The 57671-nt window shown below is 67.8% G+C and carries 50 protein-coding genes and 2 pseudogenes (2 of these 52 only partly in view); 16 read left to right on the top strand and 36 right to left on the bottom strand.

Translation table 11 applies throughout. The annotated features are described in order from the left end of the window. Positions 1-639: the 5' portion of a bifunctional methylenetetrahydrofolate dehydrogenase/methenyltetrahydrofolate cyclohydrolase gene (locus ASF51_RS08300; RefSeq protein ID WP_055927328.1), read on the bottom strand. 246 nt of this gene lie to the left of the window's left edge; 639 of the gene's 885 nt are visible here — the first part of the coding sequence; its start codon is at positions 637-639; its stop codon lies beyond the left edge, outside the window. Next, positions 636-1919, bottom strand: a complete 1284-nt coding sequence (gene glyA, locus ASF51_RS08295) for a serine hydroxymethyltransferase (protein ID WP_055927325.1) — start codon at positions 1917-1919, stop codon at positions 636-638. The genes ASF51_RS08300 and glyA overlap by 4 nt, the downstream gene beginning before the upstream one ends. A 289-nt stretch (positions 1920-2208) precedes the next feature. On the opposite strand from glyA, the gene ASF51_RS08290 reads away from it, so the two are divergent. Continuing rightward, positions 2209-4182 carry a sigma-70 family RNA polymerase sigma factor gene (locus tag ASF51_RS08290; RefSeq protein WP_055927321.1) on the top strand — a complete coding sequence of 658 codons (1974 nt, stop codon included), beginning with the start codon at positions 2209-2211 and terminating at the stop codon, positions 4180-4182. Here ASF51_RS08290 and ASF51_RS08285 read toward each other — a convergent pair. Beyond that, positions 4175-5419: an MFS transporter gene (locus ASF51_RS08285; protein WP_235497167.1), complete on the bottom strand. Its 1245-nt coding sequence runs from the start codon at positions 5417-5419 to the stop codon at positions 4175-4177. The genes ASF51_RS08290 and ASF51_RS08285 overlap by 8 nt on opposite strands. 216 nt (positions 5420-5635) lie before the next feature. Here ASF51_RS08285 and purU point away from each other — a divergent pair, with 216 nt between their 5' ends. The 3 genes from purU to nagA are packed head-to-tail and all read left to right on the top strand — an operon-like array spanning position 5636 to position 8019. After that, on the top strand, positions 5636-6487 hold the full coding sequence (gene purU, locus ASF51_RS08280) for a formyltetrahydrofolate deformylase (protein ID WP_055927318.1): 852 nt from the start codon (positions 5636-5638) through the stop codon (positions 6485-6487). Positions 6488-6508: 21 nt separating this feature from the next. Further along, the gene (locus tag ASF51_RS08275; protein ID WP_055927315.1) at positions 6509-6871 is read left to right on the top strand and encodes a YrdB family protein; all 363 of its coding nucleotides are present in this window, start codon (positions 6509-6511) and stop codon (positions 6869-6871) included. Continuing rightward, a complete protein-coding gene (gene nagA, locus ASF51_RS08270; RefSeq protein WP_055927312.1) occupies positions 6871-8019 on the top strand; it encodes an N-acetylglucosamine-6-phosphate deacetylase in 1149 nt (382 codons plus the stop codon). Before ASF51_RS08275 ends, nagA begins: the two co-directional genes overlap by 1 nt. A 28-nt stretch (positions 8020-8047) precedes the next feature. Here nagA and ASF51_RS08265 read toward each other — a convergent pair whose 3' ends face one another. From ASF51_RS08265 to ASF51_RS08230, 8 genes are all read right to left on the bottom strand, one after another. Then, on the bottom strand, positions 8048-8833 hold the full coding sequence (locus ASF51_RS08265) for a glucosamine-6-phosphate deaminase (RefSeq protein ID WP_055927308.1): 786 nt from the start codon (positions 8831-8833) through the stop codon (positions 8048-8050). A 1-nt stretch (position 8834) separates the two neighbouring features. Continuing rightward, entirely contained in the window at positions 8835-9770 is a 936-nt protein-coding gene (locus tag ASF51_RS08260) for an ROK family protein (RefSeq protein WP_055927305.1), read from the bottom strand. Further along, positions 9767-11248, bottom strand: a complete 1482-nt coding sequence (gene nagZ, locus ASF51_RS08255; protein WP_055927303.1) for a beta-N-acetylhexosaminidase — start codon at positions 11246-11248, stop codon at positions 9767-9769. Before nagZ ends, ASF51_RS08260 begins: the two co-directional genes overlap by 4 nt. After that, positions 11245-12087, bottom strand: a complete 843-nt coding sequence (locus ASF51_RS08250; protein ID WP_055927300.1) for a carbohydrate ABC transporter permease — start codon at positions 12085-12087, stop codon at positions 11245-11247. The genes nagZ and ASF51_RS08250 overlap by 4 nt, the downstream gene beginning before the upstream one ends. Further along, the gene (locus ASF51_RS08245) at positions 12084-13079 is read right to left on the bottom strand and encodes a carbohydrate ABC transporter permease (RefSeq protein WP_055927297.1); all 996 of its coding nucleotides are present in this window, start codon (positions 13077-13079) and stop codon (positions 12084-12086) included. Before ASF51_RS08245 ends, ASF51_RS08250 begins: the two co-directional genes overlap by 4 nt. Positions 13080-13201: 122 nt before the next feature. Next, positions 13202-14476, bottom strand: a complete 1275-nt coding sequence (locus ASF51_RS08240) for an extracellular solute-binding protein (RefSeq protein WP_055927294.1) — start codon at positions 14474-14476, stop codon at positions 13202-13204. A gap of 80 nt (positions 14477-14556) precedes the next feature. Further along, entirely contained in the window at positions 14557-15753 is a 1197-nt protein-coding gene (locus tag ASF51_RS08235; protein ID WP_055927291.1) for an ROK family transcriptional regulator, read from the bottom strand. Between the two features lie 142 nt (positions 15754-15895). Next, on the bottom strand, positions 15896-17110 hold the full coding sequence (locus ASF51_RS08230) for an NADP-dependent isocitrate dehydrogenase (RefSeq protein WP_055927289.1): 1215 nt from the start codon (positions 17108-17110) through the stop codon (positions 15896-15898). A 133-nt stretch (positions 17111-17243) separates the two neighbouring features. Between ASF51_RS08230 and ASF51_RS08225 the strand changes: the two genes are divergently transcribed. Genes ASF51_RS08225 through ASF51_RS08215 form a run of 3 tightly spaced genes read left to right on the top strand, consistent with a single transcriptional unit; the run spans position 17244 to position 18479 of the window. After that, positions 17244-17696, top strand: coding sequence for a GNAT family N-acetyltransferase (locus tag ASF51_RS08225; RefSeq protein ID WP_055927287.1), 453 nt, complete (start codon positions 17244-17246; stop codon positions 17694-17696). 10 nt (positions 17697-17706) lie between these two features. Continuing rightward, positions 17707-18054 carry an MGMT family protein gene (locus ASF51_RS08220; protein WP_055927283.1) on the top strand — a complete coding sequence of 116 codons (348 nt, stop codon included), beginning with the start codon at positions 17707-17709 and terminating at the stop codon, positions 18052-18054. Between the two features lie 20 nt (positions 18055-18074). After that, positions 18075-18479: a hypothetical protein gene (locus ASF51_RS08215; protein WP_055927281.1), complete on the top strand. Its 405-nt coding sequence runs from the start codon at positions 18075-18077 to the stop codon at positions 18477-18479. 12 nt (positions 18480-18491) lie between these two features. Here ASF51_RS08215 and ASF51_RS08210 read toward each other — a convergent pair whose 3' ends face one another. The 9 genes from ASF51_RS08210 to sucC form a co-directional block, all read right to left on the bottom strand. Further along, on the bottom strand, positions 18492-20309 hold the full coding sequence (locus ASF51_RS08210; protein WP_055927278.1) for an ABC transporter ATP-binding protein: 1818 nt from the start codon (positions 20307-20309) through the stop codon (positions 18492-18494). Beyond that, entirely contained in the window at positions 20306-22039 is a 1734-nt protein-coding gene (locus ASF51_RS08205) for an ABC transporter ATP-binding protein (protein ID WP_082479629.1), read from the bottom strand. Before ASF51_RS08205 ends, ASF51_RS08210 begins: the two co-directional genes overlap by 4 nt. Positions 22040-22221: 182 nt before the next feature. Further along, complete coding sequence (gene ddaH, locus ASF51_RS19670) at positions 22222-23430, bottom strand: dimethylargininase (RefSeq protein WP_055927272.1); 1209 nt, start codon at positions 23428-23430, stop codon at positions 22222-22224. A gap of 44 nt (positions 23431-23474) precedes the next feature. Further along, positions 23475-25082 carry a bifunctional phosphoribosylaminoimidazolecarboxamide formyltransferase/IMP cyclohydrolase gene (gene purH / locus ASF51_RS08195; protein WP_055927269.1) on the bottom strand — a complete coding sequence of 536 codons (1608 nt, stop codon included), beginning with the start codon at positions 25080-25082 and terminating at the stop codon, positions 23475-23477. Beyond that, positions 25079-25672, bottom strand: a complete 594-nt coding sequence (purN, locus tag ASF51_RS08190; protein WP_055928162.1) for a phosphoribosylglycinamide formyltransferase — start codon at positions 25670-25672, stop codon at positions 25079-25081. Before purN ends, purH begins: the two co-directional genes overlap by 4 nt. A 2-nt stretch (positions 25673-25674) precedes the next feature. Further along, a complete protein-coding gene (locus ASF51_RS08185; protein WP_055927266.1) occupies positions 25675-26994 on the bottom strand; it encodes a DUF6350 family protein in 1320 nt (439 codons plus the stop codon). A gap of 52 nt (positions 26995-27046) precedes the next feature. Then, positions 27047-27586 (bottom strand): hypothetical protein, encoded by a 540-nt coding sequence (locus ASF51_RS08180; protein WP_055927263.1) that lies wholly within the window; start codon positions 27584-27586, stop codon positions 27047-27049. Between the two features lie 103 nt (positions 27587-27689). Next, entirely contained in the window at positions 27690-28577 is an 888-nt protein-coding gene (sucD, locus tag ASF51_RS08175; RefSeq protein ID WP_055927260.1) for a succinate--CoA ligase subunit alpha, read from the bottom strand. 36 nt (positions 28578-28613) lie between these two features. Further along, positions 28614-29777, bottom strand: coding sequence for an ADP-forming succinate--CoA ligase subunit beta (gene sucC, locus ASF51_RS08170; protein WP_055928159.1), 1164 nt, complete (start codon positions 29775-29777; stop codon positions 28614-28616). Between the two features lie 255 nt (positions 29778-30032). Here sucC and ASF51_RS08165 point away from each other — a divergent pair, with 255 nt between their 5' ends. Continuing rightward, complete coding sequence (locus tag ASF51_RS08165) at positions 30033-31589, top strand: hypothetical protein (protein WP_055927257.1); 1557 nt, start codon at positions 30033-30035, stop codon at positions 31587-31589. 55 nt (positions 31590-31644) lie between these two features. Then, positions 31645-32445, top strand: a complete 801-nt coding sequence (locus ASF51_RS08160) for an oxygenase MpaB family protein (RefSeq protein ID WP_235497166.1) — start codon at positions 31645-31647, stop codon at positions 32443-32445. 44 nt (positions 32446-32489) lie between these two features. Here the strand turns inward: ASF51_RS08160 and ASF51_RS08155 are convergent, their stop codons facing one another. Next, complete coding sequence (locus ASF51_RS08155) at positions 32490-34904, bottom strand: ATP-dependent helicase (protein WP_055927254.1); 2415 nt, start codon at positions 34902-34904, stop codon at positions 32490-32492. A 12-nt stretch (positions 34905-34916) separates the two neighbouring features. After that, positions 34917-35966 carry a glycerophosphodiester phosphodiesterase family protein gene (locus tag ASF51_RS08150; RefSeq protein WP_055927251.1) on the bottom strand — a complete coding sequence of 350 codons (1050 nt, stop codon included), beginning with the start codon at positions 35964-35966 and terminating at the stop codon, positions 34917-34919. A gap of 126 nt (positions 35967-36092) precedes the next feature. Between ASF51_RS08150 and ASF51_RS08145 the strand changes: the two genes are divergently transcribed. Both ASF51_RS08145 and ASF51_RS08140 read left to right on the top strand, forming a co-directional pair. Beyond that, the gene (locus ASF51_RS08145; protein WP_055927248.1) at positions 36093-36878 is read left to right on the top strand and encodes a Bax inhibitor-1/YccA family protein; all 786 of its coding nucleotides are present in this window, start codon (positions 36093-36095) and stop codon (positions 36876-36878) included. Position 36879: 1 nt separating this feature from the next. Continuing rightward, positions 36880-38013, top strand: coding sequence for a DUF418 domain-containing protein (locus ASF51_RS08140; protein ID WP_055927245.1), 1134 nt, complete (start codon positions 36880-36882; stop codon positions 38011-38013). Here ASF51_RS08140 and guaA read toward each other — a convergent pair. The 8 genes from guaA to guaB all read right to left on the bottom strand — a co-directional run bounded on the left by guaA (position 37997) and on the right by guaB (position 47408). Further along, positions 37997-39586 carry a glutamine-hydrolyzing GMP synthase gene (guaA, locus tag ASF51_RS08135; protein ID WP_055928153.1) on the bottom strand — a complete coding sequence of 530 codons (1590 nt, stop codon included), beginning with the start codon at positions 39584-39586 and terminating at the stop codon, positions 37997-37999. The two genes, ASF51_RS08140 and guaA, sit on opposite strands and share 17 nt — an antisense overlap. Continuing rightward, positions 39582-40034, bottom strand: coding sequence for a DUF3817 domain-containing protein (locus ASF51_RS08130; protein ID WP_055927243.1), 453 nt, complete (start codon positions 40032-40034; stop codon positions 39582-39584). The genes guaA and ASF51_RS08130 overlap by 5 nt, the downstream gene beginning before the upstream one ends. 4 nt (positions 40035-40038) lie before the next feature. Then, a complete protein-coding gene (locus tag ASF51_RS08125) occupies positions 40039-40866 on the bottom strand; it encodes an SURF1 family cytochrome oxidase biogenesis protein (RefSeq protein ID WP_235497165.1) in 828 nt (275 codons plus the stop codon). Beyond that, the gene (locus ASF51_RS08120) at positions 40863-42290 is read right to left on the bottom strand and encodes a cation:proton antiporter (RefSeq protein ID WP_055927240.1); all 1428 of its coding nucleotides are present in this window, start codon (positions 42288-42290) and stop codon (positions 40863-40865) included. Before ASF51_RS08120 ends, ASF51_RS08125 begins: the two co-directional genes overlap by 4 nt. Before the next feature lie 3 nt (positions 42291-42293). After that, on the bottom strand, positions 42294-42827 hold the full coding sequence (locus tag ASF51_RS08115) for a cation:proton antiporter regulatory subunit (protein ID WP_055927237.1): 534 nt from the start codon (positions 42825-42827) through the stop codon (positions 42294-42296). A gap of 99 nt (positions 42828-42926) precedes the next feature. Continuing rightward, entirely contained in the window at positions 42927-44657 is a 1731-nt protein-coding gene (locus tag ASF51_RS08110) for a glycerol-3-phosphate dehydrogenase/oxidase (RefSeq protein WP_055927234.1), read from the bottom strand. Between the two features lie 81 nt (positions 44658-44738). Beyond that, entirely contained in the window at positions 44739-45857 is a 1119-nt protein-coding gene (locus tag ASF51_RS08105) for a GuaB3 family IMP dehydrogenase-related protein (RefSeq protein WP_055927232.1), read from the bottom strand. 48 nt (positions 45858-45905) lie between these two features. Next, a complete protein-coding gene (guaB, locus tag ASF51_RS08100; protein WP_055927228.1) occupies positions 45906-47408 on the bottom strand; it encodes an IMP dehydrogenase in 1503 nt (500 codons plus the stop codon). A gap of 256 nt (positions 47409-47664) precedes the next feature. Between guaB and ASF51_RS08095 the strand changes: the two genes are divergently transcribed. The 4 genes from ASF51_RS08095 to ASF51_RS08080 are packed head-to-tail and all read left to right on the top strand — an operon-like array spanning position 47665 to position 51791. Then, positions 47665-49041 (top strand): branched-chain amino acid ABC transporter permease, encoded by a 1377-nt coding sequence (locus ASF51_RS08095; RefSeq protein WP_082479627.1) that lies wholly within the window; start codon positions 47665-47667, stop codon positions 49039-49041. 11 nt (positions 49042-49052) lie between these two features. Continuing rightward, on the top strand, positions 49053-50030 hold the full coding sequence (locus ASF51_RS08090) for a branched-chain amino acid ABC transporter permease (RefSeq protein ID WP_055927222.1): 978 nt from the start codon (positions 49053-49055) through the stop codon (positions 50028-50030). After that, positions 50023-51024, top strand: coding sequence for an ABC transporter ATP-binding protein (locus ASF51_RS08085; protein WP_082479626.1), 1002 nt, complete (start codon positions 50023-50025; stop codon positions 51022-51024). The genes ASF51_RS08090 and ASF51_RS08085 overlap by 8 nt, the downstream gene beginning before the upstream one ends. Then, positions 51021-51791: an ABC transporter ATP-binding protein gene (locus ASF51_RS08080; protein WP_055927214.1), complete on the top strand. Its 771-nt coding sequence runs from the start codon at positions 51021-51023 to the stop codon at positions 51789-51791. Before ASF51_RS08085 ends, ASF51_RS08080 begins: the two co-directional genes overlap by 4 nt. Before the next feature lie 758 nt (positions 51792-52549). Here ASF51_RS08080 and ASF51_RS19705 read toward each other — a convergent pair. From ASF51_RS19705 to groES, 6 genes and pseudogenes are all read right to left on the bottom strand, one after another. After that, entirely contained in the window at positions 52550-53449 is a 900-nt protein-coding gene (locus ASF51_RS19705) for a DUF222 domain-containing protein (protein ID WP_369797304.1), read from the bottom strand. Positions 53450-53467: 18 nt separating this feature from the next. Then, positions 53468-53810 (bottom strand): annotated as a pseudogene (locus ASF51_RS19700) (DUF222 domain-containing protein); the annotation flags it as partial. Position 53811: 1 nt separating this feature from the next. Beyond that, positions 53812-54192, bottom strand: a pseudogene (locus ASF51_RS19565) (hypothetical protein); the annotation flags it as partial. Between the two features lie 243 nt (positions 54193-54435). Continuing rightward, complete coding sequence (locus tag ASF51_RS08060; RefSeq protein ID WP_055927202.1) at positions 54436-55704, bottom strand: ABC transporter substrate-binding protein; 1269 nt, start codon at positions 55702-55704, stop codon at positions 54436-54438. Positions 55705-55845: 141 nt separating this feature from the next. Further along, the gene (gene rarD, locus ASF51_RS08055) at positions 55846-56805 is read right to left on the bottom strand and encodes an EamA family transporter RarD (protein ID WP_055927199.1); all 960 of its coding nucleotides are present in this window, start codon (positions 56803-56805) and stop codon (positions 55846-55848) included. 121 nt (positions 56806-56926) lie between these two features. After that, positions 56927-57223, bottom strand: coding sequence for a co-chaperone GroES (gene groES, locus ASF51_RS08050; protein ID WP_044440065.1), 297 nt, complete (start codon positions 57221-57223; stop codon positions 56927-56929). A 166-nt stretch (positions 57224-57389) separates the two neighbouring features. Here groES and ASF51_RS08045 point away from each other — a divergent pair, with 166 nt between their 5' ends. Beyond that, a protein-coding gene (locus tag ASF51_RS08045; protein ID WP_055927196.1) for a class I SAM-dependent methyltransferase crosses the window boundary here: on the top strand, positions 57390-57671 show its beginning. Its footprint extends 906 nt past the window's final position; 282 of the gene's 1188 nt are visible here — the first part of the coding sequence; the start codon lies at positions 57390-57392; its stop codon lies off the right edge, out of view.

The raw sequence follows: 57671 nt of genomic DNA, 5'->3' as shown, positions 1-57671 counted from the left end.
GTCGGCGCGGCGCACCTCGGCCTCGAGATCGCGGGTGCGGGAATGGGTGAGCGTGACGGTCGCGTCGATGCCCTTGCGGGTGAGCAGCAGCCCGAGGGGGCGACCGACGGTGAGCCCGCGGCCCACGATCACGACGTGACTGCCGCTGAGCGGCACCTCGTAGCGGCGCAGGATCTCGACGATGCCGGCGGGGGTGCACGGAAGCGGCGCGGGACGACCGGAACTCGCCGAGGGATCGACCGTGAGCACCAGGCGCCCGAGGTTCGTCGGGTGCAGCCCGTCTGCGTCTTTGGCCGGATCGATGAGTTCGAGCATCGCGTTCTCGTCGATGCCGTTCGGCAACGGGAGCTGCACGATGTAGCCCGTGACGAGCGGATCGGCGTTGAGCGCCTCGATGGCGTCGCGCACGTCCTGCTCGCTGGCCGTGGCCGGCAGGTCGACGCGGATCGACTCGATGCCGACCTCGGCGCAGTCGCGGTGCTTGCCCGCGACGTAGGAACGGGATGCGGGATCGTCGCCGACCAGCAGCGTTCCGAGGCCCGGGTGGATGCCCTGCTTCTTCAGCTCTACGACGCGCTGGGCCAGCTCTGCCTTGATGGCGGCCGCGGTGGCGACGCCGTCGAGGACGACGGCCGTCACTGCACGAGCCCGGGGTAGAGCGGGAACGCCTCGGTGAGTGCGGTCACGCGCGTGCGGAGCGACGCGGTGTCGGCTCCGGGCTTCAAGGCCTCGGCGATGATGTCGGCCACCTCGGTGAACTCGACGTCGCCGAAGCCCCGTGTCGCCAGCGCGGGCGTTCCGATGCGGAGGCCGGACGTGACCATCGGCGGGCGGGGGTCGAAGGGAACGGAGTTGCGGTTGACCGTGATGCCCACCTCGTGCAGCACGTCTTCGGCCTGCTGCCCGTCGAGGGGCGAGTTGCGCAGGTCGGCGAGCACGAGGTGCACCTCGGTGCCGCCCGTGAGCACGTCGACGCCGCCGGCGCGCGAGTCCTCGGCGGTCAGGCGGTCGGCGACGATGCGGGCGCCGTCGATGGTGCGCTGCTGGCGGTCGCGGAACTCGGGCTCGGCAGCGAGCTTGAACGCCGTGGCCTTGGCGGCGATGACGTGCATGAGCGGACCGCCCTGCTGGCCGGGGAACACGTTCGAGTTGAGCTTCTTCGCCAGCTCGGTGTCGCGGCTGATGATGAAGCCGGAACGGGGACCGCCGATGGTCTTGTGCACGGTCGACGACACGACGTCGGCGAAGGGCACGGGCGACGGGTGCAGGCCCGCGGCGACCAGCCCGGCGAAGTGGGCCATGTCGACCCAGAGCTTGGCGCCCACCTCGTCGGCGATGGCCCGGAACGCGGCGAAGTCGAGGTGACGGGGGTAGGCCGACCATCCAGCGATGATGACCTGCGGGCGGTGCTCGAGCGCCTTGTCGCGCACGACGTTCATGTCGACGAGGAACGTCTCCGGGTCGACGCCGTAGGAGACGGCGTTGTAGAGCTTGCCCGAGAAGTTCAGCTTCATGCCGTGGGTCAGGTGTCCGCCGTGGCTCAGTTCGAGCCCGAGGATGGTGTCGCCCGGGGTGGCGATCGCAGACAGAACGGCTGCGTTGGCGGTGGCTCCGGAGTGCGGCTGCACGTTCGCGTACTCGGCGTTGAAGAGGCTCTTCGCACGGGCGATGGCCAGTTCTTCGGCTATGTCGACGAACTCGCATCCGCCGTAGTACCGACGCCCCGGGTAGCCCTCCGCGTACTTGTTGGTGAGCACGGAGCCCTGCGACTGCAGCACCGCGCGAGGAACGAAGTTCTCACTCGCGATCATCTCGAGCGTGTCGCGCTGGCGACCCAGCTCCTTCTCGAGCACGGCGTAGATCTCGGGATCGACGGTCTGGAGGGGTTCGTTGAACTTGGATGGCGTGTTATCAGACAAGACTGGCTCCTAACATGACAGAAACGGAATGTGTCGCCGCGCGGACGACGGGGTGATGCGGTATCCGGATCGACCCAGGCGCGCGGCCGAATTCGTGTCAGTCGCTTCCCGATGGTGACCATCTGAACGCCAGTTGCGACATAAGGAAGCCTACATGAGGCATCCGCTATGATTTCTTGCACAAGTGGCGTCATAGACGCTGTCCTCGCATGTCTCTTTATGTGAGGGGGGAATGGGGACCCCGTAGTACCGTCCTGAATTCCCCTTTTAATAAAGGAGTGTGCGCCGTATGGCCGCCCACCTCGAACCACCCGCCCGGCCGCACGCCGACGCCTCAGACATGGAACTCGTCGAGTTCACTCGAGCCGGCAACTCCGCTGCGTTCGGCGAACTGTGGGTCCGCCACTCCAACGCCGGTCGAGCCGTGGCACGCAGCCACCGCTTCGATGCCGACGATCTCCTCTCCGAGGCCTTCGCCCGCGTCTTCCAGGCGATCTCCGCAGGCGGCGGTCCCACCACGGCCTTCCGCCCCTACCTCTTCACCACCATCCGCAACGTGTCGATGCAGTGGGCGCGCGCCAAGAGCGCCGACGCCAGCGAAGACCTCGACCTGATCGCCGACCCCTCGACAGAAGAAGACGCCTCCCTCGCCGCGCTCGACAAGAGCCTCACGGTCAACGCATTCCGCAGCCTCCCCACGCGCTGGCAGGAGGCCCTGTGGTACAGCGAGGTCGAGCAGCTCTCGTCTGCGGAGATCGCCCCGCTCCTCGGCATGAAGGCCAACGCGGTCTCGGCGCTCACCTACCGCGCACGAGAGGGCCTGCGTCAGGCGTGGATCCAGGCGCACCTCCGGCGCACGACAGATCCCGAGTGCGCGGCCGCCATCGAGCGCCTCGGCTCGTTCACCCGGGGCACGCTCGGCGCGCGCGAGTCCAAGAGGGTCCGCGATCACCTCGCCGGATGCACCTCGTGCACCATCGTCGCCGACGAAGCACGCCAGGTCGGTTCCCGCCTCGCCCTCGTGCTGCTTCCCCTCGCGGCCGGTGTCTCCGGCGCCGCCGGGTTCCTCTCGTGGATGCAGGCGGGCAGCGGCACGGCAGGCGGGCTGGTGGCGGCCGCGACGATGCCGGCCGACCTCACCTCGGGCTCCTCCGCCGCGAGTGCTAACGGATCCACGTCATCGATTGTCGGCAGCACATCGTCGAGCGTCGGAGGCACGACGGGTGCGGCCGCATCCGGCATCGGCGCGGCCGGCATCGTCGGCTCGGCCGTCGGAGCCCTCGCTCTCGCCGCCGCCGTGGTCGCGGCCGTCACCCTCGGCCCCGGGCTGTTCGCCACCCCGGCAGACGAGGCGTCCTCCGCCGACGTCTCACCCGACTCCTCCACAGCCGATCCCGGCGACTCCTCCAGCGATTCCGACAAGGCCGTCGTCGCCGATCCCGCCCCGGCCCCGGCCACGCCGCCTGCGCCGACCACGGCACCCGCGCCAGAGGCCGAGCCCGAACCGACGCGTCCCGGCACGCCCGGCAGCCCCACGAAACCCGCCGTCGCACCGGATCCGTCGCCGAGCGACGCCCCCGGCCCGAGCACACCGGCAGAACCGTCGACCTCCGCTGAGCCGTCGACACCGCCGGTCGTCGTGCCGACCACGCCCCCCGTCGATCCCACCCCGCCCACGACCCCGCCCACCGAACCTCCGGTCGACCCCGAACCCACCCCCGCGGCTCCCACCGTGATCGTCGAGCAGGCTGCCGACCAGCTCACCTTCCCGGTGTTCAGCGGCATCGCCGAACCGCTGTCATCGATAGAGATCCTCGATGCCGACGGCAATACCCTGGTGTCCACGACAGCGGCCGACGACGGTACCTGGTCGATCTCCGACTTCGGCTCCAGCATCTCCGGCGACCCCGCCGGTCGCGAGGTCGTCGTTCGACAGGTCGTCGACGGGGTCGCATCAGACCCGAGCGCTCCCCAGCACCTCGTGGTCCTCGAGGCTCCCACGATCCAGAATCCCCTCGAGGGAGCTTCGATCCCGGTCGCCGACACCTACGAACTCTCCATATCCGGAGTGCCCGGCGCCAGCATCCAGCGCATCGTGAACGGCGAGGTTCGCGGTGACATCCACGTGCTCGACGACAGCGGAATGTGGTCGCAGGTCTACGGCTCCGAGGTGACCGGGCCGATCGAACTCGGCATGCGGTACTACGACCCTGATTCCGGCCGATACGGTCTGACCCGACTCATCTCCTACGCGATCAGCTGACGCGCGCGCTGCGGCGGCGCGAGTTCAGCTCGGCCGCCACCAGCAGCACGCCCGCGAGCGCCAGGGTGATCAGGTACGCCACCGGAAGCGACGTCAGACCGAACCCGTCGAGCAGGGCCGCGCCCACGAGGGCTCCCCCGCCGATGCCGACATTGAACGACGTCGAATAGAACGCACTCGCCGTATCGCGGATGTCGACCGATGCGACATGCAGCAGCCGGGCGCCGAGGAGCGGCGGCAGGGTTCCGAAGACGAGTCCCCACAGCACGAACGCCGGGATGGCGATCATCGGGTTGGCCGCGAACAGGGCCATGACGGTCACCGAGATCGCGGTGACGGCGACACCGATCACCACGCCGAGCGTGGGATGCCGACCGAACACCGTTCCGGCGAGCAGCAGGCCGCCCGCGCCGGCGATGCCGTAGATCGCCAGCAGCAGTCCCACGTCGCCGGAATCCACACCCAGCTCCCCGATGAGATAGGGCGCGATGAAGGTGTAGAAGGCGTAATGACCGATCATGATGACGGCGGCCAGCAGGCAGAGCAGGGCGACGGCGGGCACCGATGCATCGAGCTTGCGTCGGCCCGACGGATGCCGTTCCGCCGGCGCATCGGACTTGGCCGGGCGCTCCACCCGGGGCAACAGCCAAAGCATCAGGGCCGCGCCCACGATGCACAGCACCGCGATGGCCCCGAACGCGCTCCGCCACCCGACGGCCTGCCCGAGCACGGTGCCGAGGGGAACGCCGAGCACGAAGGCGAGCGTGCCTCCACCGGTGGTGATGGCGACGGCTCGGCCGAGCTGCTCCTTCGGCACGAGATAGCCCGAATAGGCGCCCATCACTGCCCAGAACAGCCCGTGCGCCATGCCGCCCACGATGCGCGCTCCCACGAGGATCTCGAAGCTCGGCGCGATGGCGGTGACCGCGCTCGAGAGCGAGACGACGATGAGCACGAGAACGATCAGGCGGTGCCGAGAGACGCTGCGTGTCAGCCGCGAGAGAGGGATGCTCGTGAGCACGACCGCGAAGGCGAAGACCGAGACGAGCAGCCCGATCTGCGACTGGCCGACCCCGAGCTCCGCGCTCATCTCCGGCAGGAGGCCCGTGGGAAGCATTTCGGCGGTGACCGAGAGGAACACGGCCGAGGCGAGCACGAGCAGGCCGCCCCAGGGGAAGGGACGTCCGGGGGCTCCGGTCGGGACGACGGCGATGGGAGAGGTGAACGGCTGAGTCACGGAGAAAGAACGAACCAAACTAACGAAAGAAGGCGAACAGAGGCGGCGTCACGCCAACCTGACGAGGGCGGCATCGGAAGAGTCGGACGACGCCGCACGACGGGCACCAGACCTCAGGAACCGATGACGACGTCGTGCATGCCCGGGGCCGAACGATATCCGTCGGCCACCCGCTAGTGTATCGGGAGGCAGAAGCCAAGAGAAGAGGCGAGAGCGTTGACGAGTTCCCACTGGGTATTGACCTTCGTCTGCGCCGACCTCCCCGGGATCGTGCACGCCGTGAGCGGCGCGGTGGTCTCATCCGGCGGCAACATCACCGAGAGCCAGCAGTTCTCGAGCGCCGACACGGGCCGGTTCTTCATGCGCCTCCAGGTCGAGTCCGAGTCCGATCGCTCCGTCTTCGAGCAGGCCCTGGCCCCGGTGATCGAGCGCTACGACATGGACTGGCAGCTCGACGTCGTCGGCCGCCCCCTGCGCACCCTTGTCCTCGGCTCAACGGCTGCGCACTGCCTCAACGATCTGCTGTTCCGCCAGCGCGCCGGCCAGCTCTCCGTCGACATCCCGCTCGTGCTGAGCAACCACACGGTGCTCGCCGAGCTCGCCGGGTTCTACGGGGTGGCCTTCGAGTCCCTTCCGGTGACGGATGCCGCGAGCAAGGCCGCGTTCGAACGTCGCGTGCTCGAGGTGGTGGAGCAGAACGACATCGAGCTCGTGGTGCTGGCGCGATACATGCAGATCCTGTCGCCCGAACTCTGCGCCGCGCTCGCCGGGCGGGCCATCAACATCCACCACTCGTTCCTGCCCGGCTTCAAGGGCGCGAACCCCTACAAGCAGGCCCACGCCCGCGGGGTGAAGCTCATCGGAGCCACCGCCCACTTCGTGACGAGCGACCTCGACGAGGGGCCCATCATCGAGCAGAACGTCGTGCGCGTCGACCACTCCCGCACCGCTTCGGAGCTCGTCTCCATCGGCCAGGACGAGGAGAGCCGCACCCTCACCCAGGCCGTCAAGTGGTTCTCGGAGCATCGAGTGCTCCAAGACGGCGCCCGCACGATCATCTTCCGCTGACGCGGTCGGTACGCTGGAACCGTGACTCAGCAGACAGAGACAGCTCCCGACCGGATCGGCATAGCCGAGGTGATCCGGTTCATCCTCGAACTGTTCGCCTTCGTCAGCCTCGGCATCTGGGGATTCCTGGCCTGGCCCGGCCCGTGGCTCAACGTGGTGCTCTGCGTCGCGACGCCCCTGTTCGCCATCCTGCTGTGGGCTCTCTTCCGGTCTCCGCGCGCCGTCGTGCGGCTCGATGCCTTCGGCAAGGCGCTCATCGAGATCCTCATCATGGGGTCCGCCGCGCTGGCCTGGCTCATGCTCGGACAGCCCATCGTCGCGGTGGTCTTCGGCGTCGCCGCCGCGGTCAGCGGGGTCATCTCCGGGCGCAAAGAGCTCCGCTGATGCTGCTGCACGGCGCGCGCAAGCTCGACGCCGACGGCATCCTCGACGACTTCTGGATGGTCTTCGCCGGCGACACCATCGCAGCGACGGGCACCGGCTCGGCCTGGCAGGCGCTGGCCCCGTCCATTCCTGCGGAGGAACGCGTCGACGCCCGCGGCAGGTGGGTGACCCCGGGCTTCGTCGACGTGCACGGCCACGGCGGTGGCGGCGCATCCTTCGACGACGGCCCCGACGCCATGCGCATCGCCCTCGACGCGCATCGCGCGCACGGCACCACCCGATCTGTGCTGAGCCTGGTCTCGAATCCGCTCCACGACCTCGTCGCGAGCCTCCGGCAGGTGGCGCAGCTGGCCGGGCGCGACCCGCTCGTGCTCGGGTCGCACCTCGAGGGCCCGTTCCTGTCGCCCCTGCACCGTGGCGCGCACGACCCCGATCATCTGGTGCACCCCGACCCGGCCGCCGTCGAGATGCTGCTGGAGGCATCCGGCGGCACCCTGAGGCAGATCACGATCGCGCCCGAACTGCCCGGCGCCCTCGACGCGATCGACCGCTTCGTGGCCGCCGGGGTCGTCGTGGCCGTCGGGCACACTGATGCCGGACTCGAGCTCACGAGGCAGGCGTTCGACCGCGGCGCGACGGTGCTGACGCACGCGTTCAACGCCATGCCCGGAATCCACCACCGCGCGCCCGGCCCTGTCGTGGCGGCGTTCGACGACCCTAGAGTCGCGCTCGAACTCATCCTCGACGGGGTGCACGTGCATCCCGATGTCGCACGCCTCTGCTTCGTGGCCGCGCCGCAGCGCGTTCTCCTGGTCTCCGACGCCATGGCCGCCGCCGCATCCCACGACGGGGAGTACCGGCTGGGCTCTCTCGACGTGACGGTCGTCGAGGGCGAGGCCATGCTGAGCGGCACGCAGACCCTCGCCGGGTCGACCCTCACCCTCGACACCGCGCTGCGCACCGCGATCGAACGCGCGAACATCGATCCCGTGCTGGCCGTGCGCGCACTCACGGCGAGTCCCGCCCGCGCGCTCGGCCTCGACGAGCGGCTCGGGTACCTGAGCACGGGCTACGCCGCCGACGCGGTGCTGCTCGACGCCGGCTGGCACGCGACCGACGTCTTCGCCGATGGCGAGAGGCTCGCCTAGGGCGGTTGGTCGCGCCGGGAGACCGGCCTCAGACGCCCTGCCAGGCCGGCTTGTTGGCCCACGCGTAGCGGTAGTAGTCGGCGCGGGCGAGGCGGGATGCCGCCGCCTCGTCGACGACGACGGTCACCCTCTCATGCAGTTGGATCGCTGAGCCGGGCACGCTCGCAGTGAGCGGTCCCTCGACCGCGGCCGCGAGCGCTTCGGCCTTGCCATCCCCGAAGGCCAGCAGCAACAGGTGCCGGGCTCGCAGGATGGTGCCGACCCCCTGTGTGATGCAGTGCATCGGCACCTCGTCGGGCGACGCGAAGAAGCGCGCGTTGTCGCGGCGCGTCTGCTCGGTGAGGGTCTTCACGCGGGTGAGCGAGGCGAACGACGATCCCGGCTCGTTGAAGCCGATGTGTCCGTCGGTTCCGAGGCCGAGGATCTGGAGGTCGATCCCGCCGGCCTCCCGAAGCTGCGCCTCATAGCGGGCGCCGGCCGTCTCGATCTGCTGCGGACGCCCGTCGGGAACGTGCACCGAGCTCGGGTCGAGTCGCAGCGGCTCGACGACCTCGCGCCGGATCACCGAGGCATAGCTCTGCTCATGGCCCTCCGGCAGTCCGACGTACTCGTCGAGCGCGAAGCCTCGGAGCTTCGAGAGGTCGAGCCCACCCGACGCCACCCGACGTTCGAGCGCGCGGTAGAGGGGCACGGGCGTCGACCCCGTGGCGAGTCCCAGCACCGCGTCCTTGCGCTCGGCGACGAGTCGCTGCACCGCATCGGCCGCGACCTCGCCGGCTGTCTCGACCGAGTCGACGATCACGATCTCGGCCATGTCACACCTCCTCGGCGAGCGCGAGCGGACGTCCGACCAGGGCGGCCCCGACGGCGGCCACAGGAAAGTCGTCGGGCACGAACTGCACGCGGCCGGGCAGCTCGAGCGAGGCGAGGAACGGCGAGTCGAGGGCCCAGCCCCCGAGCACTGCGCGGATGTCGTCGAGCAGAGGATCGCCGAGGTGGCTGAGCCCTCCCCCGATCACGACGGCCTCGACGTCGACGGTGAGCACCAGGATGCGCACGGCCGCGGCGACGTTCTCGACGAGCGAGCGATGGATGGCGACGGCGCCCGGGTCGCCGGCCTGGGCGGCCGCGAGCAGGGAGAGCACGGGCAGGGCGTCGTCGCTCGGCCACTGGCGGGCGATCGCCGATCCGGATGCCACCGTCTCGAGGCAGCCGCGCTGGCCGCACGGGCACAGGGCCCCCGTCGGGTCGACCGGTATGTGGCCGATCTCGCCCGCGGTGCCCCGCGACCCGCGCCACAGCTCGCCTCCCAGAACGAGACCGGCCGCCAGGCCGGTGCCCAGGTTCAGGTAGGCCATGGAGTGTCGATCGCCGCCGCCGTCCGGCGGGAAGAGCAGCCTGAAGGCCCCGAGCGCCGCGGCCTTGACGTCGTTCTCGACCTGCACGGCCACGCCCAGCCGCAGCCTGAGGTCTCGCGCGAGCTCGAGTTCGTCGACGCCCAGGTTGACCGCGTGCGACACGATGCCCACCTCCGTGTCGACGGTGCCCGGGATGCCGATGCCGATGCTCGGGAACGCCGACAGCGGGATGGCGGTGAGCTGAGCCAGCTGCTCGAGAGCCGAGACAGCCGTGTCGACGACGGCGTCGGGCCCGAAGCCGGTCGGTATGCGCAGGCGGGCGACGATGTCGCCCCGCTCGTCGATGGCCACGGCGTCGGTCTTGGTGCCGCCGATGTCTAGTCCGAGCCTCATCGGGTCTCTCCGTTCAGTGGTGCTGCGGTGGCCCGCTCGAGCATATCGGCGAGGGCTGCGCTCACGAGGCGAGATCCGCCGAAGGTCGCGATGTCGGCGTATCTCCGATCGTCGCCGGGCCACCCCATGTCGACGACGAGCACGGATGCGTGTTGCAGGCGCAGATCGTCGACCAGATCGACGACCCAGGGGCGGCGATGGTTGTCACGGCCGATCACGACGATCGCTCGATCCGGGTCGAGGCCGCGGGCAGCCGCCGGCCCGTCTCTGTCGATCCTGATCGCATCGACGGCCTGGCCGGTGCCGAACGGTCCCCACGGAGAGTCCCCGACGGCGATGTTCGCCTCCGTCTCGATCCGCAGCACGAGGGCGTGCCTCGATGAGGCCAGGAAGCGTTCCGCCGCCGCCGAGACGTCGAACGCGTCGGTGAGTGAAGTATGTGCGAGCGCGGGATGTGCGAGCGGAGCGTCGGGGACGTGCCCGGGTGCATCCGGCACCACGACGACCGAGCCGGCGAGATCGCGCACCCGGCCCGAGGCATCCGAGAGCCGGCGCTCGTCGAGCTCGCCCCGATCGACGGCCTCGATCATGCCGGCGACGATCTGCTCCAGCTGTGCGGCGGTGTTCCGCGTGCCGATGCAGAGCAGGTCGCAGCCGGCCTGGATGGCACGCGCCGCCGCGACGGGGATTCCTGTCTCGGCGCTCGCGCCGGCCATGTCGAGCGCGTCCGAGACGACGACGCCCGAGAAGCCCAGCTCCTGGCGCAGGATGCCGTCGAGGATCGCCGCCGAGAAGGTCGCCGGGTTCTGCGCATCGATCCGGGGAAGCAGAATGTGGCTCGTCATCACCGTCGCCGCACCCGCAGCGATCGCCGCTCGGAACGGCTCCAACTCGCGCGTGCGCAGCTCGTCGAGCGACACGTCGATCACGGGAAGGGCGAGGTGGGAGTCCTGGCTCGTGTCTCCGTGACCGGGGAAGTGCTTGATGCTGGCGGCGACGCCCTGGGACTGCAGTCCCCGCGTCCATGCGGCGCCGTGCCTCGATACCAGCTCGGCTGCGGCGCCGAAGCTGCGCACACCGATGACCGGATTGTCCGGGTTCGAATTGATGTCGACATCCGGAGCGAAATCGAGGTTGACGCCTGCAGCGCGGAGCTCGGCGCCGACCCTCTCCCCCACCGATCGGGTGAGCTCGATGTCGTCGATGCGGCCCAGCAGCGCGTTGCCGGCGAAGGGCGAGCCGGTGTCGGCGTAGAGGCGCGTCACGTCTCCGCCCTCTTCGTCGATGGCGATGAGCGCGGTCGGATTGGCCGACCGGATGTCGTCGGTCAGCCGACGGAGCTGATCGCGCGAGGAGACGTTCTCGCCGAACAGGCACACGCCGGCGAGGCCGTCGGCCAGCAGCGCACGCAGCCAGTCGGGCAGCTCGGTGCCGGCGAATCCGGGAAGGAGCGTGCCCAGGATCTCGTGGCGCGTCATCCCTTCACCGCCCCGCTGACGAGCCCGCCGGTCATGCGACCCTGCACGACGAGGAAGAAAATTACCACGGGAATCGCCATCAACGTCGAGCCCGCCATGATGGCCGCCCAGTTGGTGGTTCCGGTCGCGACCTGGAACGTGCGCAGCCACACGGGGAGCGTCATCATCTCCGGCCGGGAGTTCACGACGAGGGCGAGCAGGAACTCGTTCCACGCCTGGATGAAGCCGAAGACGCCGGTGGCGACGAGGCCCGGCGCAAGCAGAGGGAAGGTGATCTTCCAGAACGCACCCGTGCGCGAGCATCCGTCGATCATCGCCGCCTCCTCGAGGTCGATCGGAATACCGTTGACGAAGCCCCGCAGGGTCCAGATCGTGAACGGCAGCACGGTGGCGACGTAGACGAGGGTCAGGCCCGCGATCGTGTTGAGCAGGCTCCAGCTGTCGAGCACCCGATAGGTCGACACGATCATGGCCTCGGCCGGGATCATCTGGATGATGAGGATCGCCAGGATGAATCCCTTGCGGCTGCGGAAACGGAACCGCGTGACCGCGAGCGACGCCAGGAACGCGAAGACCAGGGCGATCACCACGGTCGAGATGGTCACCATCAGCGAGTTGCCGAGCGCCGGCATGAAGTCGGATCTCGTGGTGTCGAAGAGCACCGTCTCGTAGTTGCGCAGCGTGAAGTTCGCGGGCACGAAGTTGGGCACGACCGTGCGGATCTGGTTGTTGGGCTGCAGGGAGGTGTTGATCATCCAGTAGACCGGGAAGACCGAGAAGACGAAGACGATCACGGCCGCCGCACCGAGCGCGGCGCTGTTCAAATGTTTACGGGTCACAGGTCTTCGTCCTTGATGCTCTGGCGTACGTAGTACAGGGAGATGGCCATCATGATGATCACCATGATCACGGCGATGGCCCCGCCGGCGCCGTAGTCGCCCGTGCCGAGCGACGTCTGGTAGATGTACACGCCCAGGGTCGACGTCTGCTCGCGGACTCCGCCGATGCCCTGAAGGGCGTAGATCTGGGTGAACACCCGCAGGTCCCAGATCACCTGCAGCACGGTCACCACGAGGAAGATCGACCTGAGGTAGGGGAAGGTCACCAGGAAGAAGCGTTTCGGCCCGTTCGCGCCGTCGAGCTGGGCGGCCTCGAGCACCTCCTCCGGCACCTGGGTGAGACCCGCATAGATCGTGAAGGCCACGAAGGGCACCGACTGCCACGTGATGATGATCGTCGCCACCAGGAAGAAGCTCAGCGGATTGCTGAGCCACGAATTGCCGTGCAGGTCCTGCCCGGTGATCATGCCGAGAACGTAGTTCACGACGCCGTACTGCGTGTCGAACATCCACCCCCACACGATCACGGCGGTGAGCGCCGGCATGGCCCACGCGAGCAGCAGCCCGACAGAGACCAGCAGCTTGAACCCCTTGTTGAGCCGGGTGAGCAGAAGCGCGATGAGCGTGCCGATCAGCATCGTGACCACCACGTTCACGGCGGCGAACGCGACGCTGCGCCCCAGCACCGCCCAGAACTGCGAGTCGGTGAGCACCCGCACGTAGTTGTCGAGGCCGACGAACGGCGCCGGCTTGCCGAAGACCTGCTCGCGGCCGAACTCCTGGAACGACATGATCACCAGCTGCAGCAGCGGGTACCCGATCACCACGATCAGGATGAGCGACGCGGGGATCAGGAGGATCGCCGGGGCCATCCGCGCCGACCGTGGTCGTCTGCGCACCGGGCGCGGGGATTCCGGCGGGACGGGCGCCACCTGGCGCGATCCGTCGGTACCTCCGGGCGCGACCTCGAGGGCCGGGCTGTGGGTCGACATATGTGCTGCTCCTACTACGATCGGAGGGTGCTGTGATGCTTCCCTTTTCCTAGGGCGATCACCTGCATTGGGCTGGTGGTGGCCGACGTTGCCGCGTCGACCACCACCACTGTCGTCAGCGCCTAGCCGGCGAGGATGTCGTCGATCTTCTTGTCGGCCTCGGTCGCCAGCTCGGTCACGTCTCCGCCCTGGCCGATCTTCACGAAGAAGTCCTGCAGAACGCCGGCCGCCTCCACGTCGGCCCACTTCGGGCTGGCGGGCGTGAGCTTCGCGTTGGCCGCGGCGGATGCGATGGCCTGGGCGACCTCGTCGGTCCCGACGGTGTCGGCGAGCGACACCTTCGCCGGCACGAGGCCGGTCTTGCCGAGGATCGTCTGGTACTCGTCGCTCAGCATGATCTCGAGGGCGGCGGTGGCGAGCTCGGGGTGGGCGCTCTTGGCGGCCACCGCGATGTTCGATCCCCCGGCGAAGACCTTCGCTGCGCCGCCGTCGGCACCCGGCAGCGCGAACACGCCCAGGTTGCTCTCCTGGTCGGGGCAGCCCGGCGCCTCGGCGTCGAGCGGAGCGAGGATGGACCACCTGACCCAGCTGGGGGCCGAGAGCTGTGCGACCTCACCGGCGCAGAACGGCACCTCAGGACTGGTCTCATTGCCGTCCTTCGGAGCACTGGACGCGGTCGTCATCACGTCCTGGATCATCTCGAGGCCCGCGATCGATTCGGGGCTCGACAGCGATGCCTTCCACGAGTCGCCGTCCTTCACCGCGATGTCTCCGCCGGCCTCCCAGATGTAGGGAAGGGCGTTGTACCAGTCCTGGCCCGGGAAGTAGATGCCCGAGACGCCCGGGTTGGCCGCCGCGAGCGCCTTGCCGTTGGCCACGTACTCCTCGAGGGTGGTCGGCACGCTGAGGCCGGCCGCGGCGTACAGGTCTTTCTTGTAGAAGACCAGTCGGGCGCCCGAATAGTACGGGGCGGCGTAGAAGCTGCCGTCGTACGAGCCCGCCTCGACGAACCCGGGGAGCAGGTCGTCGCCGCCGAGCTCCTCGTACTTGTCGCTGAGGTCGAGGAAGGCGCCCGCCGAGGTGAAAGCGGCCGCCTGGGTGTTGCCCACCTCGACCACGTCGGGGCTGTCGCTGCCCGAAAGATTCGTCGTGAGCTTGTCGACCAGGCCGGTCCAGGCCTGCTCCTCGATCGTGAGCGTCGAGCCCGGGTTCTCCGCCTCGAACGTCGTCTTCAGGTAGTCGCGGGCCTCGTCGGGAGTATCCGTTCCGACGAGCCAGACGCGGATGTCGGCCCCCTCGGCGCCGTCGTCCGATCCGCTCGACGAGCCGGAGCATCCGGAGAGCGCCAGAGCCGCGGCAATGCCGATGCCGACGGCGGCGAGTATCTTCTTCCTCATTGTCTTGTCCTTTTCCTAGGGCTGATGTGAATGCGCGGCCTGCGGTGGGCACCGACGACCGTGGGTGGTGCAGGGCCGCTCTACGACACCCCGAGGGAGTCGGAGAGAACCATGACGGCCGCGCCGCGCAGAACGATGTCCTGCCCGAGCGCGGTCATCCGCAGCGTGAGAAAGCCGTGGAACTCGGCCATCGTCCTGCTGCGGAGGGTCTCGACGGTCGCCTGGGCGAGCACACCGTCGAGAAGTCCTGTGGGGCCACTGAGGATGATCTCGCTCAGATTGAGTGCGCCGACCACCGGGGCCAGCGCGATGCCGAGGCGCTGTCCGGCCTCGACCAGCACGGCGTCTCGATCGGCCGGTTCGCTGCCGGCCAGTTTCGCCGTGAGGTTCGGGATGCTCAGCCACGTCTCGAGGCACCCCACCTTGCCGCACACGCAGGTGGCTCCCCCGTCGGTGCCGACGACGACGTGGCCGATCTCGCCCGCGGCGAAGCGCGATCCGAAGAGGGGCGTGCCGCCGAGCAGGAGCCCTGCGCCGACACCGTGGCCGACCTTCACGAGCATCGCGTCGCTGTCGGCGTCGCCGAAGCTGTGCTCGGCCAGAACCGCCGCGTTCGCGTCGTTCGCCACGATCACGCCGACCCCGAACTCGTCGGCGAGCGTCTGCTGGAGGGCGACGTCGACCCAGCCCAGGTTCGGCGCGGTGAGAACGACGCCGCCCAGGTCGACGACGCCGGGCGAGCCCACGCCGATGCCGAGCAGGGGCGCGGTCGAGGCCGAGACGAGTCGACGGGTGAGATCGATGACGAGGGCCAACGCGGCCTCGCCGACCCTGTGCTCGAGGGCCACCTCGGCGCGCGCCAGGATGTTTCCGTCGAGGTCGAGAACGGCTCCGCGGAAGACGGCGTGCTCAGACAGGTCGAGGCCGACGATCTGGAAACCGGCGCGGTTCAGGTCGATCAGCGTGGCCGGCTTTCCCGGCCGCACGTCCTCCCGCTGCCCCAGCTCGACCACGAGACCGTCGGCCATGAGCTCGGTGACCAGGGCCGAGACGGTCACCCGGGTGAGTCCGGTCACCCGCGCGATGTCCGCACGACTCTGTGTGCCCGAGCGATAGAGGGTCTGGAGCACGAGCGAGAGGTTGTGGCCCCGGGCGTCGCCCGGAACGATCTTGCCGTTGGGCCGCAGGGCCCTCCCCTGAGCAAGGCCCTGTGCGATGCGCGGCGGGTACGCCGATGCGGAACGGGAAGAGCCTCGCTGCACTTCCGATGCAGTCATGTTTGTTAGTAAAGCTTACGAACAAACAAAGAACAAGACGTTTCCGGTCGCCGGCGTCGATGTTTACGAGGTCGTAACAATGAGAACGGCGCCCCGCCTCCGAGGTTCGGAGGCGGGGCGCCGTTCTGACGCGACGTCGGGACTATGCCAGACGTGCGGCCAGGTTCTTGTCGAGCGTGTCGAGGAACTCCTCCGTGGTCTCCCACTTCTGCTCCGGGCCGACCAGCAGCGCGAGGTCCTTCGTCATGTGCCCCGCTTCGACGCTCTTGATGACGACGTCTTCGAGCGTCTCGGCGAACTGCGCCAGGGCGGGGTTGTCGTCGAGCTTGGCACGGTGCGAGAGCCCGCGGGTCCACGCGTAGATCGAGGCGATGGGGTTCGTCGACGTGGGCTTGCCCTGCTGGTGCATGCGGTAGTGCCGGGTGACCGTGCCGTGCGCGGCCTCGGCCTCGACGACCGAGCCGTCCGGAACGCTCAGCACGCTCGTCATCAGACCCAGCGAACCGAAGCCCTGGGCCACGGTGTCGCTCTGCACGTCTCCGTCGTAGTTCTTGCAGGCCCAGACGTAGCCGCCCTCCCACTTCATGGCCGAGGCGACCATGTCGTCGATGAGGCGGTGCTCGTAGGTGAGGCCGGCCGCGTCGAACTTCTCTTTGAACTCGGCCTGGAAGATCTCTTCGAAGATGTCTTTGAAGCGACCGTCGTATGCCTTGAGGATCGTGTTCTTCGTCGAGAGGTAGACCGGGTAGTTGCGCGTCAGGCCGTAGTTGAGGCTCGAGCGCGCGAAGTCGCGGATCGACGCGTCCTGGTTGTACTGCACCTGGGCGATGCCGTCGTCGGGCGCGTCGTAGACCTCGAACTTCATCGGCTCGGAGCCGTCTTCGGGCGTGAACTCGACCGTGAGCTTGCCCTTGCCCTTGAAGACGAAGTCGGTCGCGCGGTACTGGTCGCCGAACGCGTGGCGGCCGATGATGATCGGCTTGTTCCACCCGGGCACCAGACGGGGGATGTTGGAGATGATGATGGGCTCGCGGAAGATGACGCCGCCGAGGATGTTGCGGATCGTGCCGTTCGGCGACTTCCACATCTTCTTGAGGCCGAACTCTTCGACGCGCGCCTCGTCGGGCGTGATCGTGGCGCACTTCACGCCGACGCCGTGCTTCTGGATGGCGTGGGCCGCGTCGATCGTGACCTGGTCGTCGGTCGCGTCGCGATTCTCGATGCCGAGGTCGTAATACTCGAGATCGATGTCGAGGTAGGGGTGGATCAGGGTGTCCTTGATCGCCTGCCAGATGATTCGTGTCATCTCGTCTCCGTCGAGTTCGACGACGGTTCCTTCAACCTTGATCTTGGACAACGGCCACTCCTTCGCGTGTTTGACGGACTGTTCATCAGCTTAGCCGCTCACCAATATATCTCGACGTCGAGATATATATCTCATCATGGAGATGAAAGTGGCGGGGGCGAGCGCGGCGGGCTAGCCTTGGCCCATGGGTGAACTGAGACTGGTCGAGCTGTCGGCGAGCAACATCGTGGCGGCGAACTCGCTCACGCTCAAGCCGGGCCAGGAGCAGTACGTGGCTCCCGTCTCCCACTCCATCGCCGAGGCCTACGTCAACCCGGTCACGGCATGGCCCCGCGTGGTTCTCGACGACGACGAGGTGGTCGGGTTCATCCAGGGCAACTTCGATCCCGAGAGCGATCACGAGGAGTTCAAGGGCTGCATCTGGAGCATCAACGTGGCCGCCACCGCTCAGGGCAGGGGCGTCGGACGCTTCGCCGTGCTGTCTCTGGCCGACGAGGCCCGCTCGCGCGGCTACGACCGCATCACCGTCATGTTCGAACCGGGCGAAGACGGCCCGGAGGCGTTCTTCTATCGTCTGGGCTTCTCGAGCATCGGAGAGACCCAGTACGGCGAGACCATCGCCGCCCTCTCTCTCTGAGCCGTCCTCGATGGCAGGGTCGCCCTCCTCGGGCCACGAGTTCGCCCTCGACGTGCTCGATCTCGTCGACTCGATACCTCCGGGCAGGGTGCTCAGCTATGGCGATGTCGCCGCCATGCTCGGATCTCGGGCCTCCCGGGCTGTCGGCACGGTGATGCGGCAGTCCGGATCCGGTCACCCCTGGTGGCGCGTACTGCGGGCCGGCGGACATCCGCCGACGGGAAACGAGGCCCGGGCTCATGAACACTATGTCGCCGAGGGCACACCGCTCGTGCGCACGTCGACAGGCTCGGGGTACCGCGTCGACTACGCTGTAGCACGGTGGATTCCAACGGAACCCCCGAACACAGCCCAGTAAGCCAATGAAAAGGAGCAGCAGTGAAGCGTCGCCTGCTTGTTGCCGCCCCCATCCTCGCCATGACCGCCCTCCTCTCCGGATGCACCCTGGCGAACGCGATCAACCCGCCCATCGAGAGTGCGATCTACGCCACCCAGCCCGAAGCGGCCGGGGCGAAGAGCACCGTCGCCCTGCCCGACTTCGTGCAGGCCGATGCCACCACGATCCGCATCAAGACCGACACGGCCGACGACACCAAGATCCTCGGCTACAGCATCCCCGCTCCGCTCGCCGCGCCGATCGGCGAGGCGTGCGCCAGCGCCAGCAGCCCGGCCCTCGACGACACGTGGTGGGTGGAGTCCATCCCCACGGACGCAGCGATCACCTGCTCGGGCACGTGGCACGTCTACGTCGTCGGGCAGACGATCTACGCCTGGACTCCGTAAGCCCTCACCCGATCAGGCGAGCGAATCCCGCCACGACGCGTGCAGGGTCGCGAAACGACCCGTTCCCGCGATGAGCTCCACAGGCGTGCCGTCCTCGACGATACGGCCGTGCTCCATCACGAGCACCCTGTCGGCGATCGCGACCGTCGACAGCCTGTGCGCGATGATGATCGCGGTGCGGTCGGCGAGCAGGGTCTGCAGCGCGTCCTGCACGAGCCGCTCGCTCGGTATGTCGAGCGACGCCGTGGCTTCGTCGAGAATGAGCACCGCAGGGTCTGCCAGGAACGCCCGCGCGAACGAGATCAGCTGCCGCTGACCGGCCGAGACACGCCCTCCCCGCTTGTTCACATCGGTTTCATAGCCATTGGGCAGGCCCTGGATGAACGCGTCGGCCCCGACGGCTCGCGCCGCGGCCCTGATCTCGTCGAACGTCGCCTCGGGCTTGCCGATAGCGATGTTGTCGGCGACCGTGCCAGAGAACAGGTAGGCCTCCTGCGTGACCATCACGATGGCCCTGCGCAGGTCTTTCGGGTGCAGGGCCCGCAGGTCGACACCGTCGAGGGACACCTCGCCGGTGGAGGGGTCGTAGAAGCGCGAGACCAGCTTCGCGAGGGTCGACTTTCCGGCGCCCGTCGACCCCACCAGCGCGATGGTCTGGCCGGCGGGAATGTCGAGGTCGAACGTCGGAAGGATGACCCGGTCGCCGGAGTAGGCGAATTCCACATCGGAGAAGCGCACGTGCCCCTTCGAGGTCCACAGGTCGATCGGACGCGTCGGATCGGGAACGCTCGGACGCTCCTCGAGCACACCGGAGATCTTCTCGAGGGCGGCGGCCGCGGACTGGTAGGAGTTGTAGAACATGGCCATGTCCTCCATCGGGTCGAAGAATCGACGCGTGTAGAGAACCACCGCCAGGAGCGCGCCGACGGCGAGCTGTCCGTCGAACACACGCAGACCGCCCACGAGCAGCACGACCGCGACGGTCACGTTGCCGATGAGCACGAGCCCGGGGTTGTAGATGCCGAAGAGGCTGATGACCCGCGCGTTCACGCGACGGTAGTCCTCGACGAGGTCGCCGAAGTCGCCCTCGTTCCGCTTCTCGGTGCGGAACGCCTTCACCGCGCGGATGCCGGTCATGGTCTCGACGAACTTGACGATTACGTTCGCCGAGGCCGTTCGCGTCTGCCGGAACACACGCTGCGAGCGCAGTTGGAACCATCTCGTGAGGATGGCGAGCGGAATCAGTGAGACGACCAGCACGGCCGCGCTCAGCGGGTCGACGAGCAGCAGCGCCACTCCGACGAAGACCATGTACAGCACGCCCTGCACGAGGTTGTTGATACCCGAGTCGAGCAGCTCACGGATCGAATCGAGGTCGCTCGTCTGGCGCGAGATGATGCGCCCCGAGGTGTAGCTCTCGTGGAATTCCAGGCTGAGTCGCTGCGTCTGGAGGAACACGCGACGACGCAGGTCGAGGAGCACGGCCTGGCTGATGCGTGCGGAGAGAACCGTGAACCAGGCGACCAGGGCCGCACCCACGATGCCCGTCGCCAGGTACGCGCCACCCGCGAGAGCCAGCGGCATCCAGTCGTTCTGCATCAGCGCGGGCAGGCCCCGGTCGATGCCGAAGGCGATCAGGGCCGGGCCCGCCACCTGGGCGGCCGTCGACACGACGATCACGACGATGCCGACGACGAGGCGCGCCTTCAGCGGCGCGAGCAGCGACCCCAGAAGGCGCATGCTGCGGGCGCGGATCTGACGGCTCTCGGCGCGTGAGAAGTCGTCGCGCTCTTCGCCACTCGTACCGGTGACGCTGGACTGGCTGCTCATGAGGGGCTCTCCCTTGCGGCGGGTACGGGGGATGGGCTCGACGTCTGGTCGTCGAGGCTGGAGATCACGAAACGGTAGTGCTCGTTGTTCGCGATGAGCTCGCTGTGCGTGCCCACCGCGGTGATCCTGCCGTCTTGCATCAGCGCCACGCGATCGGCGAGCGACACGGTCGAGGGGCGGTGCGCCACGATGAGCGCCGTGGTCGACGCGAGCACGCGTCGAAGCGCCGCCTCGACCAGCTGCTCGGTCGTCACGTCGAGGGCGGACAGGGGGTCGTCGAGCACCAGCACCGACGGGCGGGCCGCGACGGCGCGAGCGAGCGCCAGACGCTGTCGCTGCCCTCCCGACAGGCTCAGCCCCTCTTCGCCCACGCGGGTGTCGAGTCCGTTCGGGAGGTCGTGGACGAACTGCGCCTGTGCCACGTCGAGCGCCTCGGCGAGCTCGGCCTCCGTCGCATCCGGTCGGCCCAGCAGCACGTTCTCGCGGACCGTCGCCGAGAACAGGGTGGCGTCTTCGAAGGCCATCGCGATGTGCGTGCGGAGCTCGTCGAGGGCGAGGTCGCGCACATCGACGCCGTCGAGCGAGACGGAGCCGCCGGTCACGTCGTAGAGGCGCGTCGGGAGAGCGGTCAGCGTGGTCTTGCCGGAGCCCGTGAGGCCCACGAGCGCCATGGTCTCGCCCGGCTCGATCACGAGGTCGATGCCGTCGAGCAGGTCGGGGAACCGCTCGGGCGAATCCTGGTAGCGGAAGTGCGCGTCGGAGAAGACGAGCCTGCCCCGGGGCCGGGCGATGGTCTTCGGGTTCGCCGGGTCGACGATGGTGTTGACCTCGTCCATGACCTCGAAGAACCTGTTTGTCGCTGTCTTGGCGTCGATCGTCATGGCGAGGAAGTAGCCCATCGACTGGATCGGGAACAGCAGCACCGTGCCGGTGGCGAAGAACGCCACCAGCTCCCCCACACTCGACTGGCCGGACTGCGCCAGCCAGACCCCGACCACGAGCGCGACGGCGAAGGCGACGTCGGGCACGAGGAGGAGCCAGAGCCAGATGCCGGCCACAGCACGCGCCTTCTCCAGCTCGGTGCCCTGCAGCTGCTCGGCCTGCGTCTCGAAGCGCTTGAGCGCGTGCGAACCGCGACCGAACGCCTTCAATACGCGGATGCCGTGGACGCTCTCCTCGACGGCCGTGGCCAGGTCGCCCTGCTGGTCCTGGCCGCGGCGGGCTGCCCTGGAGTAGCGCTTCTCGAATGCGTAGCCGTAGATGAGCACCGGAATGGAGGCGACGACGAAGATCGAGCCCAGGATCCAGTTGAGCGAGACCAGGATGATGAATCCGACCACGAGCGTCAGCGTGTTCACGATGAGGATCACGAAGCCGAACGCCATCCAGCGTCGGATCAGGTTGAGGTCGCCGATGGCGCGCGACAGCAGCTGGCCGCTCGGCCACCGGTCGTGGAACGCGACAGGCAGGCGCTGCAGCTGCCGGTACAGGCTGTTGCGCATGTGCGCCTCGACGTGCGTTCCGGGAGTCAGCACGAGCCAGCGGCGCAGCGCGATGAGCCCCGCCTCGGCGACTCCGAGCGCCAGGACGAGGCCGACCGAGAACCACACGAGCGACACGTCGGTGCCGGTGAGCGGCCCGTCGATGAGCCACTGCAGCACCTGCGGGATGGCCAGCGCCACGAGACTCGCCAGCAAGGAGGCCACGATCGCCACGTAGATGCGCGGCATGGCCGGCTTCGCGTAGCGGTACAGCCTCCCGAGGGAGGCGAGGGTGGACGGGGGCGCGGGCGTTGACACGGAAAGACCTCGAGAACAGAAGGCGGGAGTTCCACCCGGAACCGGGCAGCCTTATAGGCTACTCCCGACTCGTGCCCACACGCAACGCGAGGTCGGCGCCGCGCCGCAGGCGGTCAGCGCACCCGCACCGAGAGGCACGTGACGCAGGCCTCGAGCTTCTCGAACTCCGAGATGTCGACGGCGATCACCCGGTAGCCCAGGCTCTCGATGAGCTGCGCCGACTCCGGTGCCGCCGACGACATCAGCACCGTGTCGTCGGCGAGAATGACGACGTGCGCGCCGGCCTCCTCGGGCACGGCGAGGAAGCGGTCGAAGATCTTGGGATCGTCGACCACCGGCGGATATCCGATGACCGTGCCGTCGGGCAGGGCCGTGACCGCGCTCTTCAGGTGCAGCACCTTCGAGATCGGAACGGCGATCACGGTGTAGCCGAGCGGGCTCAGGATATGCCGCAGCTGCCGGATGCCCTCCGCGTTCGTGCGGCCGCCGCGGCCCACATAGACGCGCTTCTCGATCTTCAGGACGTCGCCGCCGTCGAGGGTGCCGGGCTGCACGATGCGGGTCACGTCGAGACCGAGCGATCGAACGCTCTTCTCGACCTCGTCGATCTCGGCGACCCGGGTCGGCGCCGCCGGACTCGCGAGCACGGCGAGGCGCCCGAACATCACGACGGAATCCTCGACGAAGACGGAGTCGGCCAGATCGGTCGCGCGCTCGACCTCGACCGGCTTCCAGCCCGCCCCGATCAGCGCGGCGACGTACGACTCCCACTGCGTGTCCGCGAGGTCGGAGTCGACCTCTGTGCGCTCGAGATGGGTGACGATTCCGTCGGCGAGGTTGTCGGACGGCCGACGCACGAGCACGGTGCCGGCCACGTTCCGTGGGGGCGCCTCCGAGTGGCTCAGGGCACCGTAGACACGGCGGCCCAGCGTCGCGGTGGCGACGGTCGCTGTGAGGACAAAGATCAGGTTGATGTTTCCCAGGGTGCTGAGAACGTAGGCGATCACCGGGCCGTCGAGGGCGTTGCCCTGCACGAGCGTCTGGATGCCCGTGCCCACGACGGCCGCGATCGCACCGGACACGAGACCCGCGATGGCCGCCGTGTACCAGCGCGTGACCCTGGTGGCGAGGGAGAAGACGAACACCAGGACGAGCAGCACGAGTGTCGACGGCACGAAGAAGTTGTTGATCTGGAGCAGCACGATCGACTGCGGATCGTTGCCGACGAAGAACGAGAGCATCGTCGCCAGGTGGGTGATCGCCGCCACCAGCAGGGCCGCGACCGCCGAGGCGATCAGGGGTCTCGGGCGGAGGAAGTGCATGGGTGCGACCCTAGCCCCGGTTTCTGTACGCACGACGGGTACTCCTAGTGGAAGAAGTGACGTTCGCCTGTGAAGTACATGGTGACGCCGGCCGCCTGCGCGGCCTCGATCACCTCGGCGTCGCGAACCGAACCACCCGGCTGCACGACGGCGGTCACGCCGGCGTCGATCAGAACCTGGAGCCCGTCTGCGAACGGGAAGAACGCATCGGATGCGGCGACCGACCCCGCGGCGCGGTCTCCCGCCCGGGTGACGGCGAGGTGGCACGAGTCGACCCGGTTGACCTGGCCCATTCCGACGCCGACGGAGGCACCGCCCGAGGCGAGCAGGATGGCGTTGGACTTGACCGCCCGGCACGCCTTCCACGCGAACTCGAGGTCGGCCAGGGTGGCGTCGTCGACGTGCTTGCCGGCGACCCGCTGCCACTTCACCGAGCTGAAGCCGACGAAACCGTCGGGCTTCTGGGCGAGGAATCCGCCGCTCACCTGTCGGACCTCGGTCTCGTCGCGCTGGAACCCCGCGGGCAGCTTGAGCAGCCGCAGGTTCTTCTTGATCTGCAGGATCTCGAGGGCCTCGGGCTCGAAGTCCGGGGCCACGAGCACCTCGGTGAAGACCTCGGCGACACCCTCGGCCATCGCACGCGTGACCGTTCGGTTGGAGGCGATGACGCCGCCGAAGGCCGAGACGGGGTCGCAGGCGTGCGCCCTGGCGTGCGCACCCGCGATGGCGTCGGCGTCGGACGGCTGGGCGACGGCGATGCCGCAGGGGTTGGCGTGCTTGATGATGGCCACGGCGGGCTCGTCGAAGTCGAACGCGGCGCGCACGGCGGCATCGGCGTCGACGTAGTTGTTGTACGACATGTCCTTGCCGTGCAGCTGTTCGGCCTGGGCGATGCCGCGGCCGTTCTCGCGCACGTAGAGCGCCGCCGGCTGGTGCGAGTTCTCGCCGTAGCGGAGGGTCGCCGACAGCGTGCCCTCGATCGTGAGGGCGTCGCCGAAGCCCGCCGTCTCGGAGGCCTCGCCATCCGTTGCCGTGTCGGCGAACCACGCGGCCACGGCCGTGTCGTAGGCGGCCGTGTGGGCGAACGCCGAGGCGGCAAGGGCCCGGCGTGCGCCTAGCGAGGTGCCCTCGGGCAGCGACGCGATGATCTCGGCATAGCTCGAGGGCGATACGGCGATAGCGACGTTGGCGTGGTTCTTGGCCGAGGCACGCACCAGGGCGGGGCCGCCGATGTCGATCTGCTCGATCACAGCGGAGCCCTCGGCACCCGACGCGACCGTCTCGCGGAACGGGTAGAGGTTGACCACGACCAGCTGGAAGGGCCGGATGCCGAGCTCGTCGAGCTGCGCCCTGTGCGACTCGAGCCGGAGATCGGCGAGGATTCCCGCGTGCACGGCGGGGTGCAGGGTCTTGACGCGGCCGTCGAGCGACTCGGGGAACCCCGTGACCTGGCTCACCTCGGTGACGGCATAGCCCGCGTCGGCGATGGTCTGGGCTGTCGAACCGGTCGACACGATCTCGACTCCCGCTTCGGCGAGCGCCGCGGCGAGCTCGAGGAGCCCGGTCTTGTCGCTCACCGAGATCAGTGCCCGTTCGATGCGCACGACATCGCGGTGGGTGTAGAGGTTCGGATCGTGGATTGGACCGCTCATGCTTTGGCTAGCTCCCTGAGGTTGACTCTGCTGTTCGCGATGTCGAGCACGGCCTGGGTGAGGAGGCGGCGCTCGATCGTCTTGATTCGTTCGTGAAGTTCGGATTCGGTGTCGCCGGGCTCGATCGCGACGGCCTCCTGCACGATCACAGGACCGGTGTCGACGCCCTCGTCGACGATGTGCACGGTGACGCCCGTCTGCGAGACCCCCGCGGCCAGGGCATCGCGCACGGCATGGGCGCCAGGGAAGGCGGGAAGAAGAGCGGGATGCGTGTTGATCAGCTGCGGAGACAGGGCCGCGACGACGCGCGGCGGCAGGATGCGCATGAAGCCGGCGCAGACCACGAGGTCGGGGTTCCAGACCTGGATCTGCTCAAGCAGCTCGTCGCCCCAGGCCGCCCGCGATTCGAACGACGTCGGCGGCACCGTGAACGTGGGGATTCCGAACTCCTCGGCGTGGGCGAGGCCGGCCGCATCATTGTCTGCCCCGACGGCCACGATCCGTGCCGGGAAGTCGGCGTCGGACTGCGCGTCGAGGAGGGCGCGGAGGTTGGACCCTCCGCCGGAGATGAGTACGACGAGCGACAGCACCGTCACAGTTTATTGGCATCGGGCGTCGGGCCCGCGACCGGGGCCGACCCGGCATCGGCGTCGACGTCTGCGAGCTCCGGCGAGCGCGAGAAGAGGCGTCGTGTGAGGCCGACGGTGAGGCCGAGCACGGCGCTCGGGCCGAGTTCGACGGCCGACCAGAGCCAGACGGCCGCGGGATCCGGCCCGACGTCCACCAGACGACCCGGGCCCGCGGCGCCGCCCGACCAGAGGGCGAGGAGAGCGAGGATGCTCGCGCCGACGACGCCGACTCCCAGGCCCGACAACACGAGGATCAGAGGAGAGGCTGCGGCTCCACCCGCGGTCAGCCTCGGCTTCAGCAGAACGCCCACGACGAATCCGATCACCACGGGAACCACCACCACCGCATACCCGAGCGCGGGCGCCCCCTGGGGCAGCGCACCGAGAAGCGGAAGGGCGGGAAGCAGGCCGACCTGGGTTCCCAGCGGCGAGACGAGGCTGCCCGACCCGAGCGCGAAGCCCGGCCCGACGAGCCACGATGCGGCCCAGACGACGAGGTTGGGGATGAGAGAGAGCTGCCCGACGGTCAGGGCGATGCCGCCGACGAGACCCGATTGGAGCGACTCGTACAACGAGATGATCTCGCCGTAGTGCCCCAGCACGAGCACGAATACGACGACGGCCGCGACGGCCACCACGCCGGCCACCACGAGGGCTCCCCCGCGCGCGGCCAGCGCCACCACCGTCCTCACCGGAACCGGAACTCCGGCGACGATCGCACGAAGGCTTCGGGCGAGGATGTCGACGGCCTGGTCCGCGGGATCGTCTCCGACCTCGACATCGGAGCGCGAGAAGAGGCTCGTCGCCATGCCGATGGCGTAGATGGCGGCGGGAAAGACCAGCGCCTGCAGAACCGACGGACGGGCACTGTCGGAGCCGGCCCCGAGGGCGACCAGCCATCCGATCACGGCGACGGTCAGAATGCCCACGCCCGCACCCAGCACGCGATGCTCCGAGTCGGCGAGCCGTCGACCGGACCTCCAGCCGAGAAGCACCGTCAGCACCGCGACCCCCAGGGGCGCGAACCCGATCTCGAACGGCACACCGGCGCCCTCGAGGGCGAGCTGCAGCGCGAGGGTCGGATCGATCGTGACGAGCAGGTCGACCCCGTTGCCGAGGAGCCACACGTTGGCGGCGACCCTCCAGAACGCGCCGTAGTCGACGGCGAGCTCGAACTGGGTCAGCCAGAGGATCGTCAGCGGCACCAGGAGGATTCCGAGGCCGAGGGCTCCGACGAGGAGCGCGTCGAGGAACGCGAGAAATGCGGTAAATGGTCGATTCATGCCGTGCCGAGCGTACCCCCTGACGCGAGGGGTGACCTGTCACCCCGCCGGTCTAGTGGAGTAAGGCCTTGAAGGCGACGATCACCAATCCGAAGAGAGCCGTTCCGACTCCGCCGAGCAGCCTCACAGGCCACGGGCTCCCCCTGTCGGCGAACGCCATCCATCCCAGGATTCCCAGCACGACCATGCCCACGACGAGCGCGACGAGATACGCGGTGTCCTCGTCGAGCACACCGATCGTGCCCAGCACGAGGAACAGGAGCGGGATGATCGACGCGTAGAGAAGGCCCACCGAATGGTGCACGCCGCCGCGGAACGCCTCGCCGATTCCGATCACACGGCCGTCGCGCATGCCGTGGTTGGCCACGGCCACCGCGAACACGTGGGCGGCCCAGAACACGAGCATCGTCACGAAGGTCACGACGAACACGTCGAGATCGGTGTCGTCGTCTTCGGCGACGGCGATGACCGCCGAGCTGATGATCGTTCCGTAGATCAGCTCGGGCGTCACCAGTGCGTGGCGGATGCGTTGCCACCGGCCAGGCGACGGCATCGGCTGCTCGACGGGGTCGGCCCCCAGAGACTCGGACATCGAAACCCCCTTCTGACGTGACCCCGTCGTCTGTCTTCAGGCAGACGAACGGCGGGCATCCTCATCATAGAGAAGAGGATGCCCGCCGCAGGTCGTGCAGGTGTCAGAGCGCCGCGTAGACCTCGCGCAGCAGGGCCGCGGTCTCGCTCGGGGTCTTGCCGACGCGAACGCCGGCCGCCTCGAGGGCCTCCTTCTTGGCCTGGGCCGTGCCGGCGCTGCCGGAGACGATCGCGCCCGCGTGGCCCATCGTCTTGCCCTCGGGAGCCGTGAACCCGGCCACGTAGCCGACGACGGGCTTCGTGACGTGGGCCTTGATGTAGTCGGCCGCACGCTCCTCGGCGTCTCCGCCAATCTCGCCGATCATCACGATCGCCTTCGTCTCGGGGTCTGCCTCGAAGGCTGCGAGCGCGTCGATGTGCGTGGTGCCGATGATGGGGTCGCCGCCGATTCCGATGGCGGTCGAGAAGCCCAGGTCGCGCAGCTCGAACATCATCTGGTAGGTCAGCGTTCCCGACTTGGAGACGAGGCCGATCGGGCCCTTGCCCGTGATGTTCGCGGGAGTGATGCCGACGAGGGACTCGCCTGGCGTGATGATGCCGGGGCAGTTCGGCCCGATGATGCGGGTCTTGTTGCCCTTCTGCTTGGCGTACGCCCAGGCCTCCGCCGCGTCGCCGACGGGGATGCCCTCGGTGATGACGACCAGCAGCGGGATCTCCGCGTCGATCGCCTCGATGATGGCGTCTTTCGCGAAGGCCGGCGGAACGAAGGCGATCGACACGTCGGCGCCCGTGGTGGAGATGGCCTCGGCCACCGTGCCGAAGACGGGCAGTTCGAGCTCGCCGTGGGTGACGGTCGTTCCCGCCTTGCGTGCGTTCACGCCGCCCACGATCTTCGTGCCGGCGGCCAGCATCAGCGCGGTGTGCTTGGTGCCCTCACCTCCGGTGATGCCCTGCACGATGACCTTGGAGTCCTTGTTGAGGAAAATCGACATTCTTGTTGTGGTCCTTACTTCGTCGCGAGGAAATCGTCAGAGGGAGGCGAGCTCGGCGGCCTTGTCGGCGCCCTCGTCCATGGTGGTCGCCAGGGTGACCAGCGGGTGGTTCGCGGCGGCGAGGATGGCGCGGCCCTCCTCGACCTTGTTGCCGTCGAGGCGCACCACGAGCGGCTTGGTCGCGGAGTCGCCGAGCACCTCGAGGGCGCCGAGAATTCCGTTGGCCACGGCGTCGCACGCGGTGATGCCGCCGAAGACGTTGACGAAGACGCTCTTGACCTGCTCGTCGCCGAGGATCACGTCGAGGCCCGCGGCCATGACCGCTGCCGATGCTCCGCCGCCGATGTCGAGGAAGTTGGCCGGCTTCACGCCGTTGTACTTCTCGCCCGCGTAGGAGACCACGTCGAGTGTCGACATCACGAGGCCGGCACCGTTGCCGATGACCCCGACCTCGCCGTCGAGCTTCACGTAGTTGAGGTCGGCCGCCTTGGCCTTGGCCTCGAGCGGGTCGGCCGCATCCTTGTCTTCGAGCGCCTCGTGGTTCGGGTGCCGGAATCCGGCGTTCTCGTCGAGCGTCACCTTGCCGTCGAGGGCGATGATGTCGCCCTCCTCGGTGAGCACGAGCGGGTTGACCTCGACGAGCGTCGCGTCCTCGCCCTTGTAGACCTCCCAGAGCTTCACGAAGACAGGGGCGACCTTGTCGACGAGCTCCGCGGGGAACTTCGCTGCCACGGCGATGGACTTCGCCGTCTCCAGGTCGATGCCGGCGATGGGATCGACCTCGATGCGCGCGAGCGCCTCGGGGCGCTCGACGGCGAGCTGCTCGATCTCCATGCCGCCCTCGTAGCTGGTCAGCGACAGGTAGGAGCGGTTCGCCCGGTCGAGGAGCACGGAGAAGTAGAACTCCTCTGCGATGCGCGCACCGCCCGCGACCATGACGCGCTTCACCACGTGGCCCTTGATGTCGAGGCCGAGAATCGACTCTGCCGCCTCGAACGCCGCCTGGGGGTCCTTTGCGACCTTGACGCCGCCGGCCTTTCCGCGGCCACCGACCTTGACCTGCGCCTTGACGACGGTCACGCCACCGAGCTTCTCGGCCGCGGCACGCACCTCATCGGGGGTGTCCGCGACGATACCCGGAAGAACCGGAACCCCGTAGCTTTCAAACAGGTCTCGTGCCTGGTATTCGAACAGATCCACGCTCATCCAATCCGCTTAGGTCTCAGCCGGCACGGGGGTTGGTGCGCGGCTTCTGAGTGCTCCTGCGAGCTGCGGCCGACAGATTTGACTGCTCCGCCGCAGACTTTCGCCACCTGAAACCTTACCGCCCGCAGAAGACGCGCACGTGCGGGCGCTCGAGCGGGCGCTCCTCCACAGCACTCGGTCGGGCCAGGAAGTCCACGGCGTCGGCGTCCACGCTCCTCCCGCCCTTCGTGGCCCGCGAAGGTGAGGGGCATGACACAACACCGTCGGCGCACATCCGCCCTTCTCACCGCACTCACCACCGTCACCGCGACCCTCGGCCTCCTCCTGGCCGGCGCCCCACCGGCCACCGCCGCCGTCTCCACGGGCCACGGGGTCGGCCATCTCGCCGACGACGGCGTCGCCTGGATCGGCTCCTACCGGCTCGACGACTCATCGCTCGTGTTCTGCCTCGAGGCAGGCAAGAAGGCCCCGACCGGCCACGACTACGCCTTCGTCGACGCGGCACAGCTCGGCAGGTTCACCACCGACGACCTCGCCCGCCTCGCCTACATCTCACGCACCTCGGCCTCGTCGGCAGACCCCTCCGAGGCCGCCGCGGGGCAGCTCGCCACGTGGACCATCGCGGGGCTGAACGGTCGAGCTCCCGAGTACTACGCGCAGCGGGCCGGTGCAGCGGCCCAGGCCGTGCTCGATCGCAGCCGTCAGCTTCTCGCGACGGCCGACGGCCCGATGGGAGCATCCAGAAGCGTGTCCTCCTCGGTCGCTCTGACCGAGGCAGACGGCGAGGGTCGCCTGACCGTCACGAGCAGCCTCACCGTCGACTTCCTCTCGACGGGGCCGACCGTGTTGAGCCCCGGCAGTCACACCGCAACCATGAGGCTGTCGGGTGCCGTCTTCGACGACGGCTCGTCCGAGCGCACGGTGTCGAACGGCGACGTCGAGTCCATAGAGACCACCGGTCAGACGCCGAGCTCCCGGGTCGTGGCCACCGTCGGCTACGAGCACCTTCCCTACGGGTCGGCGTTCACTGCCGGCCGGGCCGCAGACGATGTGCAGCAGGTTCTCGTCGCCAGGCAGGGTTCGGCCTCGGGCATCGCCACGACCACCGCGACGGTCCCGTCGACGAAAGGCTTCCAGCCCGTGGTCGCCACGCAGACGAGCGCGAGCGTCGCCGGCACGGGCCAAGCGATCAGCGACGAACTGGTGGTGTCCGCGCTGACCCCGGCGACCGACTCGGACGTGCTCTCGGGGTGGGGCCTCTACCGGCCCTCGACTCCCCCGGCGGCCGGCTCCGTTCCCGCCGTCGACGAGAACGGCATGCTTCCCATTCCCGTCGTCGTCGAGAGCTCGCTGCTCGGTCCGTTCGCCGAGCCCATCCAGCTCGCAGAGCACGCGCCGGCCGATGCGCCCGTCGTCTGCACGGTGGAGGTGCGGGTCGACACCGGTCCGGGCACCTACCGCACACCCGAGTGCACGCTTCCCGGCCCCGGGTACTACGTCTGGGTCGAACGCATCGACGGCTCCCGAACTCCGGCGGATCAGGGCGGGGCACGCATCCTGCCCTGGCAGTCGCCCTTCGGCACAGCCAGCGAAGTCACCGTCGTCGCTGCGCCTCCGGCCCCGGCAGAGCTGAGCACTCCCCCCGCGCCGGCCGCAGTGCAGAGTCTCGCCGAGACGGGCAGCACCACGGCACCCGGGCTCCTCCTGGTCTCGGGCTCCGCCCTGGTTCTCGGAGCGCTGCTCGGTGTCGGGGTACTGTGGCGTCGTCGGCTCACGCTGAAGCACACGGTGCCGGCACTGAACTGAACCGGCGGGGTTCCTCTCACATCCCGCGCCGCACCCGACGAGCGAGAGGTACCCCGTGGCCGCAACCGAAGACCCAGGCGGCCCGGCCCTGCTGCGCATCGGCGACATCGCAGCGGAGTCGGTGCTCGTCGCGGCCGGCGGCCGAGCCATCCTGCTCCAACTCGCGAATCCGGGCGTCGGTCGAGGGGTCGCCGAGCACAGCGACTTCGCGTCGCGACCCCTCGACCGTCTGGTGCGCACCCTGCAGTACGTCTACACGGTCGTCTACGGCAGCCCGGCCCAGCTGCAGTCCGTCGTGCGGTCCGTGTCCCGCGCGCACGCGCCCGTGCGCTCGGCGCCGACCGATGGCAGCCCCTCCTATTCGGCCTTCGACCCGCAACTCCAGCTGTGGGTCGCGGCCACCCTGTACGACTCGGCGATCGACATGTACGAGCGCATCTACGGCCCGCTCGACGAGCGATCCGCCGAGCAGATCTACCAGGACTACGCCGTTCTCGGCACGGCGCTCCAGGTGCCCCGCGAGCTCTGGCCCGCCGACCGGGCGGCGTTCCGCGAGTACTGGTCGCATGAGCTCGATTCGCTGACCACGAATGCGTCGACCCGGCGGGTCGCCCAGGCGCTGCTCCATCCGGCCGTGGGGTCCCTCTGGCTGAGGGCGGCCATGCCCGTTGCCCGGCTCGCTACCGCAGGGCTCCTTCCGCCCGCTGTTCGCGAGGCCTTCGACCTGCCGTGGACGCCGACGCGACGCCGCCTCTTCACCGGCCTGATCACGATCACGCGCCTGGTGTATCCCCGCCTGCCGCGCGCGCTGCGCCACCTCGCCCGCGATCGCGCGCTCCGCGGTGTGCCCGGCTAGATCTTCTCTGCGCTGAATCTTCTCTGCGCTGGGTCTTCTCTGCCCTAAATCTTTTCGATCGGGGCGATCTTGATGAGCAGCTTCTTGGCGCCCGCCTTCTCGAACATCACGTGAGCCACTCGCTTCGTGCCCTCGCCCGTGACCTGGTTCACCCGGCCCTCGCCGAAATCACTGTGCCGGATGCGATCCCCGGCGGCGAGTTCGAGGTCGCCGTTGTCGCGCACCTTGTTGGTGATCGTGTTGGCCCACTCCGCCTTCGGCCGCGGAGGAAGAGCAGGGAAGTCGCTCGATCCGCCGGAATCCGACGATCCCCAGCCCTGGCGCGACGAGCGGTTCGCGTTGAGCGCGCGCGGCTGGGTTCCGCCCCTCGATGTGGCCATACCGGGCGACTGCACCCATTCGATGAGCTCGGCGGGGATCTCCTGGAGATAGCGGCTGGGCATGGCCACAGCGGTCTCGCCGTACTGCGCGCGGGTCATGGCGAGCGAGAGGTAGAGACGCTTGCGCGCACGCGTGATGCCCACATAGAACAGCCGACGCTCTTCGGCGGGGCCGCCCGGTTCGTTGGCCGACATGCGGTGCGGCAGCAGGTCCTCCTCGATTCCGGTGAGGAAGACGGCTTCGAATTCGAGGCCCTTCGCCGTGTGCAGCGTCATCAGCGAGACCGTGCCGCTGGAGTCGTCGAGGTCGTCGACGGCGGCCACCAGCGAGACCTCGGTGAGGAAGTCGACGAGCCCGCCGTCGGGGTTGTTCTTTCCGAACTCCTTGGTCACCGCCAGGAGCTCCTCGACGTTCTCGGCACGGGCCTCGTCTTGAGGATCGCGTTTGGCACGCAGCGCCGTGAGGTACCCGCTCTTCTCGAGCAGAAGCGCCAGTACGTCGAACACAGACGCCGGTCCCTGCTCCCGGTCGGGTTCGATCAGAGCAGATGCCTCATCGAGCAGGCCTGCCAGCTGCAGGATCGCCGTCGTGACCTTGGGCCCCAGGCCGAGCGAGGCCGCCTGGCGCATCGCTTCGCGGTAGGTGATCTCGTTCGCCTCGGCGAAGCTGGCCAGCTGGGTCTCGGTCGCGGGGCCGATTCCGCGCTTCGGGCTGTTCAGGATGCGCCGCAGTGCGAGCGCATCCTGCGGGTTGGCGACCGAGATCAGGTAGGCCATCACGTCTTTGATCTCGGCGCGCTCGTAGAACTTGGTGCCCCCGAGAACGCGGTAGGGCAGAGCCGACCTGATGAAGATCTCTTCGAGCGCTCGCGTCTGGGCGTTGGTGCGGTAGAACACCGCGATGTCTTTGTAGGCCGTTCCGGCGTCGTGCAGCTTGGCGATCTCGTCGGCGATGAACTGCGCCTCGTCGTGACCGGAGTAGCCCGTGTAGCCGAGGATCCTGTCGCCGTCGCCGATGGCCGTCCAGAGTTTCTTGTCTTTGCGATCGAAGTTGTTCGAGATCACCGCGTTGGCCGCGGACAGGATGTTCTGGGTGGAGCGGTAGTTCTGTTCGAGGAGCACGACCTTGGCGCCGGGGTAGTCTCGCTCGAACTCGACGATGTTGCGGATGTCGGCCCCGCGGAACGCGTAGATCGACTGGTCGGAGTCGCCGACCACAGTGAGGGAGGCGCCGGGCACGGGCGGCTGGCCGGGGTCGACGGAGCCCGGCGACAGGGTGAGCTCGTGGATGAGCGAATACTGCGCGTGGTTCGTGTCTTGGTACTCGTCGACGAGGATGTGACGGAACCGGCGCCGGTACTGCTCGGCCACCTGCGGGAAGGCGCGGAACAGGAACACCGTCTGGCTGATCAGGTCGTCGAAGTCGAACGCGTTGGCCGCCTGCAGGCTGCGGGTGTACTGCCGGAAGATCTCGACGAAGAGCGCCTCCTGTGGATCGGCGAAGTTCGCCGTGCGGGCGTAGCTCTCTACGTCGGCGAGTTCGTTCTTGAGCTTCGAGATCTTGGCCGACACCGAACCGACCGTGAAGCCGAAGGTATCGGCCTGCAGCTCTTTGATGATGCGCTTGATGAGGACACGGCTGTCGGCGGAATCGTAGATCGTGAAGCTCTTGGTGAAGCCGAAGTTCTCGGCCTCGCGGCGCAGGATGCGCACGCACGCGGAGTGGAAGGTCGAGATCCACATGCCCTGCGACGCCTGGCCCAGGAGGGCCTCGACTCGCTCGCGCATCTCGGCCGCGGCCTTGTTCGTGAACGTGATGGCCAGGATCTGGCTCGGCCACGCCTCGCGGCTCTCGATCAGGCTGGCCACGCGATGGGTGAGCACACGGGTCTTGCCCGAACCGGCGCCGGCCACGATGAGCAGCGCCGGCCCGCGGTATTCGACGGCCTCGCGCTGCTCGGGATTCAGCCCGTCGAGAAGGTCGTTGCTGGCGTTGCCCGACCCCTGCCCGTCGAGAATGACGGGCTTCAGGCTCTGCGCGCCCGGATCGGTCGAGGGAAGGTCGAAGAGGCTTGTCATGTCCCCTCCAGTTTAAGCCGAACCTCCGACAGTTCCCCGCGCGGGGAACACCGCCTCGCGCGCGGCGACCGCGAGATCGGCCTGATCGGCGAACACCCCGTCGACCCCCGTCGCCAGGATCAGCGCGAACTCGCTCTCCCAGTCGCCGAAAGCCGCAGGGCCGCCTCCCCTCCTGAACTCGGCCGAGAGGAACCGGTTCTCCGGCCGCAGGGTCCAGCAGTAGATCTCGAGCCCCGCCTCATGCGCCGCGTCGACCAGCGCCGAGGAGACCCGGGTCGAGTCGGCATCGGGTCGGGGCCGGATCATGTTCTTGTCGACGCTGATCCCCTCCACGTCACGGCGGAGCATCCGCATGCCGTCGCGAGTGAGGAACGACGCGTAGCTGTCGGCATCCGAACCGAACCGGGCGACCAGATCGGGCGGCGATCCCGCGGCCTCGAGGAGGAAGACGTTCTTCGAGCGGATGCCTCGACCCCGCAGCAGGTCGAGCACCGTCTTCTCGAACGACTCCACCGTGAGCCGCCCGTCTCCCGAGTTCCAGCCGCTGCGGATCAGTTCGTCGGCCACCAGCTCGTCGAGGGGCAGCCCGATGGAATCGAAGTACGCGGCGTGCTTGATCTCCGCCACGAGGCCGAGCGAGTGCTCCGTCTCCTCGCCGGCCGTGTCGAGCAGCTCCAGCAGCTCGGACAGACGCATGATCGGCGACTGCCCGTCGAACGACGAGCTGGAGGTGCGGATCGAGGGCAGGCGCTCTCGCGCGCGCAGCGTCGACAGTTCTGCCCACGTGAAGTCCTCGGTGAACCAGCCGGTCAGGGCCGCGCCGTCGATCGTCTTCGTCGTGCGCCAGGCGGCGAATTCGGGGCGCGATGCGACATCGGTGGTGCCGCCGATCTCGTTCTCGTGCCGAAGCACGAGCACCCCGTCGCGGGATGCCACGATGTCGGGTTCCACGGCATCGGCACCCAGGGCGATGGCGAGTTCGTACGACGATCGCGTGTGCTCGGGTCGATATCCGGGGGCGCCTCGATGTCCGATCACGAGGGGGCGGCGGGCTGGGGTCACGCCACCACGGTAGCCTCCTGCGGCTCCGCCCTGCGCGAAACCCTGCGAAATCGCCCAACCGACGGGCCTCGACAGGCACGAATCCGGTAGATTTGAACTCCGTCCACCTACGTACAAGAGGAACTCATGCCGTCGGCGAACCCCGCGTTCACACGCAACCCTGTCTTCAACGGAAAGGGCGCTGCCGATGCTGCGCCCACGATGTCGAGCACACAGCTGCAAGACCTGTACGAGCGCCCCTCGGCGACCCCCGCCGACACCTCGCGCATGACCTACGACGACACCATCGTCAAGACCGCGCTGCTGTTCGCCGTGCTGCTGGCCGGCGCCGTCGTCGGCTGGATCGTGCCCGGCCTGTTCATCGTCGGAGCGATTGTCGGCCTTGTGCTCGGCCTCGTCAACTCCTTCAAGCGCGAGCCGTCGCCGGCGCTGATCATCGCCTACGCCGCAGCCGAAGGGCTCTTCGTCGGAGGTATCTCGGCGTTCTTCGAGTCCCGGTACGAGGGCATCGTCGTGCAGGCCGTGCTCGCCACGCTCGCCGTCTTCGGAACCACGCTGGCGCTCTTCGCCAACGGCAAGATCCGCGCATCCAAGCGGGCCACCAAGATCTTCCTGATCGCCATGGTCGGCTACGCGGTCTTCTCACTGCTGAACTTCGTGCTCATGATCGCCGGCGTCTTCCCCGCAGACAACATGTTCGGAGCCCGCGCCGGAATCTTCGGAATCATCATCGGTGTCTTCGCCGTGATCCTCGCGGCGTACTCGCTGGTTCTCGACTTCGACTTCGTGCAGCGCGGCGTCAAGACCGGCGCCCCGCGCAAGTACGGCTGGTCGGCCGCGTTCGGCCTCACCGTCACGCTCGTGTGGCTCTACGTCGAACTGCTCCGCCTCATCGCGATCTTCCGCAACTAGCGTGTCTCACGACGACATCGGCGGGGCCGTCCTTCGGGGCGGCCCCGCCGTCGTTGTGCCCACCCGGCGCGCTCCGCGCATCCCGGGCCTGGATGCGGCGCGCGGGCTCGCCATTCTGGGCATGCTCGCGGCGCACACGCTGCCCGGCGACGGCGACGCGTTCTACGACGGCCGCAGCTCCATCCTCTTCGCCACCCTCGCGGGCGTCTCGCTCGGGCTGATGTCCGGGGGCGATCACCCCGCGCCGCTGGACCGTGCACCCGGGTCACCGCGCTCGCGCATCCGGCTGTCGATCGCCATCAGGGCCCTGCTGCTCATCGCCCTGGGGCTCTCGCTCTGGCTGCTGGGCACGAACATCGCAATCATCCTCGACTCCTACGGCTTCTTCTTTCTCGTCTGCATTCCGCTGCTCTTCACGAACCGCTGGGTGCTGGCAGCACTCGCGCTGCTCTGCGCCCTGGTCGGCCCGATCGTGGTCGGTGCACTCACTGCCGCGACGTCCGCAACCGGGCCCCTGCCCGTGACCCCCGACAACCCCGTGTCCGTTCCCCTGTCGTGGCTCGACGCGTACTACCCCGCGCCCGTCTGGCTCGCCTACGTGCTGGCCGGCCTCGCGATAGCGCGGTTCGGAGTGACACGACCGGCTGTGCAGCGCATCATGATCATCGGCGGCACGGTCGTGGCGGCGCTCGGCTACGGCGTGTCAGCGGCCATCGGAGATCCGGTGAGGGCGCACACCGACACGACCATGGAGGCGATCTCCTCCGGTGGGCTCGCCATCGCCGTGATCGGCGTGCTCGTCATCGGGGTCGGTGCCCTCACGAGCCGTTGGGGCCGCACGCTGGTGCGTCCGCTCGTCGCGGCCGGATCGATGCCCCTGACGATCTACACCGCCCAGGTTCTCGTCATCGCCCTGATTGCGGCGGCGCATCCGGAGCCGTACGACGACGCGTTCGAATGGACCCTGTTCGTGTGCCTGGCGGTCGGCTCGCTCGTCTTCGCCACCGCGTGGAGCGCCCGGTTCTCGCAGGGACCCCTGGAGTGGCTCTTCGCACGCCTCACGCTGCGCCGCCCGTGGCGGACGCCACGAAGCGGGCCGCGTGCGGCTCAGCGGGGAACTACTCCCACTCGATAGTTCCCGGCGGCTTGCTCGTGACGTCGAGCACGACGCGGTTCACGCCGGCCACCTCGTTGGTGATGCGGTTCGAGATGCGGGCCAGCAGGTCGTAGGGCAACCGTGTCCAGTCGGCCGTCATCGCGTCTTCGCTCGAGACCGGGCGCAGCACGATCGGATGCCCGTAGGTGCGGCCGTCTCCCTGCACTCCGACGGAACGCACGTCGGCCAGCAGAACGACGGGGCACTGCCAGATCTCGTCGTCGAGGCCGGCCGCGGTGAGCTCGGCGCGCACGATGGCGTCGGCCTGGCGGAGCAGTTCGAGTCGCTCCCAGGTGACCTCGCCGACGATGCGGATGCCCAGGCCGGGGCCGGGGAACGGCTGGCGACCCACGATGGCTTCGGGAAGCCCGAGCTCGCGGCCGATGGCGCGCACCTCGTCTTTGAAGAGGGCTCGCAACGGCTCGACGAGTTCGAACTGCAGGTCTTCGGGAAGGCCGCCGACGTTGTGGTGACTCTTGATGTTGGCCGTGCCCGTTCCGCCGCCCGACTCGACGACGTCGGGGTAGAGGGTGCCCTGCACGAGGAACTTGACGGGCTCGCCGTCGGTGGCGGCGGCCTCCAGCACGAGCGCCTCTGCGGCGGCCTCGAAGCTGCGGATGAACTCGCGGCCGATGATCTTGCGCTTCTGCTCGGGGTCGGTGACCCCGGCGAGGGCATCCATGAACTGCTCACGGGCATCGATGGTGACGAGGCGCACACCGGTGGAGGCGACGTAGTCGACCTCGACCTGTTCGCGCTCACCCTGGCGCAGGAGGCCGTGGTCGACGAACACGCAGGTGAGCTGGTCTCCGACCGCCTCGTGCACGATCGCGGCGGCCACGGCGGAGTCGACTCCTCCCGACAGTCCGCAGATGACCTTGCCGTCGCCGACCTGTTCGCGGATCAGGGCGACCTGGTCGGTGATGACGTTGCTGCTGGTCCAGTCGGCGGGGATGCCTGCCGTGTCGTGCAGGAAGTTCTCGATCACGCGCTGCCCGAACTCGGAGTGCTTGACCTCGGGGTGCCACTGCACCCCGTACATGCGGCGCTCCTTCGACCCGAACGCCGCAACCGGCGTCGACGACGTGCTGGCCAGGACCTCGAAGCCCTCGGGCGCCTTCGAGACGGAATCGCCGTGGCTCATCCACACGGTCTGGGATTCGGGCTGGCCGACGAGCAGCGAACCGCCCTCGCCCGCGATCGCCATGTCGGTCGACCCGTACTCGCGGAGGCCCGTGTTGGCGACCTCGCCGCCCAGGGCGCGTGCCATGACCTGGAATCCGTAGCAGATTCCGAAGACGGGAACGCCGAGGTCGAAGATCGCCGGATCGAGCTCGGGAGACCCGGGCTCGTACACGCTCGACGGCCCGCCGGAGAGCACGATGCCCACCGGAGACTTGGCGGCGACCTCTTCGGCGGTGATCGACGAGGGGACGATCTCCGAGTAGACGCTGGCCTCGCGCACTCGTCTGGCGATGAGCTGCGCGTACTGGGCGCCGAAGTCGACGACGAGGACGGGCCGGGACTGGCTGTCGGGGCTGGGCGTGCTAATGGGTGACCTCCACGGGGGCGGATGCGGACAGCTCGGCCTCACGGCCGGCCAGATAGGACTTCACTTCGCGGGCGATTCGCACCTCGAGGAAGAAGGAGAGCAGCGGCACGATTCCGCCGAGCGCGATGAGCACGAACTTCCAGAACGGCCAGCGCATCCGGCTCCAGAGCTGGAAGTCGGCGAACAGGTAGAGCACGTAGAACCAGCCGTGGGCGATGAGGATGCCGGTGGACAGGTTGACCGCCGTGACGGTGCCCTCCGGCACCAGCGCCAGGAAGCCCTGCGGTCCGCCCAGTTCGAGCTCGACACCGAACGCGGGAACGTACTTGAGCACGACCTCGAGGCAGAGGAGCAGCAGCATCACACCGGTGATGATCGAGGAGACCCGGTAGAGCTTGACCGCGCTTCGAATGCGCGGAAAGTCGCGGGGTTTGGGTTCGAGGGCCATGCGTCTAGTGTATTCCGTGCTCGGCGAGGCTCCGGGCGCGTCCGTCGGCCTCGCTCTCCTCGAGCTCCTCCTTCTCGCGCTCCCATGCGTCGCGTGCGAGGCGGTACCAGAGGAAGACCGCGAAGCCCGCGAAGATCACCCATTCGGCCGCGTAGAAGATGTTGAGCCAGTTGAGTTCGACGGAGCGATCGGGCTCGGGGGCGTCGATCACGTCGAGGCCGTTGGGAGCCGTGCTGGAGATGACGTAGCCGCCGTAGACGTCGGTCGAGGCGGACAGCGCCGTCCAGATGTTCACGAACGCGGCGGGACTCATGGTGGTGAGGTCGTATCGGCCGCCCTCGCTCTTCTCGGCGTCGTCGACATTGGGTGCGTCGGGGTCGACGTAGCGCCCGTCGACCTCCTCGGGGCTGGATGCGCGGGGCTGGGCCGCAAGGGCGTCGCGCGCGGCGACCGCGGTGTCGCGGTCGGGCGCCCAGCCCAGAGCGACCGCCAGGGCGGGCGCTCCGGGCTCGTCGACCGCCAGATGCCCGACGACCCAGTATCCGGAGCGGCCGCCGTTCAGTCGGTCGGCCAGGATGCCGTAGTCGGCGGGCTCGAAGGTCCCCGAGGTGGAGACGCGCTGCGCAGCCTCGACGGCGAGCACGGGCTGCTGCGGCGACGCGACCGACGTCAGCGGCTGCACCGTCTCGGTGGGTCGGTCATCGACCTGTCCGCTGGAGACGGCCCGCTCGAGCTGCCACTGCCCGAGGCCCGCGAAGATCGCCGCGATCGCCAGGGCGAGCACGAGGGCGGCGATCCATCTCGGCCGCCGCATCACACTGAAGAGGGTCAATATTCGCTGTCTCTCTCTCGAACCCCGAAGTCGTCGGACTGGCGCATGGCCTGCTCGACGAGGGCATCGACATCGCCCGCATCCGACTCCTGCTGAGCCGTCTCGGCGCGCGGAGTCGTGCTGAGCGTCGGCTCCGAGTCGTCGTCGGCGCGGGGAAGCGAGACGTCTTGACCCGCCGTCGCCGCGGCGACGAGCGCGATCCCCTCGTCGAGGAGCGGATCGCGATGCTTCTGCGCATCGGCCGCCTTCGCCGCTCGCGTCGGGCGCAGGATCACGTTCGCGATCCTCTCGGAGTTCGCGGCGAGGATCGGGCCCATGATCGCCATGATCAGAACATAGAGTCCGGCGAAGGGCTGGATGCGTTCGTCGAGCCCCGCAGACAACGACAGGGTCGCGAGAATGAGCGCGAACTCGCCCCTGTTCTGCAGGATCACGCTCGCGTTGATGCCGGCCCGGGGACCGAGCTTGTTGAGCCAGGCCACGAACTGACCCGCACCGGCGTTCAGAACGACGGTCATCAGCACGGCCCCGAGCACCGGCAGGATCACGGGTGCGAACTTCGTGGGGTCGAGCCCCAGGCCGAAGTTGAGGAAGAAGAAGGCGCCGAACACGTCGCGCAGCGGGATGGCGATCTGCTCGATGCGGTTGCGGTACCGGGTGGCGCCCAAGACGAGGCCGATCAGGAACGCGCCGATCGCATCCGTCACGCCCAGGATCTCGCCGATGCCGCCGAACATGATGGCCAGGCCGAAGAACAGGATCGTGAAGAGCTCGTCGTCTTTGGTGCGGAACAGCCGCGACACGAAGCGCCCGCCCCAGCGGGCCACCGAGAACATCACGATGAGGAAGAGGAACGCGACGGCGAGCTTGCCGACGACGGGCCAGATCTCGGTCTCGCCCGACAGGACGACCGACACGATCGCCAGGTAGATGGCGATGAAGATGTCTTCGACGACGGTGACGCCGAGGATCATGGGTGTCTCGGGATTGGCCAGGCGCTTGAGCTCGATGAGGAGCTTCGTGACGATGGCGCTCGAGCTGGTGGCGGTGATGCCCGCGACGATGAGCGCCTCGCGCGTTCCCCAGCCGAGCATGAAGCCGAAGGCGAACCCGGCGCCCATGTTCAGGGCGATGTACGATCCGCCCGAGATGATCAGCTTTCCGGCGTTCGAGAAGAATTCGTCCTGATCGAACTCGAGCCCCAGGTTGAACAGCAGCAGCACGAGCCCGAACACGGCCATGAGCTCGATGTACTCGGTGTGCACGAATTCGAGCGGGAAGAAGTGGAAGTTGGGGCTCGCCAGCAGACCGACAGCCATGTAGATCGGGATCGCGGGCAGGCCGATGGTCTTGCCGAGCCTGCCCAGGACGTATGCGATGACGAACAGGGCGCCCAGGATGAGGAGATCGGGGCCGAAGTGCATCGCCTAACGCCCGGCGGAACCGTCGACGGCGCCGGTCTTGGCGCGCATCTCGCCCGTACGGAAGAAGTTGAAGGCCTTCGCGACCTTCTCGGGAGACCCGGCCACGACGAGCGTGTCTCCGGGGAACACCTTGAAGTCGGGTGCGGGAGCCGGGTTCGCCGACTCCCCGCGCACGACGGCCACGACGGTGAGTCCCACGATGTCGCGCTCGGCCGTGTTGCCGAGCGGCTGCCCGGCGATGTGGTCCTCGTAGTCGACAGTGAACCAGTCGATGCTCAGTCCGGGGATCTGGTCGAGGGCCGTGAGCGACTCGGTGATCTGGGTGCCGCCGAGCAGCTCTGCGAGCGTGCGGGCCTCGTCTTCGCTCAGGCGCAGGGAGACCTTGGCCGCATCGGAGGTGTTGTCTTCATCGGAGAACGTGATGAGGTCGCTGTGCCCCGATCGATGGGCGATGACTCCGACCTTGCCGCCGTCGGCGGTGATGAAGGTGTGCAGCACCCCCACCCCGGGAAGCTTGACCCGTCGGACATCGACCATGACTGAACTCCTCGGGTATCTGCATCGGGCGGGCGTAAGACTCCATTCTACCCGCGCGGGGAACGGGGACGTCCGTTCTCTGAGCCTGTCGAAGGGCGCCTACGCCTGCGCCGCGATGTCGGGCGCCTCGAGCCGGATGCGATCGGCCGATTCGTCGTCGGGCTGCTCCTGGCTCGCACGCTCAGCCGCCACTCGACGCAGGTAGTTCGCGACCTCCCGCTCGATCCGGGCCTCGTCCCAGCCGAGCACGCCGGCCATGAGGCGCGCCGCGACGGGAGCCGCGGAGACCCCCCTGTCCCACGCCTCGATCGAGATGCGCGTGCGGCGGGCCAGCACGTCTTCGAGGTGCAGGGCTCCCTCATGGCTGGCGGCGTAGACGACCTCTGCCGCGAGGTAGTCGTCGGCCCCGGGCAGGGGTTCGGCGAGCTCCGGGTTGGCCGAGATCAGATCGAGCAGTTCGTCGGTCAGGGTTCCGAAGCGATTGAGCAGGTGCTCGATGCGCACGGTGTGCACGCCGAACCTGCGGGCGATCTTGCTGCGCTTGTTCCACGCAGCCTGATAGCCCTCGGCGCCGAGCAGGGCGATGTCTTCGGTGACGCTGCCGGCGATCTTGCCGTCGAGAGCCGAGACCGCCGCATCGATGGCGTCTTTGGCCATGACCCGGTAGGTGGTCCACTTGCCGCCCGCGATCACGACGAGACCGGGAACCGAGTGAGCGACGAGGTGCTCGCGCGACAGCTTCGACGTCTGGTCGCTCTCTCCGGCGAGCAGCGGACGAAGGCCCGCGTAGACGCCCTCGACGTCGTCGCGGGTGAGGGGCACGTTCAGCACCGTGTTGACGTGCTCGAGCACATAGTCGATGTCGGCCGCGGTCGCGGCGGGGTGAGCCTTGTCGAGGTGCCAGTCGGTGTCCGTGGTTCCCACGAGCCAGTGCCGGCCCCACGGGATGACGAAGAGCACGCTCTTCTCGGTGCGCAGGAGCAGGCCCATGGAGGACTGGAACCGGTCGCGCGGCACGACCAGGTGGATGCCCTTCGACGCCCGCACCTTGAACTGTCCGCGTTCGCCGACCATGGCCTGGGTGTCGTCGGTCCAGACGCCCGTGGCGTTCACGACCTGCTTCGCGCGGATCTCGAACTTCTCACCGGTCTGCAGGTCGTGGGCGTGAACGCCGACGACCCGCTGGCCGACCTTGATGAATCCCTCGACGCGCACCCGGCTCGCAGCGTGGGCTCCGTAGAACGACGCGGTGCGCACGACGGATGCGCCGTAGCGCGCGTCGTCGACCTGCGCGTCGTAGTACGTGATGCCGCCGATGAGCGCGTCGTGGGCCATGCTCGGGATCGCGCGCTGCACCTGGCCGCGGGTCAAGTGACGGTGGTGGGGAACGCCGGGCGGGCGGCCTCCGGTGTAGGAGAAGAGGTCGTACAGCACCATGCCGGCGCCGATGTAGAACCGGTCGATGAAGCGCCGCTTGAGCGGGATGAGGAAGCGCACCGGCTTGACGAGGTGCGGGGCGATGCGCTGCAGCAGGAGGCCGCGCTCGATCAGGGCCTCGCGGACGAGGCGGAAGTTGAGCTGCTCGAGGTAGCGGACGCCGCCGTGCACCAGCTTCGACGAGCGCGAACTCGTTCCGCTCGACCAGTCGCGGGCCTCGACGATTCCGACGCGGAGCCCTCGGGTAGCCGCATCGAGTGCTGCGCCTGCGCCGACGATGCCTCCGCCCACGACCAGGATGTCGAGTTCTTTGGTCTTCAGCGCCTCGATCGCGGCTTCACGCTCTTCGGGGCCCAGCTTCGTAGACCTGGACACACTGTTCGCTTCAACCATTTTCAGGCCTCCTCGTCATAGAGAATCGGTGGCCTCAGTGTACCCGGGACGGGTTGATAAACAGCGACCCGGAGGCGATGACTAGTGGGTCAGGTACGGGGCCACGACGACGTCGATGCGCTGGAATTCCTTGAGGTCGGAGTACCCCGTGGTCGCCATCGAGCGTCGAAGCGCTCCCATGAGGTTGGCCGTTCCGTCTGCGACGGGCGACGGGCCGTTGAGGATCTCCTCGAGCGGCGCGACCTGGCCGACATGCACGCGGTTGCCGCGGGGAAGCTGCGTGTGGTGAGCCTCGCTGCCCCAGTGGTATCCGCCGCCGGGTGCGTCGGTGGCCCGAGCCAGCGCGGTGCCGAGCATCACAGCGTCGGCGCCGACCGAGATGGCCTTCACGATGTCGCCGGATGTGCCGAGGCCGCCGTCGGCGATGACGTGCACGTAGCGCCCGCCCGACTCGTCCATGTAGTCGCGGCGTGCGCCGGCGACATCGGCGACAGCCGTGGCCATGGGTGCGTGGATGCCGAGGGTCGCGCGGGTGGTCGAGGCGGCTCCCCCGCCGAAACCGACGAGCACTCCGGCCGCGCCCGTGCGCATGAGGTGCAGGGCGGCCGTGTAGGTCGCGGCGCCTCCGACGATGACGGGGACGTCGAGCTCGTAGATGAACTTCTTGAGGTTCAGCGGCTCGGTGCTCTTGGAGACGTGCTCGGCCGACACGGTCGTGCCGCGGATCACGAACAGGTCGACTCCAGCGGCGACCACCGTCTCGTACAGCTCCTGCGTGCGCTGCGGCGACAGGGCCGCGGCCACGGTGACGCCCGCAGCGCGGATCTCCGCGAGGCGTGCGGTGACGAGTTCGGGCTTGATGGGCTCTGCGTAGATCTCACGCATGCGCGCCGTCGCCGACGCGGCATCGACCGTGCGGATCTCCTCGAGGATCGGCTCCGGGTTCTCGTAGCGCGTCCAGACGCCCTCGAGGTCGAGAACGCCGAGTCCGCCGAGCTGCCCCATACGGATGGCCGTGGCCGGCGAGACCACGGAGTCCATGGGCGCCGCCAGCACGGGCATGCCGAAGTGATAGGCGTCGATCGTCCAGTTGATCGACACGTCCTGCGGGTCACGCGTGCGCCTCGAGGGCACAACCGCGATGTCGTCGAATGCGTAGACGCGACGGCCTCGCTTGTTGCGGCCGATTTCGATATCCATACTCACCCGACAACCCTACCGGTCACTCGTTCCGCCCGTAGGCGTCGTCTAGCGGCGGTAGTTCGGCGCCTCGACGACCATCTGCACGTCGTGGGGGTGCGACTCCTTGAGGCCCGCGGCGGTGATGCGCACGAAACGGCCCTTCTCCTTGAGCTCGGGAATGGTGCGCGCTCCCGTGTAGAACATCGACTGGCGAAGGCCGCCGGCCAGCTGGTACGCGACGCTCGCCAGCGGGCCACGGTAGGGCACCTGGCCCTCGATGCCTTCGGCGATGAGCTTGTCGTCGCTCGGCACGTCGGACTGGAAGTAGCGGTCCTTCGAGTACGAGGTCTTCTCGCCGCGCGTCTGCAGCGCTCCGAGGGAGCCCATGCCGCGGTAGTTCTTGTACTGCTTGCCGTTGACGAAGACCAGATCTCCCGGGCTCTCGTCGCATCCGGCGAGCAGGGAGCCGAGCATCACGGTGTCGGCACCGGCGACGAGGGCCTTGGCGATGTCTCCCGAGTACTGCAGGCCGCCGTCGGCGATCACCGGGATGCCGTGCGGCTTGGCCGCGAGCGACGCCTCGTAGACGGCCGTCACCTGGGGCACGCCCACGCCGGCGACGACGCGGGTCGTGCAGATCGACCCGGGACCGACACCGACCTTGATGGCGTCGGCACCGGCATCCACCAGCGCCTGCGCGCCCGAGCGGGTGGCGACGTTGCCGCCGATGACGTCGACGCCCTCGAAGGCGCTGTCGCGCTTCAGACGGCGGATGATGTCGAGCACGCCGGCGCTGTCGCCGTTGGCCGTGTCGACCACGATCACGTCGACGCCGGCCTCGAGAAGGCTCGTGGCCCGCTGCCAGGCGTCGCCGAAGAATCCGATGGCGGCGCCGACGCGCAGGCGACCGGCCGAGTCCTTGGTGGCGAGGGGGTACTTCTCGCTCTTGTCGAAGTCCTTCACCGTGATGAGGCCCGTGAGACGGCCCTGCTCGTCGACGATAGGGAGCTTCTCGATCTTGTGCTGGGCGAAGATCGCGATGGCGTCGTCGGGGTCGATGCCCTGGCGGCCGGTGATGAGAGGGGCCTTGGTCATCACGTCGCGAACGAGCGTGGTGGCCTTCTCGAACGGCGAGACGAAGCGCATGTCGCGATTGGTGATGATGCCCACCAGCACACCGGCCTGGTCGACGACGGGGAGGCCGGAGACGCGGAAGTGGCCGCAGAGCGCATCGACCTCGGCGACGGTCGCGTCGGCCGTGGTGGTGACCGGATCGGTGACCATGCCCGACTCGCTGCGCTTGACCAGGTCGACCTGGCTCGCCTGGTCGGCGATCGAGAGATTGCGATGCAGGATGCCGATGCCGCCCTGGCGGGCCATGGCCACGGCCATGCGGGACTCGGTCACCGTGTCCATGGCGGCACTGAGAAGAGGGGTGGCTACGTCGATGCGGCGGGTCAGCCTCGATGAGGTGTCGGCCTCGCTCGGAATCACGTCTGTGTGACCCGGCAGGAGCATCACATCGTCGTACGTCAGTCCGATAAAACCGAAGGGATCCGCCTGGTCCAAATGACACCTCGCATAGTAGAAATTTTCTCTCCCCAAGAGTAACGGTTAGGTGCGCGCGTTATTCCGGTGTAAGAAAGTACCTGCGCGTCGCAGGCATTCCTTTCCGTGTCGAAACATGGAGGCAACAATGGGGCGCTATGTTCTAGCAACGTCGCTCGACCATAGATAACGGAGCCCGGGTCCGCCCGTGCTTCCCACAGGAGGTGCACCCTTGCTCGCTGGCATAAGACCCGGGCAGTCGGCTCGATTGATCGCGATGCTCATCGCGTCGGTCGTTCTCTGTCTATCCGTCGTCCTCGGAGGATCCGCCCTCGGCGCATCAGCTGCTGAGACGACCGTTTCCACGTCCACCACGACCGAGCAGTCGATCCTCGCCTGGGTACGCTCCGATGCCGACAAAGTCGGCGTCGCAAACGTTTCCATAACGGTCGAGGGCGACGGCGGCACGGAGACGGCGGTCACCGGCGAAGACGGAAAGGCCGTCATCCCCGTGAGCGAGCCCGGCACCTATACGGTGACGATCGACGAAGACGCACTTCCGGTCGAGACCGGCTACCCGCGTCCGTCGAGCAACCCCGCAGAGGTCGAGGTGTTCGCCGGCAATACAGAGGTGCCCGCGATCTTCTTCCTGTCTCCCGACAACGCGAAGGGAGCCGTCGCTGCTCCCTCCGACACGGCGACATCCACGCCGACGCCCGGCGCAGACGGCGAGGCCGGAACGACGACCACGACCGCGCCGGTCACGGCCGACACCTTCTGGCTGCGGTTCTGGCCCCAGCTGGTCACGGGCCTCATCTTCGGCCTGCTCATCGCCCTCGCGGCGATCGGCGCCTCTCTTATCTACGGAACGACAGGCCTGAACAACTTCGCCCACGGCGAGCTGGTGACGTTCGGTGCCCTGATGGCCTACCTGTTCTCCGGAATCATCGGGCTCCCCGCCGTCATCGCGATTCCCGCGGCGATGGTGCTGGGCGGCCTGTTCGGGTGGGCGCAGGATGCCGGAATCTGGCGCCCCCTGCGCAAGCGCGGCCTGGGCCTGATCCCGATGATGATCGTCACCATCGGCCTCTCGCTCGCTCTGCGCTACGTCTTCGTGCTCCTCTTCGGACCCGACCGGCTCACGCTGCCCAACAGCACCAAGCCGTTCCTCGTGATCGGCTCGGTGAGCCTCAAGTTCACCGACGTCGCCGGAGCGATCATCGCCATCGTCGTCATCCTCGGTGTGGCCCTCGTGCTCACGAAGACCAAGATCGGCAAGGCCATGCGCGCCGTATCCGACAACCGGGCCCTCGCATCCGCTTCGGGCATCAACGTCGAGCGGGTCATCCGCGTCGTCTGGGTCGGCTCGGGAGCCCTGGCCGCCCTCGCCGGCGTCTACGTGGGGTACTACCAGTCGCTGCGCTGGGACACCGGCGCCTCGATCCTGCTGCTCATCTTCGCGGCGATCACTCTCGGTGGCCTGGGCTCGGCCTACGGAGCCCTCGTCGGAGCCGTGGTCATCGGCCTCATCATGAACCTGTCGACACTGTGGATCCCTGAGAACCTCAAATTCGTCGCCCCGCTCGTGCTCATGATCATCATTCTGCTCGTCAGGCCCCAGGGCATCCTGGGCCGCAAAGAGCGCGTCGGCTAGGGAAGGTCCTTATGAACGGCAATTTCATCTGGCTCGCAATCGGGCAGATATTCGACCCCACCGTGGCGGCCTACGCCCTGGCCACCATCGGCCTCGTCATCCACTTCGGCTTCACCGGACTGCTCAACTTCGGGCAGGCGGGATTCATGGCCGTCGGCGGCTACGCGTTCGCCATCACCTCGGTGATCTACAGCTGGCCGCTCTGGGGATCGTTCCTCGCGGCGATCGTGGCGGCCACCATCTTCGCGCTGATCCTCGGAATACCCACCCTGAGACTCAGGGCGGACTATCTGAGCATCGTGACCATCGCCGCCGCCGAGATCATCCGATTGTCGGTCAAGACGCCGGAGTTCTCCGACGTCACCGGCGGCTCGGAAGGCATCAACGGTGCGGCCCGCGCGTTCAACGCCGTCAACCCGCTTCCCGAGGGCCGCTTCGGTCTGATGGGCACTCCCCTGGTCTACAACCAGGACCAGTGGTGGATCCGCATCGTCGGCTGGGGCCTGGTCGCGCTCGCCTGCCTCCTCGTCTTCCTGCTCATGCGCAGCCCCTGGGGACGCGTCATCATGGGCATCCGAGAAGACGAAGACGCGGTGCGCTCGCTCGGAAAGAACGTGTTCTCGTACAAGATCCAGGCGCTCATCCTGGGTGGCGTGCTCGGAGGTCTGGCCGGAGTCGTGTTCATCCTCCCCCGGTCGCTCCAACCCGACAACTACGGCACGCAGCTCACGTTCTTCCTGTACACGATCATGCTGCTCGGTGGCGCGGCGACCGTGTTCGGCCCTGTGGTGGGTTCCATCATCTTCTGGGTCACGCTGTCGCTCACCGACGGACTCCTCAGCCTCGGCATCGAGGCCGGAGTCCTCCCGCTCACGACCACGCAGACCGGTCCGATCCGATTCATCATCGTCGGTGTCGCCCTGATGCTCCTCGTGATATTCCGTCCGCAAGGAATCTTCGGCAAGAAGAAGGATCTGCACTTTGCCTGAAAAAACTCTCGTATCCGATATCACAGACGATGTGATCGTTCCGGGCGTCAAGAAGAAGGACCCGATCGTCGTCGCGCACGCGGTCAGCCGCCGCTTCGGCGGCCTCACCGCGGTCGACGTCGCCCACCTCGAGATCCCGCGCGGCTCGATCACGGCTCTCATCGGCCCGAACGGGGCCGGCAAGACCACGTTCTTCAACCTGCTCACCGGGTTCGACAAGCCGAACACCGGCAACTGGACCTTCAAGGGCAAGAGCCTGGCCGGCGTGCCGGCGTTCAAGGTCTCGCGCATGGGAATGGTCCGTACCTTCCAGCTCACCAAGGCGCTCAGCGGCATGACCGTGCTCGAGAACATGCGTCTCGGCGCCACGAAGCAGGGCGGTGAGAACATCTTCGTCTCGCTCTTCAAGCCCCTGTGGAAGGCGAAGGAGGACGAGATCACCGAACGCGCCATGCAGCTGCTGGCCAAGTTCAAGCTCGACACCAAGAAAGACGACTACGCGTCGAGCCTGTCCGGCGGCCAGAAGAAGCTGCTCGAGATGGCACGCGCGCTCATGTCGAGCCCCGAACTCGTGATGCTCGACGAGCCGATGGCCGGCGTCAACCCGGCGTTGACGCAGTCGCTGCTCGGTCACATCGTCAATCTGAAAGACGAGGGCATGACCGTGCTCTTCGTCGAGCACGACATGCACATGGTCAACACGATCGCCGACTGGGTGATCGTGATGGCCGAGGGCAAGGTCGTCGCCGAGGGTCCGCCCTCGACCGTCATGTCCGACCCCGCCGTCATCGACGCCTACCTCGGAGCCCACCACGCCACCGACCTCGGCACCATCGAGGGCCAGCTCGAGGTGGCGGAGGAGATGCAGTCCGATTTGATCCGCAACGAGGTCGAGCAGGATGCGGAGGCCGCCGGCATCGCCGTGCCCGGCCACGAGTCCGCACCGACCGCCGACGCCCCGTCGACACCGGTCGATACAGAGGAGAAGAAGTGAGCACCGACACCGATCACGTCCTTGTCACCAAGGAGCTCTTCGCCGGCTACGTTCCGGGCGTCAACATTCTGAACGGGTCGAACGTCTACGTGAAGCGCGGCGAACTCGTCGGCATCATCGGCCCGAACGGCGCGGGCAAGTCCACGCTGCTGAAGGCCATCTTCGGCCTCGTGAACATCCGCAGCGGCACCGTCGAGCTGAACGGCGAGGACATCACGGGTCTGAAGGCCGACAAGCTGGTGTCGAAGGGCGTGGGCTTCGTGCCGCAGAACAACAACGTCTTCCCTTCGCTCACTATCGAGGAGAACCTCGAGATGGGCATGTACCAGAAGCCGAAGCTCTTCAAGACGCGCCTGGCCTTCGTCGAGGATCTCTTCCCCGAGCTGTCGAAGCGCCTCAAGCAGCGTGCCGGCTCCCTCTCCGGTGGAGAACGGCAGATGGTGGCCATGTCTCGAGCCCTGATGATGGACCCGAGCATGCTGCTCCTCGACGAGCCGAGTGCCGGCCTCTCCCCCATGCGCCAGGACGAGACGTTCGTGAACGTGCAGCGCATCAACCGCGCCGGCGTCTCGATCATGATCGTCGAGCAGAACGCCCGGCGCGCGCTGCAGATCTGCGACCGCGGGTACGTGCTCGACCAGGGCAAGGACGCGTACGAGGGCCCAGGGCGCGACCTGATGAACGATCCCAAGGTCATCGAGCTCTACCTCGGAACCCTCGCCACCACGAACGAGGTCACCACCTCGACGCCCACGGTGGGCGGCTGACCCGTCGCTCCACGCTGAGGCCCGGCACCCGCGCCCCACGAATCGCCCGCACGGGCGTCGTGGCGGCCGGGTGCCGGGCCTTTCCGCGTGCCAGGCACCTGGCCTGCTCCACGCACTCCGCGAGGGCCGTGCCGGCTACCCGGGCTCACCGGTCACATCCTGCACTAGCGAACTCCCGACGCCCGTTGCCTCTTGCCTCTCGAAACTCCGAGCTCGTCCTACTCGCCGCCCCTCGGTAGGCGCAGGGGGCACACCTCGCTCCCCCATAGATGCAGGCGCATGCGCATTCCTTTGATGGACGCAGGGGTGCGGCCACTGAGGGGGCGGCGCAGTCTGGTTTTCGGGCGCGTTGAAAAGTCGGCGCTCGGAGGAGGTGCTCTCGTCTCTCCTGCGTTGATCGAGCAGGCCGCCCTTCGACAAGCTCAGGGAACGGTGCCGCTGTTCTCGTGCCCCCTGCGTTGGTCGAGCAGGCTGCCCTTCGACAAGCTCAGGGAACGTGCGGCTGTTCTCGTGCCCCTGCGTTGGTCGAGTGGGCTGCCCTTCGACAAGCTCAGGGAACGCCGCGGTCATACTTCCCGCGCTGGTCGAGTGGGCCTCCCTTCGACAAGCTCAGGGAACGGTGCCGCTGTTCTCGTGCTCCCTGCGTTGGTCGTGCAGGCTGCTCTTCGGCAGCCTCGTGGAACGGGGCGGCTGTTCTCGTCCCTCCTGCGTTGGTCGAGTAGGCCGCTTGCGGCCGTATCGAGACCCATGGTGACGGGTTAGAAGGGGCAGTCGTCGAGGTCCTCCTCATCCGTGATCGTGGTCGCGGCTCCCGCAGCGGCTGCCGCTGCGGCTTTGATGAGAGCTCGTGGTGCGGGCCGCATCTTGCCTTCCGGCCGGACCGTGTAGATGTGCCCGGCGGGTGACGTCGCCGTCAGGGTGTCGTCTCCGTTCTGGATGAACTGCCACCTGGTGTGGTGCTTCGCCCGATGATGTCCGGCGCTCAGGGGTGCGAGGTTCTCCGGGATCGTGCCCCCGCCATAGGCGTGGTCCTCGGTGTGATCCATATCCGCCTGCTCGGATGGAACCGTGCACCCCGGGAATACACATTCCGGGTGGACGAGTCGGGCATGGTCGATCATCGCTGCGGTGGGCCGGTAGTCCCGCGGGTCGGTGGCGAGGATACGTCCCGTGATCGGGTCGGTGAGGATCCGCCGCCACGACGTCGCATCCGCGGTCAACTGGGCGGCGGTGGCGGGGTCGATGGGTCCGTAACCGCGAAGGATCGCCGCCTCGTCACCCACGCCCAGGAGTGTCATCGCGGGAACCATGACATGCACCCTGCCTCGAATACCCCGGGTAGCTCCAGGGATCGACGGTTCTCCGTTGAGGAGCAGGTCGGTGAGGACGTCGACTTTCAGGTGTCCCATGCTGCGCGGGTCACCGGCCGTCTTCAACCCGGCGGCCAATCGGACGGCGCGGTCTGCGATCGCGTGGATCTCCGGCGCTGGGGCGAGCAGGGTGAGTTGGGCCATGCCGTCCGCTGCCGGATCGACATAGATCCGTCGCGTCCCCGCTGCTTTCTCCGCACGTTCGACCGCGGTGGACGGTTGGGCGAGTTCGACCTCGTGGCGGGCCTTCTTCTCGAGCTGCTTCGGATTCACCTCCGCCGCAAGCACCGACAGACGGGCGTCGTNCCGCAGCGTCGAACGCGGCCACCGCGGACATCACCTTCGAGAAGACGCCACGAAGACCACGGTCGACCGCAAGCTCAAAGAGATGAAGCTGGCCATCGGGCTCGAGAAGGAGTTCACGTCGTTCGACCGCGGTGGACGGTTGGGCGAGTTCGACCTCGTGGCGGGCCTTCTTCTCGAGCTGCTTCGGATTCACCTCCGCCGCAAGCACCGACAGACGGGCGTCGTACGTGGCCAGTGCGTCGCCGTCGAGGCCGTCGGCGTGCTTCGCAATGACTTCCGCGTGCTCCCACGACACGGCACCGGCGGCGACCGCCGCGAGGGTTGCGGGGAGGCGGTCGACGAGNGTCGAGGCCGTCGGCGTGCTTCGCAATGACTTCCGCGTGCTCCCACGACACGGCACCGGCGGCGACCGCCGCGAGGGTTGCGGGGAGGCGGTCGACGAGTGCTGTGCTGGTGTCGACGAGAACGGCGGTGCGGTACTCGGTTCGTCGAGTCAGCAGGGCGAGCTCGGTGAGAAGTTCAACGCGTTCGACCCGGGCGGTGGACCAGACCGGACCGGCGGTGGACGTGTCGACTGGTGCTTGCCGGTGGAGCTGGCGGGCGGCCTCGACGACGCGTCTGGCCCTGACGGCGGATAGGCGGGCTATCTGCGTGTCGAGGGCGGCGACCTCGCCGAGCGCGACCAGGTACGGGTCGGGCTCGGAGGGTGGGCTTTCGAATGTCATGGGTCAAGTCAAACAGTGACCACCGACATCGGGTCGGAACCGGCATTCGATACTTGACCAGCGAAAACGTCTGTGGATAGGTGTCGGGAAAGGTGGGCTGTGGAGGAGAGGACGTGGCCTGGTGGGGGTGCGCTTCGACAAGCTCAGGGAACGGTGATCCTGAGGCTTCATCAACGGCGCCGCAGGCACGACGAAGGGGCCCGGTCCGAAGACCGAGCCCCTCTTCTCTAACAGGTCAGAGAATTAGTCGAGCTTGCCGAAGACCTGCTCCTCGAAGGAGGTCTTGTTGCCCGTGTCGTACTTGTAGATCGACACGTAGGCCTCGGTCGGGTCACCGTTCTTGTCGAAGGTGATCGGGCCGGAGATGCCGTCGTAGTCGACGTCTTCACCGTCGGCGATGAGCTTCGCGCAGTCGGTGAACGACTCGCACTTGGTTCCGCCTTCAGAGACCGACTGCAGGTTCTCCTTGATGGTCGCGCCATCGGTGTCGCCACCCTGGAGGGAGGCGAGGGCCAGCAGCGTGGTCGCGTCGTAGGACTCGGCCGCATAGCTGAAGACGGTCAGCGGGTCGCTGCCCTGGTCCTTGACGAGCGCCTGGAGCTTCTCCTGGAACTCGGCCTTGGCCTCGACACCGGGGTTGGTGAACTGGGCGCCAGCGATGTCGACGTTCGTGTCTTTATCGGTGATGACGCCGTAGTTTCCGTCGGCTCCGTAGAGCTTCGAGAAGTCGAAGCCCTTCGCGGCGAGCTGCTCGGCGATGGTCTTGATCTCGTCGAACGAGATGACGACCAGGGCGTCGGGGTCGGTCGCGAGAACGCTGGTGAGTGCCGAGTTGAAGTCGGTGGAAGCCGGCTCGAAGGTCTCTTCCGCTCCGACCGTGGCGCCGCCGTCTTCGAGGGCCTTCTTGATGTTCTCTTCGAGGCCGGTGCCGTAGGCATCGTTCATGTAGAGGATCGAGACGTTGGTCTTGCCGTCCTTGATGATCTTGTTTCCGAGGATGCGACCCTGCAGAACATCGGAGGGGGCGGTGCGCCAGTAGTATCCGTCGTCTTCGTACGACGTGAAGTCGGGCGAGGTGTTGGCGGGCGAGATCTGGATGACGCCGGCCTGGGTGACCTGGTCGATGAACGTCTTCGAGACACCCGAGGACGCGGCACCGATGATGGCGGAGACGCCATCGGCGACGAGCGAGGTCGCCGACTGCGAGGCGATGTCGGTCGTGGTGTCGCCCGAGTCCTTCTGGGTCACGTCAACAGTGATGCCGGCCTTGGCATCGTTGATGTCCTTGACGGCCAGGTCGACGCCCGCGATCTCGGGCGGGCCGAGCACGGCGAGCGTACCGGTCTGAGGAAGGATCGTGCCGATCTTGAGGGACAGGTCACCGGAGTCGCTGCCGCTGTCGGTCGAGCCGCTCGAGCAGCCGACGAGAACGAGCGCGCTGATTCCCAGAATGGCCGCGCCACCCAGGGTGGTCTTCAGCGACCGGGAACCGGTCTTGGCGAATACGCCCATGATGCTCCTTGAATGTGATTGTTTTGTGGTGCACGGCATAACGAAGTTGGCCGTGCTGTAAAGCTAACGGCCCAAAGTCGCACCGACAATACATTCCTGTTACGGGCGTGTAACGCGACCCAATCGTTACCTTCCGTCCCGTCAGACGGGCTCAGCGACAGGCATCCGGCCCGCTCTCGACGTTCTGATCATGTCGACGGTGAGCACGACCAGAGCGAGCCAGACCAGACCGAAGCCGAGCCATCTCTCGAGCGGCATGGGCTCGCCCATGATGAACACCCCGAAGAGGAACTGGAGGATCGGGGCCACATACTGGATGAAGCCCATGTAGATGAGCGGCAGTCGCTTCGCCGCCGACGCGAAGAGCAGCAGCGGAACCGCCGTGATGACTCCCGCACCGATCATGAGGGCGACGTGGGCGGCGCCGGAGGATCCGAACGCGAGGCCCGGTGCGGTCGAGGCAACGACGATCGCCTGAACCGCCGCCACGGGAAGCAGCCAGAGGGTCTCGAGGGTGAGGCCTGACACGGCATCGACCGAGCGACCGACACGCTTCTTCACGAACCCGTAGAGCCCGAAGGAGAACGCCAGGATCAGGGCGATCCACGGAACGGAACCGAAGCCGACGGTCAGCACTCCGACGGCGATCACACTGATTCCGAGCGCCACCCACTGGGCGATGCGGAGTCGCTCGCCCAGAATCACGACGCCGAGCAGAATGGTGACGATGGGGTTGATGAAGTAGCCGAGGGCCGTCTCCACCACGTGCCCGGTCGTCGCGCCGATCACGTAGGTCTGCCAGTTCACATAGATCAGCACGCCCGCGAGGCCCATCGTGAACAGCAGCCGTGGCTGGCGAACGATGGCCAGGAACGCCGGCCAGGCGCGAGTCACGGTGATGATCAGGGCACAGAAGATCAGGGAGAAGAAGATGCGCACGGCCACGATCTCGAACGGACCCGAGGGAAGCAGCAGTAGGAAGTAGGCGGGGAGGAAACCCCACATCGTGTAGGCGCCTACGGCGTAGAGGATGCCCGACCGCGAGGGCTGCTCGTCGGTCTGCGGGGCTGAGGCTGGAGGGGCGGCGGCGGGGCGGGACACTCAACGAATGCTACCTCCGGCGCGCCGTTCCGGACCGCGGCCGCAAACGAAAAAGACCCGGATGGCAGAGCCATCCGGGTCTTTGTCTGTTTAGCGACGTTGCGCTAACGCATGTCGTAGGTCAGCGAACAACCACGGCGAGCACGTCGCGAGCCGACAGCACGAGCAGGTCTTCTCCGCCGTACTTGACCTCGGTTCCGCCGTACTTGGAGTAGATGACCTTGTCGCCCACGGCGACATCGATCGGAACGCGGTTGCCGTTGTCGTCGACGCGACCGGGGCCCACGGCCACGACCTCGCCTTCCTGGGGCTTCTCTTTGGCAGTGTCAGGGATGACCAGGCCCGAAGCGGTGGTCTGCTCCGCCTCGACCTGGCGGATGACGATGCGATCCTCGAGCGGCTTGATGGAGACCGACACGGTTGACCTCTTCTTTCTTCACGTCTGATTAGCACACTCACACCGAGAGTGCTAAGACGAGTTTAGGGGGTGCACTGGCACTCGGTCAATCCGAGTGCCAACCGGCCACGGCGCGCCGAGGCCCCGCGACCGACGTCTAGGCTGACGGGGTGAACAGGCTCAACGAATGAACAAGGACGAGCTCGGCCTGGTGATGACGTCGACGGCCCTGCGCCTCCTCGACTCCCTGCCGCCGTACAGCGATTCCACCGACATCGTGAAGACCGTCGCCGCACTGCGCCGCGACGGGCACCCGGCAGATCTTGTGTCGGCGGTGCTCACCCAGTCCCGTCTGCGGGCGAAAGCCACGGCCAAGTTCGGGGAGTTCGCATCGCGCATGCTGTTCACCGAGGCGGGTCTCGAGCAGGCCACACGCCTGCGGGTCGCCGCGCTCCATGCCGGCCGATAC

The organism is Agreia sp. Leaf283 (assembly GCF_001422485.1).
In the GTDB taxonomy this organism is placed as follows: domain Bacteria; phylum Actinomycetota; class Actinomycetes; order Actinomycetales; family Microbacteriaceae; genus Agreia.
Note: the sequence above shows the minus strand (reverse complement) of the source record. Positions and strands in the feature narration are given on the sequence as shown.

Coding starts and splice junctions, on each gene's coding strand:
- ASF51_RS08290 (WP_055927321.1), top strand. CDS start 2,209: ATGGCCGCCCACCTCGAACCACCCGCCCGGCCGCACGCCGACGCCTCA.
- nagA (WP_055927312.1), top strand. CDS start 6,871: ATGCTGCTGCACGGCGCGCGCAAGCTCGACGCCGACGGCATCCTCGAC.
- ASF51_RS08265 (WP_055927308.1), bottom strand. CDS start 8,833: ATGGCCGAGATCGTGATCGTCGACTCGGTCGAGACAGCCGGCGAGGTC.
- ASF51_RS08260 (WP_055927305.1), bottom strand. CDS start 9,770: ATGAGGCTCGGACTAGACATCGGCGGCACCAAGACCGACGCCGTGGCC.
- nagZ (WP_055927303.1), bottom strand. CDS start 11,248: ATGACGCGCCACGAGATCCTGGGCACGCTCCTTCCCGGATTCGCCGGC.
- ASF51_RS08245 (WP_055927297.1), bottom strand. CDS start 13,079: ATGTCGACCCACAGCCCGGCCCTCGAGGTCGCGCCCGGAGGTACCGAC.
- ASF51_RS08240 (WP_055927294.1), bottom strand. CDS start 14,476: ATGAGGAAGAAGATACTCGCCGCCGTCGGCATCGGCATTGCCGCGGCT.
- ASF51_RS08235 (WP_055927291.1), bottom strand. CDS start 15,753: ATGACTGCATCGGAAGTGCAGCGAGGCTCTTCCCGTTCCGCATCGGCG.
- ASF51_RS08225 (WP_055927287.1), top strand. CDS start 17,244: ATGGGTGAACTGAGACTGGTCGAGCTGTCGGCGAGCAACATCGTGGCG.
- ASF51_RS08220 (WP_055927283.1), top strand. CDS start 17,707: ATGGCAGGGTCGCCCTCCTCGGGCCACGAGTTCGCCCTCGACGTGCTC.
- ASF51_RS08210 (WP_055927278.1), bottom strand. CDS start 20,309: ATGAGCAGCCAGTCCAGCGTCACCGGTACGAGTGGCGAAGAGCGCGAC.
- ASF51_RS08205 (WP_082479629.1), bottom strand. CDS start 22,039: ATGCCGCGCATCTACGTGGCGATCGTGGCCTCCTTGCTGGCGAGTCTC.
- ddaH (WP_055927272.1), bottom strand. CDS start 23,430: ATGCACTTCCTCCGCCCGAGACCCCTGATCGCCTCGGCGGTCGCGGCC.
- purH (WP_055927269.1), bottom strand. CDS start 25,082: ATGAGCGGTCCAATCCACGATCCGAACCTCTACACCCACCGCGATGTC.
- ASF51_RS08185 (WP_055927266.1), bottom strand. CDS start 26,994: ATGAATCGACCATTTACCGCATTTCTCGCGTTCCTCGACGCGCTCCTC.
- ASF51_RS08180 (WP_055927263.1), bottom strand. CDS start 27,586: ATGTCCGAGTCTCTGGGGGCCGACCCCGTCGAGCAGCCGATGCCGTCG.
- sucD (WP_055927260.1), bottom strand. CDS start 28,577: ATGTCGATTTTCCTCAACAAGGACTCCAAGGTCATCGTGCAGGGCATC.
- ASF51_RS08165 (WP_055927257.1), top strand. CDS start 30,033: ATGACACAACACCGTCGGCGCACATCCGCCCTTCTCACCGCACTCACC.
- ASF51_RS08155 (WP_055927254.1), bottom strand. CDS start 34,904: ATGACAAGCCTCTTCGACCTTCCCTCGACCGATCCGGGCGCGCAGAGC.
- ASF51_RS08145 (WP_055927248.1), top strand. CDS start 36,093: ATGCCGTCGGCGAACCCCGCGTTCACACGCAACCCTGTCTTCAACGGA.
- ASF51_RS08130 (WP_055927243.1), bottom strand. CDS start 40,034: ATGGCCCTCGAACCCAAACCCCGCGACTTTCCGCGCATTCGAAGCGCG.
- ASF51_RS08120 (WP_055927240.1), bottom strand. CDS start 42,290: ATGCACTTCGGCCCCGATCTCCTCATCCTGGGCGCCCTGTTCGTCATC.
- ASF51_RS08115 (WP_055927237.1), bottom strand. CDS start 42,827: ATGGTCGATGTCCGACGGGTCAAGCTTCCCGGGGTGGGGGTGCTGCAC.
- ASF51_RS08110 (WP_055927234.1), bottom strand. CDS start 44,657: ATGGTTGAAGCGAACAGTGTGTCCAGGTCTACGAAGCTGGGCCCCGAA.
- ASF51_RS08105 (WP_055927232.1), bottom strand. CDS start 45,857: ATGGATATCGAAATCGGCCGCAACAAGCGAGGCCGTCGCGTCTACGCA.
- ASF51_RS08095 (WP_082479627.1), top strand. CDS start 47,665: ATGCTCATCGCGTCGGTCGTTCTCTGTCTATCCGTCGTCCTCGGAGGA.
- ASF51_RS08090 (WP_055927222.1), top strand. CDS start 49,053: ATGAACGGCAATTTCATCTGGCTCGCAATCGGGCAGATATTCGACCCC.
- ASF51_RS08060 (WP_055927202.1), bottom strand. CDS start 55,704: ATGGGCGTATTCGCCAAGACCGGTTCCCGGTCGCTGAAGACCACCCTG.